The organism is Nocardia grenadensis NBRC 108939, assembly GCF_001613445.1.
GTDB classification, from domain to species: Bacteria; Actinomycetota; Actinomycetes; order Mycobacteriales; family Mycobacteriaceae; genus Nocardia; species Nocardia grenadensis.
Map to the genome: position 1 here is coordinate 1 of NZ_BDCJ01000029.1, position 57,396 is coordinate 57,396.

The following is a 57,396-nucleotide window of genomic DNA, read 5'->3' on the forward strand; positions in this document are numbered from 1 at the left end:
TTTTTGGCGGCGCCTTCGGCGCCGCGGGGTTGAGGCCCCCTTGGTCTCGCCGTTTCGGCCTCGAGACTCGCGCCTGCGGCGCATGCACTTCGAGGCCGAAACGGCGAGACGGAGCTCAACCCTTCGAGGTGTCTCGCACTACTCGACACATGCGGTTGCGTCGGCATTCGACGGCCTGGTCGGATGCCGACCCGACCGCCCGGGTGACGCTGGCGTCTGACCGCCTTCACGTAGAGAAGCACCCGCTCGGCGCCGAGTCTTACGAGGCCCTGAAAGGGGCGAGGCCCGTCCCGCCCCTTGGCCGAAAGCGCTCAATGGTCGCCCTCTATGGACGGCCCGCCGCGCATCGCATGCGGCGCAGCCGCGAGTCTCGAGACCTGAACGGTGGGACCGAAGGGCCTCGGCCCCGGGCGCCGAAGGCGCGCCGATAAACACAGCTCAGCGTCCGGCCAGCACGGCCTCCGCGTACCGCCCGATCGCCAACACCAGGTCGTCGGAGTGCCGGGGCCCCACGATCTGCAACCCCACCGGCAGGCCGTTACTCGTCCGCCCGGCCGGAATGCTGAGTGCGGGCTGCTGGGTCAGATTGAACGGATAGGTGTAGGGCGTCCAATCCGGCCAGTCCGACATATCGCTGCCGGGCGGTACATCGTGGCCCGCTTCGAACGCCGTGATCGGGACCGTCGGAGTGAGCAGGATGTCGTAGGCGGTGTGGAACGTCCCCATGGTGATCGCCACCTGGGCGGCGACCGCGCGGGCGTCGAGATAATCGGTCGCGGTGAGGGTTTCACCGTGTTCCCAGACCCGCCGCAGGCCGGGGTCGGCCTTCTCGCGCGCGCCCGCCGGGAAGTTCGCCAGCATGGCCGCGGCGCCCGCCGCCCACATCACATCGAAGGCCTCACGAGGATCGTTGAAGCCCGGGTCGGCAGCCGAGACGCGCAACCCGGCGGCCGCGAGCGCCTCCACGGCCCCGGACACGATCGCCTCGACCTCCGGATCGGGCCGCACATACCCCAGCGTCGGCGAATAGGCGGCGGTCACGCCGCGGACATCGCGCTGGATCTGCCCGCGGAAGGTGGTCAGCGTGGGTGCGAGCGCGGTGGGGTCGCGCGGGTCCGCGAGGGCGAGAATATCGAGCAGCAGTGCCGCGTCCTCGACCGTGCGCGTCAGCGGTCCGCCGTGGGCCAGCGGGCCGAACGGGCTGGCCGGGTACAGCGGGATGCGGCCGTGGGTGGGTTTGAATCCGACGATGCCGCAGAAGGCGGCCGGGATCCGCACGCTGCCGCCACCGTCGGTGCCGACCGAGACCGGGCCCATGCCGGCCGCGACCGCCGCGGCGCTGCCGCCGGAGGACCCTCCCGCAGTGCGGGTGGGGTCGACGGGGTTGCGGGTGACTCCGGTGAGCGGGCTGTCTGTCACGCCCTTCCAGGCGATCTCGGGGGTGGTCGTCTTACCGACGATCACCATGCCGTCCTCCCGCACCCGGGCGGCGACGGGACTGTCCACCGGCCACGGCCCCTCCGGGCCGATACTGAGGGAGCCGCGCCGGGTGGGCCAGCCCTCGGTGAGGAAGATGTCCTTGATCGAGATCGGTACCCCGTCGAGCAGGCCGCGGACGTGCCCGGACTGCCAGCGGGCCTCGGAATCCTTGGCCTGCACCAGCGCCCGGTCGGGGTCGACGAGGCAGTAGGCGTTGATATCGGTATCGCGGGCGGAGATAGCGGCCAGCACGGCCTCGGTCGCTTCGACCGGGGACAGGGTCCCGGCGGCATAGGCCGAGACCAGTTCCACCGCGGTCATCTCGACAGGGTCGGTCGGTCGCGGGGTCTCGGGTCGGCTCATCTGGGCCCTCCTTCAGCCGGGCACGTACCCGAGCGTTTTGTCGACGACATTGTCCAGCGGACGGCCGGCCGACCAGCGGTCGAAATTGGCGGCGAACGCGGAGACCATCTCGGCACGCCAGCCGATGAAATCACCGGAATTATGCGGCGTGATGCGCGCGGTGGGCAGGGTCCACAGTGGATGGCCGGACGGTAGCGGTTCCGGGTCCACCACGTCCAGTGCGGCGCCGGCTATTGCTCCCGACCGCAGGGCAGCGACGAGATCGTCGGTCACCACGAGTTCACCGCGGCCCACATTGACGAAGCGGGCGTGGGGTTTCATGGCACCGAACGCACGGGCGTCGAACATATGCCGGGTGCGGTCGGTGAGCGGGGCGATGGCGATCACGTAGTCGGCGCAGGGAAGTTCGGCGTACAGGTCGGTGCTCACGACACCGAAATCCGGGTCGTCGTGGCGGGCCCGGCGGCCCACGGCCCGCACCCGCATCCCCGCGGCACGCAGCAGTCCGGCGACAGCTCGGCCGATCGCCCCGGTGCCGACGACGAGCGCGGTGGCGCCCGCGATACGCTCGGATTCGCGGTGCCGCCAGACCTGTTGCTGTTGCAGCCGGTTGGAGCCGGTGAGGTCCTTGGCGAAATCGAGGATCTGCCCGAGGACGTATTCGGCGATGGCGGTGTCGAAAACGCCCCGGGTGTTGGTAACGACGACGTCGCTGTCGCACAGTTCGGGGAAGAGCACGGTATCGACACCGGTCGCGGCGATATGCACCCACTGCAGCCGGTCGGCCGCCGGCCAGGCGTCGGGTAGCGCACGCGTCTGGAAGTCGTAGACGAAGAGCACCCGCGCACCGGGCAGCGCGTCCGCCAATCCGGCAGAGTCGGTGTACCGCACCGTGGCCCGTGCACTCACCGGCGCCATCAGGGCCGGATCGGGCGGACGGCCACTGTGCACAACGGTGACAATCGGTCCCGATTCCATATTGACACGGTATGGTCACATCGTATGATTGTCAACAATCCGATCGTTCTCGGAGGTCTTCCCGGCTGAGTGCGAGAGGGGCCGCAGTGGAGTTCGATTTTCCCGATATGGAGGGCCCGGTCGCGCAGCGGGGCATCGGTGTGATCGCGCCGTTCGACCTGGCGCTCGAACGCGAACTCTGGCGCTGGGCACCGCTGGAGGTCAGCCTGCACCTGGCGCGGACACCGTACGAACCGGTACCGGTCTCACTGGCCATGGCCGAACTGGTTTCCGACGCGGTGCACCTTACCGCCGCAACACGTAATGTGCTGCACGTCGAACCCGAGGTCGTCGCCTATCTGTGCACCTCGGGTAGTTTCATCAAGGGCATCGACTACGAACGCTCGCTGCGCGACACCATCTGCCGCGCCGGGGCCGCGAACGCCGTCACCACCTCCGGCGCGCTGCTCGAGGCCATCCGCCATCTCGGTATCGGCCGGATATCGATCATGACCCCCTACGACGAACTGCTCACCGGCAAACTGCGCGATTTCCTCGACGAGGCCGGTTGCACGGTGGTCCGTTCCGAACATCTGGGCCTGGGCGGCGGTATCTGGAAGGTCAACTACCGCACCATCGCCGAACGGATCATCGGCGCCGACGACCCGCGGGCCGAGGCCATTTTCGTCAGCTGCACCAACCTGCCCACCTACGACATCATCGAACCGCTGGAAAAGGCCCTGGGCAAGCCGATTCTCACCGCCAACCAGCTCACCATGTGGGCCTGCCTCGGCCGGATGAAACTGCCCATGATGGGTCCCGGCCGCTGGCTGCTGGAGGTGTTCTGAGATATGCCGTCCCCCGAGACGACCCGATTCAGGAACGGAGAGCCCATGACGGCACCCACGATCGGTTTCATCTACCCCGACCACGCCGCCGAGGACGACTACCCGCGCGCGGAAACGCTGCTCGGAGTGCGCCTGCCGGTGGCCCATATCTACGGCACCGATCTGCACGCGATTCCCGAACTGCTGGATTTGGGCAGTCCGGACAAACTGCGGCACGGGGCGGAGCAGCTCGCCGCACAGCAACCCGACGCGGTCGTCTGGGCCTGCACCTCCGGCAGTTTCGTCTTCGGCCCGGGCGGGGCCCGCGAACAGGTCCGGGGCCTGGCGGACGCCGCGGGCGTCCCCGCCTCCAGCACCAGTTTCGCGTTCGTCTCGGCGGCCCGGGCGCTCGGTGTGCGCCGGGTGGCGGTGGCGGCGAGCTATCCCGACGAGGTCGCCCGGCTGTTCGCCGAGTTCCTGGCCGACGCCGGGATCACCGTCGTCGCGTTCCGGAGCGCGGGTATCGACACCGCGGCCGAGGTCGGCACCCTCACCACCGAGCAGGTACTCGAACTCGCCGTCGCAGGCGACCACCCCGACGCACAGGCGCTACTGATCCCCGATACCGCCATGCACACCCTCGAGGTACTGCCGCGGCTGGAAGAAGCGCTGGGCAAACCGGTGCTCACCGCGAACCAGGTCACCATCTGGGAGGGATTGCGGCTCGTCGACGCAAGCCCGATATCGTCCTCGTTGGGCGCATTGTTCGCGGAAGGGTCTGTTCATGGCGGTGATTGATTTCGAACCGGTGGATCAGCGGTCCACCGCCGAGGTGATCGCGGACAAACTGCGCGAGGCGATTGTGCGCGGCAGCCTGGAATCTGGCGCCCAGCTGGGCGAAGCCGATCTGGCCGCACAGTTCGGGGTCTCCCGGGGGCCGGTCCGGGAAGCCATGCAGCGCCTGGTGTCGGAGGGATTGCTGCACAGTATCCGCAATCGTGGCATCTTCGTCATCGAGCTGACCCTCGCCGATGTCGTCGATATCTACCGCGCGCGCACCGCCATCGAGGGCGGAGCGCTCACCCTGATCCTCGACGGCCGCCGAGAGATCGCCTACGAGGCACTGGCTCCCAGCGTGCAGGCCATGCTCGACCGGGCCGGGGCCGGGGACGCCGCGGGCGTCTCCGACGCGGACCGGCAGTTCCACGAGGCGCTGGTGGCGGCCGCCGGGAGCCCGCGGCTGGTGCGGGCGGCGCGCACGCTGCTGATCGAGACCCGGATGTGCCTGGGCGCCCTGCAGACCACCTACCCGGACCTGGGCGTCCAGGCCCAGGAGCATGTGACATTGCGCGAGGCGATCGGAGCCGCCGCGGCGCCCCGGGTACACCGGCTGCTGCGGGACCATATGGACGACGCGGTCCAGCGGTTACGCGGCCGGTACGCCGCCGAGCCGATCCCCGGCTGACTCCGAACGATCAGTCGATCAGGCCGCGCGGGCGTACCACCAGCACCGGCGAGGCACGATTGCCCTTCTCCTGGAGCAACGCGATCACCTTCTCGTCCGCGGTGCGGGCGGCGTAAACGCCCGCTGTTCCGTCCGGCTCCAGCCAGCGTCCGTCGCGCAGTTTCTCCGCCTCGGCGGCGTCGATCGTGCGCTGCGGGAAGCACAGGGCCACCGCGGCATCGATACTCAGACCGGGCGCCGGATCCGCGGCCAGTTCCTCCAGCGTACGCGCGTGCTCCAGGGTGAACGGGCCGACCCGGGTCCGCCGCAACGCGGTCAGATGGCCGCCCACCCCGAGCGCCGCACCCAGATCGCGGGCCAGCGCGCGCACATAGGTGCCCGACGAGCAATCGACCACCACATCCAGATCGACCAGGCCCTCGTCCGGAAGGTCGCGACGCGCCAGCACCTCGAAGCGGGAGACGGTGACCGGACGCGCCGCGAGTTTCACCTCTTCGCCGGCCCGGTGCCGGGCGTAGGCACGCTCCCCACCGACCTTGATCGCGCTCACGGTGGCGGGCACCTGCTGGATCTCACCGGTGAGTGTGGCCACCCCCCGCGCGATCCCGGCGTCGTCGATACCGTCGGCCGCCGTGGTGGTGAGCACCTCACCCTCCGCGTCGTCGGTGGTGGTGGAGCGGCCCAGGCGGATGGTCGCGGTGTAGCTCTTCGTGGTGAGGGTGAGCAGTCCCAGCAGTTTGGTGGCACGTTCCACCCCGAGCACCAGCACCCCGGTGGCCATGGGATCGAGCGTCCCCGCGTGCCCGACCTTCTTGGTGCGCAGCAGTTTCCGCGCTTTCGCCACGATATCGTGGCTGGTCGGCCCCTCCGGCTTGTCGACGATCAGCAGCCCGCCCAGCAGATCCGCCATCAGCCGTGCGCGATCGCGGTGACGATGAAACCGCCGGTGATCCGCCAACGCCCGTCGAACGAGGTCAACGGTAATCCGCCGTCATCGGTCTGCCCGGGCACCAGCAGCTGGGACCGGAAGGTCCCCGAACCGGTGCTCTCGGTGGCCTCGTCCACGGTGAAGGTGATGTGCGCGTCCTCGAAACCGAGCCAGCGGGTGGTGAGCGGGAACCACGCCTTGTAGGTGGCCTCTTTGGCGCAGAACAGCAGACGGTCGAGATACAGCGCGCAATCGCTGGTGCGCAGCCATTCCCGTTCGGCGGGCAGGCTCACCGAATCGAGCACTCCCTCGGGCAGGGCGTCGTGTGGTTCGGCGTCGATCCCGATCGACCGGTAGCGCATCCTGTGGGCCAGCGCCGCCCCGCGGAAACCGTCACAATGTGTGAGGCTGCCCACGATCCCACGCGGCCATACCGGTGCGCCCCGCTCCCCCTTGCCGATCGCGACCGCCGGTTCGCCGAGCTGCGCCAGGGCCTGACGGGCGCAGTGCCGCGCACCGATGAAGTCACGTCGCCGCTTGTCCACCGATTTCGCGATGAGGTGTTCCTCGGCGGGATGCGGTGTCAGGTCCTCCGGATAGTCGAACAACTCGGCGGAGGCGACATCGGCGGGCAGGATTGTCTCGATCATCGTCGCCGAGCCTACTGGGTGCGCGCTCGGGGACGCCGGGCACACCGCCCACCGCCCACCCAGGGCGCTACCGGGAACCGCGAGGTACGGCCGGCCACCTCAGTCGAACCCCCGCCGCCGTTGCGCCTGGGCCCGCATCTCCGCCGCGGCAGCCGCCATCTCGGGGGTCACCCGGAAATGACCGCCCCATTCGTTCAGGTCGCCGGGGGCGTACTTCGGATCGGGCAAGATCTGGCGCAGCAGATTGTCGGGCTTACCGCGTTTCTGCCATTCCCGCGGATAACCGAGCGACACCTCCTCGAACCGGACCCCGTCGTGGAAGGTGGTGCGCGGGATGTGCAGATGCCCGTAGACGGCGCAGAGCACGTTGTAGCGGATGTGCCAGTCGGCGGTCTGCTCGGTCCCGCACCACAGCGCGAACTCGGGGTACCAGAGCATATCCGTGGGCTCGCGCAGTAGCGGGAAATGGTTGATCAGGACCAGCGGGGTGTTCTCGGGCAGATTGTCGAGCTTGCGCCAGGTCGCGCGCAGCCGGGCCTCGCACCAGGCGTCGCGGGTGAGGTAGGGGTCCGGCGACAGCAGGAATTCATCGGTGGCCACGACATTGCGTTCTCGGGCGATGGCCAGCCCCTCGGCCTTGGTGCGGGCGCCGTCCGGCCGGAACGAGTAGTCGTAGAGCAGGAACAGCGGGGCGATGGTCACGGCGCCGCCATGGGCCTCGGCGCCCGCCCCGGTCCACACCGGGAAGGGGTCCTCGGGGGTGAGCACATCCAGATCCCGGCACATCGAGACCAGGTAGTCGTAGCGGGCCACCCCGTGCATCTGCACCGGATCCTTGGCGGTGGTCCACAGTTCGTGGTTGCCGGGCACCCAGATCACGGTGGCGAACCGCTCCCGCAGCAGCTTCAACGCCCAGCGGATATCGTCGCTGCGTTCGGCGACATCACCGGCGACGATCAGCCAGTCCTCCGGGGAATCGGGACGGATGTCCTCGACCACCGGCTTGTTGCCCTGGTGACCGACATGGATATCGCTCACCGCCATCAACTTGGGTATCACCACACCCACCTTCGCATATCGCATGCTTCACCCGGCACCTCTGTACCCGGCCACCCGCTCACGACGGGATTTCGGCACCGACCCGGATCCAACGCCCCGAGAGCGCCCGTGCGCTCACCGCCGCCAGCCGCAACAGCATGAACGCGATCAGGCCGCACCAGATTCCGCCGATCCCCCAATCGAAGGCCAGCGACAGCCAGATCGCCGGCAGAAAACCGATCAGGGCCGCCCCCAGTGTGGTAGTGCGCAGATAAGCGGCGTCCCCCGCGCCCAGCAGCACCCCGTCCAGTGCGAACACCACACCGGCCACCGGGATCATCGCCACGAAGTACCACCACACGACACCGGTCCGGTCCAGCACCGACGCGTCGGTGGTGAACAGCGGTGGGATCAGTGCCGCGCCCGCCGCGAAGGCCACGGCCAGGCCCAGCGCGAACACCTCCGACCACCCGGTCACCCGGCGGGCCACCGCCCGCGCGCCCGCCGCGTTCCGGGCGCCCAGCGCCGACCCCACCAGCGTCTGCGCCGCGATGGCCAGGGAATCCAGGGTGAGGGCCAGGAAGTTCCACAGTTGCAATACCAGCTGATGCGCCGCCACCGACGCCGCCCCGAACCGGGACGCGACGGCGGCGGCCGAGACGAAACACGCCTGGAAGGCGAGACTGCGCACGATCAGGTCACGGCCCAGCACCAGCTGGGCCCGCATCACCGGCAGCCGCGGGCCGAGCGGCACCCGGGCCCGGGCCAGCGCACCCTGGAACAGCCCGGCCGTCACCGCCTGACCCACCACATTCGCCACCGCGGAACCGGGCAGGCCCAGCCGCGGCAACCCGGCGAGGCCGTGCACGAGCAGCGGGCACAGCACCCCCGACAAGCCCAGCCCGACCACCACGTAGGTGAGTGGGCGCCGGGTCTGCTGCACCCCCCGCATCCACCCGTTCCCGGCCATGGAAAGCAGGATCAACGGCACCCCGAACAGGGCGATCCGCAACCAGGCCAGTGCCTCGGCCGCGATCTCCGCGTCCCCCGCGACGGCCCCGGCGATCGGCACCCCGGCCACCTGCACCACCAGGACTATCACCAGTCCGATACCGACGGCCAGCCAGCTCGCCTGCACCCCCTCCTCAACCGCTCCCGGCTCGTCCCCCGCCCCATGCCGCCGCGCCGAGCGGGCGGTCGTCCCGTAGGCGAGGAAGGTCAGCTGCGAACTGACCTGGGCGAGGAGCAGGCCACCGACGGCCAGTCCGGCGAGCGCCAGTGCCCCCAGCCGGCCCACCACCGCGAGGTCGAACAGCAGGTAGATCGGTTCGGCCACCAGCACACCCAGGGTCGGCAGCGCCAGGCCCAGGATCCGCCGGGGGCCGGCCTCCACCGCCGGGGCCGGTGGCCCGGTCGGCTCCGTGTACATCGTCGGCTTCCTGTCCGTACTCGCCCGGTGGCTCCGGGTCGCGCCGCGGGGCGCCTCCTCAACTGTCTCGAGCGGCTCGCCGCTAGCCCAGCGCGGTACGCAACTGCGCCAGGATGTCCGCGGGCTCACCGTAGGTCGTGTACCCGGCCGCGTAGCGATGGCCGCCGCCGCCCAGACCCGCGGCCACGGCCGCGACATCGGCGCCGTCGCCGGCCCCGGGACCGCTGTCCTTGGACCGCAGCGATACCGTCCAGCGACGTCGTTCATCGGTCGGCCGGGCCTCCTTGAACACTGCCGCGATCCCGGCCTCCGCGGTCGCACGCACGATATCGACCACGCTCTCGGCCTCTTCCTGGCGCACCTCCGCGAGATCGGTGGCCAGTACGAAGGCCGCGACCAGCCCGGTTCCGCCGTGCGCCGCGCGATCGAGCCGCGCCGAGCCGAGCACCGTCGACAACATCCGCAACCAGGCGAAGGGGTGGGTGTCCATCAGGGTGCGGGTGATGGCGGCGCCGTCGATACCGGTGGCCAGCAACCGTTCGGCCAGCGCGTGGGTTCCGGGGGTCACCCAGCGGAAGGACCCGCTGTCGGTGGCCAGTCCGGCGAACAGGCAGTGCGCGATGCCGGCGTCGATCCGCTCCCCCCACGCGTCCAACAGTGCTGTGATGACACTGGCGGTGGACACGGCGTCCGGATCGATCAGGTTGATCTCCCCGAACCGGGTATTGGACCGGTGATGGTCGATCACCAGCGTGCGCGACGCCCCGGACAGCCGGTCGGCGAGGGTGCCGAGCCGGCCCGCGCTGCCGCAGTCCACCGTGACCAGCAGATCCACCTCGGCCGGCACCTCGGCGGGCGGCACCAGGAACCGCATCCCCGGCAGGGTACGCAGTCCGGCCGCCGGTTCGGACGGTTCGGCGAACGACACCCGTACCGGCACACCGCGCCGGTCCAGTACCGCGGCCAGCGCCAAACCGCTGCCGAGGGTGTCGGCATCGGGCTGGATATGGCACAGAACGGTCACCGAACGTGCGCTGTCCAGTGCCCCGACGGCCGCGGTGAAATCGACAGCGGCACCGGTTGTGGTCATAGCGGCCGCGACTCAGTCGTCTTCGCGGGGCGTTTTGTACGGGTCCGCGTCGCCTGCCGGGGTGGCCTCGGCGGCCACCCGCGCGACCTCGTCGTCGGCGGCTCGCGCCCGCGCCAGCAGATTCTCCATCTGGCGCGCCGCGTCCGGCACGGTATCGAGCACGAAGCTGAGCGTGGGAGTGAACTTCACCCCGGTGCCCGCGCCCACCTTCGACCGCAGCACCCCCTTGGCCTTCTCCAGGCCGGCGGCCGCGGCGTCGTAGTCGGGCTCGGCGTCGACGGTTTCACCCATCACCGTGTAGAAGATCGTCGCATCGTGCAGATCGCCGGTCACCCGCGCATCGGTGACGGTGACGAAACGCAGCCGCGGATCCTTGATTTCGTATTCGATTGCCGTGGCCACGATCGCGGAGATCCGCTTGGCGAGCCGGCGTGCCCTGGCTTGATCCACCATGGCCGCTCCTTTCCCTGTTCAGCGACGGTGGGACGGTCCGCGCGAGAACTCGCCGCACGGACCGCGGCCACCGCTGATTTCACTCGCGGCCGGTCAGTCCTCGGGTCCGAAGACACGCCGGCGTACTGCCAGCAACTGTAACTCCGGACGTGCCGCGACATGCCGTTCGCACCGATCCAGCACGGCCGTCAGATGGTCCATTCCGGCCGACACCATCGCCACCCCGAGCAGGGTGCGGCGGTATCGGTCGTGTTCCCCCGCTTCGGCGGTGCTCACCCCGAAGCGCTGGAGTTCGGCCAATATCGGCCGGACCACCGAACGCTTCTCCTTCAACGAGTGCACATCACCCAGCAGGATGTCGAATTCGAGTGCACCGAGGTACACGCAACCTCCCGGTTATGGCGACTTCCCGGCCCGGCGGTACCGCACCGGGCCGGTGCACCGCTGTGCCGAAATCGATGACCGGACCGGGCGGTGGAATTCCGCCCGGTCCGTATCAACTCAGTCGCGCGGCTTCTCGCGCAACTCGTAGGCCTCGATGATGTCGCCTTCCTTGATATCGGAGTAGGTCAGCGTCATACCGCATTCGAAGCCCTCGCGGACCTCGGTGGCATCGTCCTTCTCCCGGCGCAACGAGTTGATCGTCGTGGATTCGGCGACCACCACGTTGTCGCGCAGCAGCCGGGCCTTGGCATTGCGCTTGACGCTGCCCGAGGTGACCATGCAACCGGCGATGAGACCGATCTTGGACGACCGGAAGATCGCCCGGATCTCGGCGCGGCCCAGTTCCACCTCTTCGTAGATCGGCTTGAGCATGCCCTTGAGCGCGCTCTCGATCTCGTCGATGGCCTGGTAGATCACCGAGTAGTACCGGATGTCCACGCCTTCGCGGTTGGCCAGCTCGGTGGCCTTGCCTTCGGCCCGGACATTGAACCCGATGATGATCGCGTTCGATGCCGAGGCCAGGTTGACGTTGGTCTCGGTGACACCACCGACACCACGGTCGATAACCCGCAGACGCACCTCGTCGTCGACCTGGATCCCGAGCAGGGCCTCTTCCAGCGCCTCGACGGTACCGGAGTTGTCGCCCTTGAGGATGAGGTTGAGCTCGCTGGTCTCCTTCAGCGCGGCATCCAGATCTTCCAGGCTGATGCGCTTGCGGCTGCGCGCGGCCAGCGCGTTGCGCTTACGCGCGTTGCGCCGGTCGGCGATCTGGCGGGCGATCCGGTCCTCATCCACCACCAGCAGGTTGTCACCGGCGCCGGGCACCGAGGTGAAGCCGACCACCTGCACCGGCCGCGACGGCAGGGCCGCCTCGACATCGGCGCCGTGTTCGTCGACCATCCGGCGAACGCGGCCGTAGGCGTCGCCGGCGACGATGGAATCGCCGACCCGCAGCGTGCCGCGCTGGATGAGCACCGTGGCCACCGGGCCGCGACCGCGGTCCAGGTGCGCTTCGATGGCCACACCCTGGGCGTCCTGTTCCGGGTTCGCCCGCAGGTCGAGCGCGGCGTCCGCGGTGAGCAGCACGGCCTCCAGCAGGGCGTCGATATTGGTGCCCTGTTTGGCGGAGATATCGACGAACATGGTCTCGCCGCCGTACTCCTCGGCCACCAGGCCGTATTCGGTCAGCTGCTGCCGGATCTTCTCCGGGTTCGCGCCTTCCTTGTCGATCTTGTTGACCGCCACCACGATCGGCACGTCGGCCGCCTGCGCGTGGTTGATCGCCTCCACCGTCTGCGGCATGACACCGTCGTCGGCGGCGACCACCAGGATCGCGATATCGGTGGCCTTCGCACCGCGGGCACGCATGGCGGTGAACGCCTCGTGACCCGGGGTGTCGATGAAGGTGATGAGCCGGTCGTCGTCGCCCAGATGGGTGAGCACCTGGTAGGCGCCGATGTGCTGGGTGATACCGCCGGCCTCGCCCTCGCGGACGTTGGCCTTACGGATGGTGTCCAGCAGTCGGGTCTTACCGTGATCAACGTGGCCCATGACGGTGACCACGGGCGGACGCTGCTCGAGGTCCTCTTCGCCGCCCTCGTCCTCACCGTAGGTCAGGTCGAACGATTCCAGCAGTTCGCGGTCCTCGTCCTCGGGGCTGACCACGTGCACGACGTAGTTCATCTCGCCGCCGAGCAGCTCGAGGGTCTCGTCGTTGACCGACTGCGTCGCGGTGACCATTTCGCCCAGGTTGAACAGGGCCTGGACCAAGGCGGCCGGGTTCGCGTCGATCTTCTCCGCGAAATCGGACAGTGACGCGCCACGAGCGAGGCGGATCACCTCACCGTTGCCACGGGGCAACCGCACGCCGCCGACCGACGGGGCCTGCATCGAATCATATTCCTGGCGCTTCTGCCGCTTCGACTTGCGACCACGCCGGGGCGCACCGCCGGGACGGCCGAACGCACCGGCCGCACCACCGCGGCCACCGGGGCCGCCCGGACGGCCACCGCCGCCACCGGGACGACCGCGGAAACCGCCACCACCGGCGGGAGCACCGGTACCGGCGGGGGCGCCGCCGCCACCACGGTAGCCACCACCACCGCCACCGGGACGGCCGCCGCCACCGGGGCCGCCACCGGGACGACCCGGGCGACCACCCGCGGCCGGACCCGGACGGGCCGAACGCTGGGGCATCGCACCGGGAGTCGGGCGCGGGGGCATGGAGTTGGGGCTCGGACGCGGCCCACCGGGACGGGGACCGCCCTGAGCGGCCGCGGGACGGGCACCACCGGGGCCGGGACGCGGGGCGTTCTGGCCGGGACGGGGACCGCCCTGCTGCGGGCGCGGACCGCCCTGCGCCGGACCGGGACGCGGGCCGCCCTGGCCCGGGGTCGGGCGGGGGCCCGGCTGCGGACGTGGGGTCGGACGCTCACGCTCGGGAGCCGACGAGAACGGGTTGTTGCCGACACGCGGGGTCTTGGGGCCGGGTTTCGGGCCCGGACGCGCCGGGCTCTGACCGGGGGCGGCGGGACGCGGCTGACCGGGACGCGGGGCGTTGCCCGCCGCCGGGCGGGCGCCGGAGGTGGCCGGTCCGGCCGCGGGAGCCTGGGCCTGCGGGCGCTCGGGCTCCCGGGGCGGCGGCCCCGGTTTCACCGCGGGGCCGGGACGCGGGCCCGCGGGTTTCGGGGCGCTACCGGCGGCCGGAGCCACGGAGGACTCGGCGGTCGGCGCGGTGTCGGCCGGGCTCGGAGCCGCGGGGGTCCGCGGTCCGGGACGGGGGCCGGGCGCCGCGGGTTTCGCCGCACCCGAGGGGCCGGGGCGCGCTGTGGTCTTGGATCCGTTGGATCCGGATTTCGCCGGGGCGGTTTTCGCCGCGAACGATTCGCGCAATCGGCGCGCGACGGGTGCCTCCACCGTCGACGACGCAGACTTCACGAACTCGCCCTGCTCCTTGAGCTTCGCGAGTAGTTCTTTACTCGTGACACCGAGTTCTTTTGCCAACTCGTGCACGCGGGCCTTGCCTGCCACTGCTCTCCTCACTGAGAGGTCGAGCAGTGCCGCCCGCCTGCTGGCGGGGACCCGCACGACCTCGGGTTAACTCCGATGGACGTTCATCGTTGGTACTTCACGGTGTGCTCATGAGTGCTCGTGCCTGTTCTCGAGGTGTTGCTCAACGGCTGAGATATCCAGATGTCCGGACACTCGTAGTGCTCTGCCGATCGCTCGGCGCCGAACCGCAGTGCTCAGACAAGCCGAAAAGGGGTGCAGCCACGCACCCCGCCCGGAAAGTCTGCGCTGTGGATCGGGAACGATCGTCACAGTGTCCGTACCGTCGCCGGTCGAACATCCGCACACCACGATCCTCAGCAGTTCGGGGGCCGGTTCGCGTTTCCGGCAACCGACACACGTTCGCACCGGAGCCACCGGGCGCCGGAGCGCCGCCGACTCGTCGCCGCGTTCGCAGTCGGTAACCGAAGACTCGGACCGAACCTCGTACCACTCTACCGCCGACCGCTGCGTGCCCTCCAACCCCGCCCCCGATGACGTCGCGCGGACCGAGTCGGTCCGGCGTGTTCGCTGGTCGCGGGGGGTCGGCCGCGCGGACGCCGATTCGGGGTGGGCCGTCACCGGCGATGCGCCTCCGTTCGCACCGCGCCGCCGGCGTCCGGGGCCGCGTCGCTGCGGATATCGATCCGCCAGCCGGTGAGCCGGGCCGCGAGACGGGCGTTCTGCCCCTCCTTGCCGATGGCCAGCGAGAGCTGGAAATCCGGGACGATCACCCGGGCGGCTCGCGCATCCGGATCCACAACTGTGACGGAAACCACCTTCGACGGCGACAGCGCATTGCCGACGAAGGTCGCCGGATCGTCGGCGTAATCGATGATGTCGATCTTCTCGCCGGCCAGTTCGCTCATCACATTGCGCACCCGCTGCCCCATCGGACCGATACAGGCGCCCTTGGCGTTCACTCCGGAGACCGTGGAGCGCACCGCGATCTTGGACCGGTGCCCCGCTTCCCGGGCCACCGCCACGATCTCCACCGACCCGTCCGCGATCTCGGGCACCTCCAGCGCGAACAGCCGCCGGACCAGATTGGGATGGGTCCGCGACAGCGTGATCTGCGGACCACGCGGGCCCCGCGACACCCCCACCACATAGCACTTGATCCGGTCACCGTGCTCGTAGTTCTCCCCGGGCACCTGCTCGGCGGACGGGATCAGCCCCTCGGCCCCGTGCAACTCGCTGCCGATCCGCACCACCACCGTGCCGCGGGCATTGGCGCGCGCGTCGCGCTGCACCACGCCGCCGACGATATCGCCCTCGTGGGTCGAGAACTCGCCGAAGGATTTCTCGTTCTCGGCGTCCCGCAACCGCTGCAGCACGACCTGGCGCGCGGTGGTGGCGGCGATCCGGCCGAAACCCTCCGGGGTGTCGTCCCATTCGGAGATCACATTGCCGTCGGCGTCGAGTTCGGTGGCGAGCACTCGCACGACCCCGGTGCGCTGATTGATCTCTACCCGGGCGTCGGGTTGATGGCCCTCGGTGTGCTTGTAGGCGGTGAGCAGCGCGGATTCGATCGCGGAGATCACGGTTTCGATCGATATCCCCTTATCCGCCACGATGGCGCGCAGGGCTTCGATTTCGATGTTCATTCCATGGTCCCTTCGGTCGAATCGGACGCGGCGACAGCAGTTCCGGTGAGTTCCGCGGCGTCCACTCCCGCGGGTGGGCGGCCGGCGGCGACGCCCCCGGCGAGTTCGAGTTCGCGCGCGTTCGGTGGGGAGAATTCCACTTCCACCACGGCGCGTGCGATATCGGCCAGACCGACGCTCACCAGGCGTGGTCCGGGTCTACCACTCAGTACCAGCGCGATCCGGTCATCCTCGAGGACACCGATCCGGGCGGTGAAGCGCGTCGGCAGGCCGGGCTCCGGCGGTGCGACGCCCGGCTTCAAGGTGATCTCGGCCTTCCGGCCGCGAGCCCGGCGCCAGTGCCGGGGGGCGGTGAGCGGGCGTTCGATCCCCGGGGTCGTCACCTCGAGCAGGTACCGGGCGGCCTCGAATTCGTCGTCCGCGTCGTCCAGGCAAGCCGACACCTGCGCGCTGAGTTCGGCGATACTATCCAGGTCGGCGCTGCGGTCACTGTCCACGATAACCCGTACCCGGGTCTGTCCCGCCGCGGTCGAAACCTCGACACCCTCGAGATCGAATCCTCGACCGGCGACGAGTCCGGCGACGAGCCGGCTCACCCTCTCCTCGGTCGGCATGGGCATATGGGCAGCTCCTGGTTCAGTTGTCACGCGGACGGAAATGTTCTGTGCCGGTGATCCAGCGTAACGCGCCCAGGGAAGGGAAAGGACCAGCGGTCTGCGGTAAGTCCACCCGGTGGTGCCCACAGTCGGGTGACTCCTCCGGTCTGGCACGATGGTCCGGTGACCGAGCGCGTTACCGACCGGCCCGCGGCCGGGCCTCCCCGCGGCCCCTTCCCCGACCGGCCGGGCCGCGCCCGCCGGATGAATCGCCGTACCGCGCTACGGGTCGCGGGCGGCGGCACGGTCGGGCTGTTCGCCACCGGCGCCCTGGTCGCCTGCGCGGAGGATCCGATCACCGAGCCGGATGTCCTGGTCGCTCAGGAATTCTCGGCCCGCAGCGATGCCGCGGCGGCCACCGCCGCCATCGCAATCGAACCGCAACGCACGGACGCGCTCACCGTTATCGCCACGGAACGCACCGCGCACGCCACGGCGCTGCGCACCGAGATCGATCGGGCGATCGGTATCTACGGCGACGGCACGACCCCCGCCGTGCGCACGCCGGCGCCCACCACCACCCCGGCCCCGGAGACGCCGCCGAGTATCGCCGCGCTGCGCGATCGGCTGACGTCCTCGCAGCGGGCCGCGGCCGATCTCGCCGTCACCCAGTCCGGCTACCGGGCGGGCCTGCTCGCCTCGATCAGCGCCGCCTGCGCGGTTCAGGTGGGGGTGCTGCTGGTATGAGCGGTACCCAACAGCAGGCGTTGCGGGATGCCCTCGACGCCGAATACGCGGCCGTCTACGCCTACGGCGTGATCGCCGCCCATACGAGCCCGGAGTTGCGGCGCACGGTCAACGAGCACACCGCCGCGCATCGCGCCCGCCGCGACGGCACGGTCGATCTCCTCATCGCTGACGGGGCCGCCGCGCCGCCTCCCGAGCCCGCTTACACCGTGCCCGTCGAGGTCACCGACCCGGCGTCGGCCGCCCGGCTGGCCGTCGTGGTGGAAACCGATACCGCTGTGGCCTGGCGCGCGGTGATCGAGCACGCCGGTACCGAGCTCATCCGGCGCACCGGTCTGGACGCGCTCACCGAATCGGCCGGGCGGCGTGCCACCTGGCAGGCGGCGGCCGGTATCACGCCGGCGACCACCGCGTTCCCCGGGCAGCGCTGATCCGGTACCGGATCAGGGCGGTGCCCATTCCGTGCGGTTGGTCGAGTGCGGCCGATCGGGCCGGGGCCGGGGGAAGACCGTGCCTTCCTGGCTACCCCGGCCACGCGACCAGGGCGCACCGCCCCGCGGTGGGCGTTCCTGCGGGGTGAGCGAGCCCAGCCCGCCCGGCATGCCGGGGAGGTAGGGCATCGACGAGCCCGTCCCCGAGTTCCACGGCGTGGATCCGGGCGGATGACCGGATGCCTGTTCCGCTCCCGTGGGCGTCCACGGCGTGTGCCCGGCCGCCGCGGCGATCGGGTCGCCCGGCGGCACCGCGGCGTCGGTCCGGGGCGGGTTGTCAGCGGTGGGGACCGGTACCGCCGATTGCTGTCCCGCGGCCGGGGGTGGGCCCGCGACCTGCGGGCCGGGGGTGGGCTCGGGTGGCTCCGGGGTCGCGGGGGTGCCCGGGGCCGGGTGCGCCTCGGCCGGCGCATGCGGTGCCGGATCCGGCGGCGGCCGGTCGCCGCCCACCCCTCCACCGATCGCCGCGGGTGCCGTGGAGTCCGGGGATACACCGGCCGCGAGCCGGTCGGCGGATCCCGGGTAGTGATCGGCCGTACGGGTCTCGGTGGGCTCCGCGGCCGGGAGGGGGCGCTCCGCGGAGGGCGTGAGTTCCGTGGAGCCCGGCGCGGCCGCGGCGGCGATATCGGCCGGCCCCACGTGCTGCACGGCCGCCGCGTCGGCCTCCATCAGCAGGGCGATGGTCTGCGCACCCCCGGCCGCGTCCCGCACGCCGCGGCGCATCACCTCGCCGGCGGACCCCCCGACCGCCCCGAGCCTGGTGGTCAGTTCGCCGGTGACGGAGTCCACGGATGCACCGTCCTCGATCATCGCCACCGCCTCGTTTCACCCTCGGGCCCGGTCGTCACGACCGCGGCCGCTCTACTGTGTACGAAACCGCGGTCGCCGACGCCCGATCGACTCGGCCGCTCGACCGTGGCCCGGACGCCACGCGACATCCGACACGTAACCACCGTCACTCACGGCCACTACCACCGGGGGTGGGAAGACATGCTCGGCAAGCGGATTCGGCCACCGGAAGAACCGGCCCCCGGACCGCCGGCGCGGCGGCACCTCGCTACGAATACGACGCGACCCCGACCGGGCCGGTGCCCAGGCACACCACCGATCCGGGGGTCCCGTTCCGGATGATCAGTGCCGAACCACTGCCGACGATCCGCACGTAGACGGTATTCAGACCCGCCCGTACCGGCGCCTGCACCCGGTCGCCACGTTCGAGACCTACGGTGAGAGTCGCGTCGCGGTCGGCGAAATAGTTGAGTTGGGCGGTCCACTCGTGCGCGATCATGGGGCCGTCGAGCGGGACCCGGACCGAGAGATCCCCGCCGATCCGGTAACCACAGCCCGGTTCCGGGCCGGGCGGGATCCCGCGGTTCCACCAGACCCGGGCGTCGGCGAAGGCGCCGGAGTCGGTGATCATTCGCAGGCGGTCGGTGGCCGCGGCGAAAGCGCCGGGCGGGGCGATCGACGAGAGCACTCGGCCCGCCTCGTTCTCGGGATAGGCCGTCGGATTGAGCACGGTCCAGGGCACCTCCTGGGCGAGCAGCGGCGCTCCGTCCCATCGGGCGAACTCAGACTTCACCGTGGTCACATAGGCTTTCGTCGGCCCCTCGGACCAGCTGCGGGTGAAAGTGTAGGTGGACCAGAGACTGCTCAGCGCGAAGACGGTCACCACGACGGCCGCCGGGACGCATCCGCGCCACCGACTGCCGCGCCTGTCGCCTGCCGGGCCTTCCCGCGCGGCACCGCCCCTCGCACGGCCATGAGCGAAAGCCCGCAGGATCAGCGCGCCCGCGGCGGTGAGAACCACCGCGGCATCGGCCAGATAGCGCAGCGACATCATGAGTTCGTCGACGGTGTTGGGTCCCGCCCGCATCAGGACCACCGGTATCTGCACCGCAGGTACATAGAACGCCGCCGCCACCCATACCGGCCAGACCACGCGCCGCGCCCGGACCGTCAGCAGTATTCCGGCGGCCAACAGCGCCCACGCCGTCCAGACCGCCCAGCCGGGAGCGACCGCCCACGGCGCCGACGGCACCCACCGTTCCCAGCCCCACGGCCCGCCCAGCAGCGCGGTCACCACCGCGGCCCAGGTCGCGCGGGGCAGCATATGAGCCAGGTCGGCGGAGCCGCCCTCGCCGCCCGAGACCCCGGCCGCCGCCAGATAGACCACCGCCCACAGCGCGAGCACTGCCGCGGCCCCGCCCCACAGCCCCGCACCGCGTCGCAGCACCTCCGGCACGGCCGGGCCGCGCCCGTCGACGTAGCGCCGCAGCAGGACCACGGCGAACGCCACGAACGGCACCACGACCGCTTTCTCGAAGAACAGCAACCCCACCGTCGTGACCAGGACTCCGGAGATCGCGTACCGGCGGCGGCCGGTACGGTCCAGCAGCACCGCGTCGCCCACCACCCAGGCGAGCGCGAATTGCAGGGGTAGCGCGTTCAGCGCCGCCGACCACCAGGCGAACGCGGGAAGGGTCAGCGGGGAGAACAGATAGAACGCCAGGGGGATCAGCAGTGCCCGGCGCCGCCCGAGTAAGACCAGCAGCATGCGCAGCACCGCGAGCGAGGCCGCCAGCTGGCCGGCCAGCAACATGACCGCGGTCGCCCCCCAGTTCAGCGGCGCGACGGCGGTGACCAGCCAGGACACCGCGAAGGCCAGCGGCATGAAATGACCGTCGTGGTCGTGCAGCAGCAACTCACCGGACAGCAGCGGCAGCGTCCCGGCCCGGCCGGCCAGGATCAGATCGTCCCAGTAGAAATAGCCGTGCGCGGTCACCCACGCCCGGACCGCGAGTTGTGCGGCGATGAGCCCGGCCGCCACCCACAGCACGGTGACGCCGGGGGCACGCAACCGGTTTCCGAGCGCGGCCCGCGCGTGCGCCGGGAATATCGCCGGGCTCCGGATAGACGTGCGCTCCGGGGTGAGTGCCGGAGCGGTTCCCATGTCGACCCACCCTACAAGCGACCCGGCCGGAGCACCGTGTGATCGGTGCTCCGGCCGGATCGGCGTCGGCTTTCCCCGGGTTGGACCTACTCGTCGGCCTCGCCGTCCGGCTCGGCGTCCAGGCCGAGGTCGTACTCGCTCAGATCCACGGCATCTGTGCGCTCGTCCCCGATATCCAGCAGTTGCGCGACGGCGTCGGAATCACCGTGCGCGGCCCGTTCGCGCAATTCGGTCAGGTTCGGCTCGCGATGGCCGGACCGTTCGGGCTCATACATACAGCGCACCTTCCCTGGAGGTTCGGCGCCGAGCCAGCAGCTCGTACGCTCCGGCATCCGAGCTTAGGTGGGTTGCCGGATCGTCGCCGAATCCGCAGGAAGATCCTTGCGGTCAGCCGTGGTCCGCGAGGCCCGGGCCGGTGTACAACGGCAGGCCACCAGTGGTTCGGGTACCCGGTTCGGCGGCCACCACGTCGAGTATGGCGTTGACCACCCGGCCCACTCCGGCCAGGATCGCCGCGTAATTGTGATCACCGTGCCGGCTGGACGGACAGATGTCCACCGCGTAGGAGGGTTCGCCGGTGATCTCCACCCGGCAGGAGCCGCCGGGCTGCGCGGGTCGCGCCAGTCCGGTCACATACCATCGCGCAGCCGGGTGATGTGCTCGACCACGATGGCGAGGCGGCCGGCCACACGGCCGGTGATCTCGAACCGCAGCGCGGCCCGCGTACCCGCGGGCACCTCACCCACCGGCCGCACCCATGGATCACACTCCGTACGCGGCCAGGAACGTGCGCACCGCGGCGTCGACCGCTCGGTCCAGCTCGCGCTCGGACGGCGACTCGTCGCCGAACCGGTGGCGCGACCGAAGCGAGGCAGTGAGCAACGCGGCCCAATGCGCCGCCGCGATGTCGGGTTCGCCGATCCGCAGCACGCCCGCGACGGCGAACCGAGCGAGCCGGTCGGCCAATGCCCGGCCGACGCGATCGCTCACGCCGTCGGCGATATCGAGCAGGTCGGGGAACTGCCCGGCTTCGGCACACAGGAGACGGCGTAGCGCCCGGGATTCCGCAGAGCAGTAGCACCGGAGAAGTGCGCCGCCAATGTCACGCAGCGTTGCCGCGAGATCCGGCCCCGGTTCCGTCAGCCGGTCGAGCACGGCCAGGTTCGCGGCCAGCGCGGCCTCCGACAGCGATCGCACCGCCGCGCGGAAGACCTGCTCCTTATCGCCGAAATGGCTGTACACCGTCGCTTTGGCGACTCCCGCTTCCGCGGCGATCCGGTCCATCCGAGTCTGCGCGTAGCCGGTCCGGCCGAACACCACGAAGGCGGCGTCGAGTATCGCCTGCTGTTTGTCGATACGACCGCGGGCGGGAACGGTAACCGAGTCCATGCTTTTCACCCTAGACCCGCGAGACCAGTTTTCCAGACCGGGAATACTTCCCGGAGCTTCACTCTTTAGACCCAAGAGTCCAGAAAATAAGACTCGTCAGTCCAGTGGGACGTAAAGGGACGGAGAGGACCATGAAAACCGCGGTGATCACCGGCGGCACGGACGGTATCGGGCGGAAACTGGCGCAGACCCTGCTCGAACGGGGCGATCACGTGGTCGTCATCGGCAGGAGTCCGGCGAAAGCCGAAGCCGTTCTCGCGGCGGCGGCCCGGCTCGGCGCTACGGACCGCTTGGAAGTTCTGCCCGCCGACCTGAGCCTGGTGAGCGAGAACTACCGTGTCATCGACCATGTGCGCAGTGCTTATCCGGCGATCGATATCCTCACCCTGGGGGCACGGTATTACCGATCATCGCGTGCGCTGACCGCCGACGGCTTCGAGGCGTCGTTCGCCCTGTTCTACCTCAGCCGCTACCTTCTCACCCACGGCCTGGCCGAGACACTCGGCCGGTCCACCGCGCCGATCGTGCTGGACCTTTCCGGCCCGGGTGGCGATCTCGCCCGGATCAACTGGGACGACCTCCAGTTCGCCCGCGGCTACGACCCGGACGCGGTCATGCACCAGTGCGGCAAACTCAGCGATCTGCTCGCGGTCACCTTCGTGCGCGAGCACGCGAACAGTGGCATCCGCTATCTACTCCTACACCCGGGGCTGACCGCGACCGGATTCACCGGGTCCTATTCCGCCAAGGATGCGGCGACAGTGGCCGATATGCGCCGACGTGGGCAACCCACCGGAGCCGCTGTCGCTCGCATCATGCACCACCTCGACCACCCGCCAGTGACGCCTCTGTCCGCCTTTATGCAGGACACCCCGGTCGACACGACGGGTACCGCATTCGATATCGCGGCGGCCGAGCGGCTTGCCACTCATACGAGAGAACTACTGACCGGTGCCGAGCCGGGCCCACAGGCCTGAACCTCCCGGCCCCCCGGTTCCGGACGGGAGGCCGGGGTCCACCCCACCACTGCGCGCCCTTCGGCAGTACGACCGCGACGGCGGACGCCACGCTCCGGCACACCGTGCCGGATGCCGTGGCCGGCATGTACCCCGACGGCGAAATCTCGGGCGAATCGCACCAACACCCGTATCGTGCGCGACATATCGACCTCCACTACACAGATCTGTAAAGTTCGGCGTCCTCTACGATAGGTACACTGACCTGTGAAGGCAAGGAGGTGGATATGACCGGCACTGCGGGCAGGGAGGAACTGACCCCGGGCGCCCGGCGCATTCTGGACACCGCCGGCGAGCTCTTCTACTCGCGCGGTATCCATGCCGTCGGTGTCGATACCATCGCCGCCGAATCCGGCGTCACCAAACGCACGCTGTACGACCGTTTCGGATCCAAGGACGGCCTGCTCGTCACCTACCTCGAAGATCGGGACCGGCGCTGGCGGGCTCGCATCGCTACCCACCTCGCGGCGGAGACCGATTCGATACGGCGACTACTGGCGCCCTTCGACGTCCTCCCGGAATGGCTGCCGACCAACAGCAGAGGGTGCGGGTTCATCAATGCTTTCGCCGAACTACCCGATCCCGATCACCCGGGGCGGCAGGTGATCGTCGAGGAGAAGACCTGGCTACGCGATCTCTTCCGGGAACTGGCCGCGGCGGCCGGGGCCGCAGATCCGGATCTGCTCGCCGTACAGCTGCTCAGCCTGCACGAGGGCGCCATCATCAGCTTCTCCATCACCGGCGAGCAGACCGCCGCGACCGCGACGCGCGCCGCCGCGCTCCAGCTCGCCGAGCAGGCCACCCGTCGGCACCGCTGACGAGCCGCGCGGCGAGCGGAGCGACCGCTAGCCGCGAACCCGGGCGAGCACCGCCTCGACCGCGGATTCGGCGGGCACGTCCTGGGCCTCGCCGGTGAACCGGTCACGCAGCTCGACCTTGCCCTCGGCCCAGCCCCGGCCGATCACCAACACGTAGGGCATACCGAGCAGTTCGGCATCCTTGAACTTCACCCCGGGCGAGGCGGTGCGGTCGTCGAAGAGCACGTCGAGACCCTGCGCGTGCAGCGCCGCCACCACTTCTTCGGCACCGGCCCGGGCGGCCTCGTCCTTGTTGGCGATCACCACGTGCACGTCGTACGGCGCGACCTCCGACGGCCAGCGCAGTCCCTTGTCGTCGTGCTGCTGTTCGGCGATGACCGCGACCATGCGCGAGACACCGATCCCGTAGGACCCCATCACGAGCCGCACCGGTTTACCGTTCTCCCCCAGCACATCGACCTCGAAGGCGTCGGTGTACTTGTAGCCGAGCTGGAAGATGTGGCCGATCTCGATACCGCGCGCCGCGACCAGCGGGCCACGGCCGTCGGGCGATATATCCCCGTCGCGCACCTGCGCGGCCTCGATGGTGCCGTCCGGGGTGAAATCGCGGCCGGACACCAGGCCGACGATATGCTTGCCGGGCTCGTCGGCACCGGTGATCCAGGAGGTTCCGGTGACCACCCGCGGATCGACCAGGTAGCGGATACCGTTGGCCTGCAATCCCTTCGGGCCGATATAGCCCTTCACCAGGAAGGGGTTGGCGGCGAAATCGGCGTCGGTGAGCAGTTCGACCTCGGCCGGTTCGACCGAGGCGCCGAGACGTTTGTCGTCGACCTCGCGGTCGCCGGGTACGCCGATACCGACGATCTCGGTCTTCCCGTCGGGATGCCGCAGTTTCACCATGACGTTCTTCAGCGTGTCCGCGGCGGTCACCGGGCGGCCGAAGCGCTCAGCGATGCCCGCACCGTTCGCCCAGTCCACCAGGGTCGCGATGGTGGGGGTGTCGGGGGTGTCGTGGACCTGCGCCGCGGGCTGCCCTTCGAGGGGCAGCGGGTCGGGCGCCGGGGTGACCACGGCCTCCACATTCGCGGCGTACCCGGACTCCCGGCACACCACGTAGGTGTCCTCACCGACCGGGCTGTCGGCCAGGAACTCCTCGGAGGCACTGCCGCCCATGGCGCCGGAGGTCGCGGCGACGATCACGTACTGCACGCCGAGCCGGTCGAAGATGCGCTGGTAGGCCTCGCGGTGCGCGGTATAGCTGGCCTTCAGCCCGTCCTCGTCCAGGTCGAAGGAATAGGAGTCCTTCATGATGAACTCGCGGCCGCGCAGGATGCCGGCCCGGGGCCGTTCCTCGTCGCGGTACTTGGCCTGGATCTGGTACAGGGTGACCGGCAGGTCCTTGTAGGAGTTGTACTCGCCCTTGACGGTGAGAGTGAACAGCTCCTCGTGGGTGGGACCGAGCAGATAGTCGGCGCCCTTGCGGTCCTGGAGCCGGAACAGGGCGTCACCGTATTCGGTCCAGCGGTTGGTGGCCTCGTAGGGGTCGCGCGGCAGCAGCGCCGGTAGCGAGATCTCCTGCGCGCCGATGGCGTTCATCTCCTCGCGCACCACCTCCTCCACCTTGTGCAGCACCCGCAGGCCCAGCGGCAGCCACGAGTACACACCCGGCGCGATCCGGCGCACATAGCCGGCACGCACCAGCAGCTTGTGGCTGGGCACCTCGGCGTCGGCGGGGTCGTCGCGCAACGTACGGAGGAACAGTCGGGAGAGGCGGGTGATCACGGTTGCCCAGCGTAGCCCCTGTGCGTCCGCCGGCCACATTCGATTACCGGTGGTGGGCGCCGTGCGCTCGGGACGGCCGCCGGACCCCGGATCCGTCCCGCCGGGGCCGGCGGGCGGGCGCGGCGGCGACCGGTACCGTAACCGGTCGTGCTGGTGCTGCTCCCCCCTTCCGAAACCAAATCCGACGGCGGTTCCGGCGGCCCGCTGGAGCTGTCGGCGCTGGCCTTCGACTCGCTCACCGAGGTCCGGGCGCAGCTGATCGGCGACCTGGTCGCACTGGCCGGCGACCCGGATGCCGCCCGGGCCGCCCTGGGACTCGGTAAGAGCTCCGAGGCCGAGCTGGCCCGCAATGCCGCGGTGCGCACCTCCCCCACCCGGCCCGCGCTGGAACGCTATACCGGCGTTCTGTACGACGCGCTGGACGCGAGTTCCTTCACCCGCGCCCAGCGCGCGAAAGCACTCGCCCGGATCGCGGTCGGCTCGGCGCTTTTCGGCGCGGTCCGCGCCGGTGATCCCATCCCCGCGTACCGGCTGTCGGGCGGCTCGAAACTGCCGGGCCGGCCGACCCTGGCGGCGGTCTGGCGTGATCACCTGGGCCCGGCCCTGCGCGACGCGGCGGGCGACGAACTCGTGGTGGACCTGCGATCGGGCACCTACCAGCAGCTCGGCCGGGTACCGGGGGCGGTCACCGCGACGGTGCTCACCGAGCACGCGGACGGATCACGCACGGTGGTCAGCCACTTCAACAAGCACCACAAGGGACTGCTGGCCCGGGCCCTGGTACTCACCCGCGCCGAACTCGGGGATATCCGGGCGGTCGCCCGGGTCGCGAACAAGGCGGGACTGCGCACCGAGGTCGCCTCCGATACCGAGCTGGTCGTCCTCACCTGATCCGGGGCCTGGGCCCCCGGCGGGCGGCTGCGGACTGCGCCACCCCGGGCCGTAGGCTCGAGTCTTGTGCCGAACACGTCAGCCGATACCGACAACCTGTCCGCCGGGGACTCGAACTACCTGGTGGGACTCGATCTGAACGGACGCCGGGTCGTCGTCGTGGGTGGAGGCAGTGTGGCACAGCGCCGGTTGGGCCTGCTCATCGCCGCCGGCGCGGCCGTCGAGGTGATCACCCGGGCGGCCACCCCAGCGGTCGAGGCGATGGCCACCGCGGGTCAGATCACGCTCAGGCTGCGCGATTACGCCGACGGTGACCTCGACGGCGCCTGGTACGCCATCGCCTGCACCGACGGACCCGAGACCAATGCCGCCGTCGTCGCCGAGGCCACTCGGCGCCGGATCTTCTGCGTCCGCGCCGATCACGCGCAATCCGGCACGGCGGTCACCCCGGCGACCGCCCGTTACGACGGGATGACCCTGGGCGTACTGGCCGGCGGCCGGCATCGACGCTCGGCCGCGGTCCGCACGGCACTGCTGGAAGCGCTGCAATCGGGTGTGGTCACCGACGACGCGACCCCCATGACGCCCGGAGTCGCCCTGGTCGGTGGTGGGCCCGGCGACCCGGACCTGATCACCGTGCGCGGCCGCCGGCTCCTGGCCCGGGCCGATCTGGTGGTGGCCGACCGGCTGGCCCCGCCGGAGCTGCTGGCCGAGCTGGGGCCCGATGTCGAGGTGGTGGACGCGGCCAAGATCCCGTACGGACGCGCGATGGCGCAGGACGCGATCAATCAGGCGCTGGTGGACGGTGCCCGGGCGGGCAAGTTCGTGGTCCGGCTCAAGGGCGGTGATCCCTATGTGTTCGGCCGCGGTTACGAGGAACTCGAGGCCTGTGTCGACGCCGGGGTGCCGGTGACGGTGGTGCCGGGAGTCACCAGCCCGATCTCGGTTCCGGCGGCCGCCGGGATCCCGGTCACCCATCGCGGGGTGACCCATGAGTTCGTGGTGGTCAGTGGTCATATCCCGCCGGACCATCCGGATTCGCTGGTCGATTGGCCGGCGCTGGCCCAGCTGCGCGGCACCCTGGTCCTGATGATGGCGGTGGAGCGGATCGAACAGTTCGCGGCGGTCCTGCGCGCGGGTGGCCGCCCCGCCGAAACCCCGGCCACGGTGATCCAGGAGGGCACCCTGCGTGGTCAGCGGGTACTGCGGGCCACACTCGCCGATGTCGCCGAACGCGTCCGCGCCGAAGGGATCCGGCCGCCCGCGATCATTGTGATCGGGCCCACGGCCGGGTTCAGCGCCGTGCCGGTAGCGGCCGGCGACAGTCGGTTACAGTGACCCACTGTGCTCGATAACCCCCCAGCTATCAAATATCCGGTGACGAAACGAGCCTTCGGCCTCGCCATTCTCGTGCTCAGCGGGTTACAGCTGATGGTGGTGCTGGACGGCACCGTGGTGATCCTGGCCCTGCCGCGGTTGCAGGAGGAGATGGGGCTGTCCAGTTCGGGCAGCGCGTGGACCATCACCGCCTACGGGCTGCCGTTCGCCGGCCTGATGCTGCTCGGCGGCCGGATCGGCGACTCGTTCGGACGCCGGCGAATGTTCGTCCTCGGTGTCGGCCTGTTCACACTGGCCTCCATGCTGTGTGGGCTGGCGCAGGGCGAGCAGATGCTCGTCGCCGCGCGCGCCTTCCAGGGCACCGGTGCCGCGCTCGCCGCGCCCACCGCGTTCGCGCTGGTCGCCAGCACCTTCGCCCCGGGCAAGGTCCGCAACCAGGCCTTCGCCATCTTCGGCTCGATGGTGGCGCTGGGTTCGGTCGGTGGACTGGTGATCGGCGGGGCACTCACCGAGGCCAGCTGGCGATGGATCTTCCTGATCAATGTGCCGATCGGTGTGCTCATCGTGATCGGCGCGCTGGTCGCGCTCCGCGATACCCACCATCAGCGGCTCACGCTGGACGTGCGCGGTGCGTTCCTCGGCACCCTGGCGTGTGCCCTCATCGTCTGGGGCGCCACCGAGGGACCGGAACTCGGCTGGGGAGACCCGCTGGTCTACGGCACGCTGATCGCGGGCGCGGTACTGCTGCCGGTTTTCGTCTTCGCCGAACGTCACGTGGACAACCCGCTGCTGCCGTGGACCCTGTTCGACAGCCGCGACCGCGTCGCCACCTTCGTGGTGATCCTGCTCGCCAGCGGCGTGCTGGGCGCCACCACCTATTTCGCCGGTCTGTTCGTGCAGAACGTGGTGGGTTACAGCCCGCTGGTCGCCGGGATCTCGTTCATCCCGTTCACCGTCGGCGTCGGCCTCGGCAGCGCGGTGGCCACCCGGTTGGCGCTGCACGTCGCGCCCCGCTGGTTGCTGGTCGGCGCGGCGGTGGTGCTCATGGCCGGCCTCGGTTACGGCTCGACGCTGGACGCCGACGTCGGCTACTGGTCCACCCTGCTGCCGCTGTTCTCGGTGATCGGCTTCGGCATCGGTATCGCCATGGTGCTCATCCCGCTGTGTGTGCTGGTCGGGGTGCCGCCGGACGAGATCGGCCCGCTTTCGGCGATCGGCCAGATGTTCCTGAATCTGGGGACCCCCATCGCTATCGGCGTACTCACCCCGCTGGCCGCCTCCCGGACCCTGTCCGAGGGCGGGACCATCAAGAAACCGGCCGAGATGTCGGCCGCCGAGATCACCGCGCTCGGTGACGGTTACACCCTGGCCCTGTTGGTGGCCGCCATCGGCGGCCTGCTGGTGGGCCTGATCGCGCTGACCCTGCGCTACACCGCGGAAGAGGTCGCCCGGGCCCAGCACGCCCAGGACGAGGCCCAGTCGGCCTGAGCCCGGAGACCACCGGTCACCGCGTCACAACCGCCCGGTGATCTTGGTCGGGGTGATCCGCACCGCCACCCGCGGGCCGTCGTCCACCGAGGCCGGATTGAACTCGGCGTACGGCTTTCCGGTGTACTTGATCGACATCCGGTCACCGACCAGCATGTCGGGGTCCGGGGTGAGGGTGGCGGTACCGCGGATCTCCGCGTAGACGTACGGGTTGTCCGGCGGCGCGATCAGCACCGAGATACGCGGATCGCGGGCCAGGTTCTTGCCCTGGACGCGGTCGGTCGTCGTGGAGTAGAGCAACTCGTCCCCGTCCCGGTCGATCCAGGTGACGGTCAGATGCGGATGCCCGTCGCGGCCGACGGTGGCCACGGTGACGAACAGTTTGGCATCGTCGATGTACTTCTTGACGGTGTCGGGCAACGAGATAGCGCTCATGCACACGAGCAACCCGCTCCGGTGGATGTTCATTCCGGCCCACCCCGGCGGATCCGCTCCCAGCGCCGCCGACAGGCTGCCGAGTTCGGCCTGTGTGGCCAACTCCGGCAACGCGGCCGGGCCGTGGTCGGCGTGGCGGTCGTGGGTCCGCTCGGGCATCCGGCTCACGGCTCCGCGCCCACCTCGCGTGGTCACGCCGGCGCAGCGTCACCCTCATCGTGGTCCTCCCACCCGGCGGAGCGACTCACCCCGGACATCGAAGGAATTATGGTCGGCCGGCCGCGCCCGGGGAGCGATTCGCGACAGCCACCCGATGATCCGCCGAATCGACACCGCCCGAGACTGAAACACGTTACAGTCTCCCGCACGCGAGCGACCCGGTGCCGTATCGGACCGGGCAGTCGCCGCGTCGAGGCCGGATGGCGTCAGGAGGACGACGATGCCCGACGATGTGAACCCCACCGAACATATGCGGCTCACCACCAGCGAACGCGATCTGGACACGCTGGCGGGTCAACTCTCCGCGTGGTTACAGAACCGGGTCGGCGCCGACGAACCACCGGTCATCAGTGATCTGCAACGGCCGCTGTCCGGGGGCCTGTCCAGCGCCTCGGTACTGTTCGACGCGCACTGGAAGGCCGGCGGCCGCACCGAGGGGGGCGCCTTCGTCGCGCGGATGATCCCAGAGGAGGGCGCATTCCCGGTTTTCGAGAAATACGATCTGGAACTGCAGTACCGGGTCATCACCGAAATCGCCGCCGCCACCGAGGTCCCGGTACCGCGGTTGCGCTGGCTGGAAACCGGTAGCGCGGCCTGCGGTGCGCCGTTCTTCGTGATGGACCGGGTCCCGGGCCGTATCCCGGGCGACAATCCGCCCTACGTGTTCGCGGGCTGGCTCTACGACGCGACCACCGCCGAGCGGGCCGAACTCACCCGCAACACCCTCGACGTCCTGGCCCGGATCCACGCGTTGCCCGAACCGGCGCAACGGTTCCCCGAACTCGACGGGCCGGGTACGGCGCTACGCCGCCATATCGAAGCGGACCGGGCCTGGTACCACTGGGCGCTGGCCGGCGACGGCTACGAGATCCCGCTCATCGAGCGCGCTTTCGACTGGCTGGACCAGAACTTTCCCGACGATCCCGGGCCGGATGTGTTGAGCTGGGGTGATGCCCGGCCCGGCAATATCATCTACGAGGGATTCACCCCGGTCGCCGTATTGGACTGGGAGATGGCCACACTGGGTCCGCGCGAACTCGATCTGGCCTGGATGATCTTCCTGCACCGCTTCTTCCAGGACATCGCCACCGGATTCGGCTTCCCCGGCCTCCCCGATTTCCTGCGCCGCGACGAGGTCGTCGCGCACTACGAGAAGGTCAGCGGCCACACCGTTACGAATCTGGACTTCTACCTCACCTATGCCGCGCTGCGGCACGCGATCGTCATGGCCCGGATCAAACGCCGGATGATCCATATGGGCGAGGACACCTCCCCGGTGGAGCGCGACGACTACATCATGCACCGCGCCACCCTGGAAGCCCTGCTCGACGGCACCTACGGATGGGACTGAGATGAGCGAACCCACCGCCCACACCCCGGCCACCGCCCCGGGGCCCCTGGACGAGTACCCGATCCACCAGACACCGCTGCCCATCGCCCGGGCCGCGACCAGCGACCGGAACTTCTACGATCGCAGCTATTTCAACGCGCACAACCGCGACGGCGCGATCATGCTGGTGACCGGATTCGGGGTGTATCCGAACCTCGGTGTCGCCGACGCCTACGCCGCGGTACGCCGCGGCGACGAGATCACCTCCGTGCGGTTCTCCGACGCGCGCAGCGACCGGAGTCTGGATATGGCGGTCGGCGGTTACCGGATCGAAGTGGTCGAACCGCTGCGCCGCATCCGGGTGGTGTGCGAACACGAGGACCTGGGCCTCGACCTCACCTGGACCGGCGCCTTCCCCGCCGTGCAGGAGCAACCGCACATCATGCTTGCCGGTAACCGTCCGACCCTCGACGCCTCCCGCTTCGCCCAGGTCGGCTCGTGGGCGGGCACGCTGGCGATCGGCGGCGAGGACATCACCGTGGCCCCGGCGATCTGGACCGGTACCAGGGACCGCTCCTGGGGTATCCGGCCCGTCGGCGAGGCCGAACCGCCGGGCCGGGCTGCCACCGAGGGCACCGGCGGGTTCTGGTGGCTGTACGTGCCGCTGCGATTCGATGATTTCGCGGTGGTGGTGATCATCCAGGAGAATCCCGACGGCTACCGGACGCTCAACGACGCGGTCCGGGTGTTCCCGGACGGATCGGTGGAACAGCTGGGCTGGCCGCGGATCACCATCGACTACCGATCCGGGACCCGCCATCCCGAGAGCGCGAGCCTGGAACTGCGGACTCCCGACGGAAAACCGCTGACCATCGACATCCACACCGTCACCGGGATACCGCTGCACATCGGCTGCGGTTACGGCGGCGACCCGGACTGGCAGCACGGACAGTGGAAGGGCCGCGACTGGTCGTGGGCCAACAGCTACGACCTCACCGATCCGGCGATCGCCGGGCGGATCCCGTGGGGCGTCACCGATCACATCGCGCACGCCCGCTGCGGGGACGCCGAAGGCTGGGGACTGTTCGAACACGCCAGCGTCGGCCGGCACGACCCCACCGGTTTCGCGGATCTGCTGTCGGTGGCGCCTTGAAGAGTGTTGTCGCTGCCGCCGAAACGGTGGTGTGTCGGAATCGGAATGCTCGGCTGCTTCGACTGTTCGATGGAGTCCGGGCTGTCCGATCCCGACATCACGACTCGATCGGCCTCCTCGGTACCGCCCACACCCATGGACATCGTCAACGCGCCGGCAACAGTTATCGCCGCACCGCAGATCGCAACACATGCCGGCCACCCGATCCCGGCGACCGCCGCTGTTCCGAAGCCTGTCCCGAGACTGCCGCCGATGAAGTACACCAACATGTAGGCGCCGTTGAACTGCGCCGGCGCGGCCGGGTTTATCGCCAAGATCGTGGTTTGATTCGCCACTTGTGCGGCAAAGAGGCCGGCATCGAACAGCGCGAGAGCAACGAGTGTTACCGCGACGTCGGACAGTCCGTACGCGAGGATCACGCACGATCCGCCGGCTACGGCCAACCCGACCCGCCCACCGGGCCGCATGCCAGCGCCACGCCCATGGCGGCAACGGTTACCCCGAGCGATACCGACACCTCGGCGACGGCCGGCTGAAGCGGGTAGATCGTCGCTGTTCCCAGCGCCGCGGCGATGGACATGAAGGTCACCGTCGCGTTACCGATGGTGTCCTCGTGAGTGGAGGCGAATGTGGTCACGGTTCGACGGTAAGAACCCTCGCCCGGCGCGCGCTGGCAGAAATCGGCCTACCTCGTCGCCGGATGCGATCTTTCGGCCGCTGTCAACCGTGCGCGGCGGCCGCAGCGACCACCACGCCTCCGACCACCTGTCGCGGCACGAGCACAGGCCCGGTACCGGCCAGCAGCGCCGCGGCCTCGGCTACACCGGGAATTCCCAAGGCGGCGGCCACCCGCTCCGACGGGTTCGGCACCGGCACCCGCGCCAACCGTTCGACGGAGTAGCCGTACAGTGGCACGCCCAGCATGGCGGCGGCATCACGGGGGCCCGGCTCGCCGGCCCGGCGATCCAGGGTCGCCAGGCAGGCTATCCGCTGGCCGGGAAACACTTCCGCCAACACCGCGAGAATCCGCTCGGCCGACAGATCCGGGCGCAGGCCGAGGCCGACCGCGAGCTCTCCACGGTAGGGTTCGGCGCCGGCCGCGGACCGCCGGTCTCCGCCGGTCACCGTGCGCGCACGGCGGGGCGGGTGTGCTGATGGGCACGCGCGGCGGCGACGAACCGGCGCACCGCGCCCGGATTTCCGGCGGGGTGGGTGTGCAGGTAGGACGCGTGTACCCGGTCCACGAGCGCACCCTCACGGACCTGCTTCCCGGCGGTACGCCATCCCCAGGCGGGCGGGGCATCGCCGGATGCCACCAGCCGGGTCCGATGGAATTCGTGCCCGTGTACCCGCTCACCGGTCCGCCAGAGCACGGAGTCGGCCAGCGCCACCGCCTCTCGGTAGCCCAGGGTGAGGCGGGGCCCGAACTCGGCGACCGCGTCGATCAGGCCCGCCATCGAATGACCGTCCAAGGATCGGGTGAGGTACAGCAGTCCGGCGCATTCGGCGTGGATGGGCAGCCCCGCCCGGGCCCGCTCCGCCACCGCGGCGCGCAGTCCGGTATTGGCCGCCAACGTCCCCGCGTGCTCTTCCGGGAATCCGCCCGGCAGCACCAGCCCCGCGGCCTCGGCCGGCAGGGTGTCGTGCAGCGGATCGATGACGACGACCCGGGCGCCCGCGGCGGTGAGCAGTTCCCGGTGTTCGGCGTAGCCGAAGGTGAAAGCGGGTCCCCCGGCTACCGCGATCACCGGATCCGGCCCGGCCGGTACCACTACGCCGTCCGCGACCTCCCGGACCGCGTCCCAGCTCGGCCCGGACTCCGGCGCGACGGCCAGCGCCGCGACCGCGGCGAGATCGATATGGCGGGCGGCCAGGTCGGTCATCGCGTCCACCGCGCGCATCGCCGCGAGACCGTGTTCCACCGCCGGGATCAGGCCCAGATGCCGGGACGGGACCTCGAGTTCGGCCAGCCGGGGCAGCGCGCCGAGGACCGGCAGGCCCACCCGGTCGCAGGCCGAGCGCAACACCTGTTCGTGCCGCGCGCTACCGACCCGGTTGAGCACCACTCCGCCCAGCCGTACACCCGAGTCGAAGGTGGCGAACCCGTGCAACAGCGCGGCCAGGCTCTGGCTGTGACCGCGCGCGTCCACGACCAGGACCACCGGTAGACCGAGCAGGCTCGCCACCTGGGCGGTGGAGCCTTCCGCGACGGGATCGGCGGCCTGTTCGTCGATCCGTCCGTCGAACAGGCCCATCACCCCCTCCACCACCGCGATATCGCAGTCGCGGGCACCGTGGCGGTAGAGCGGGGCGATCCGGTCGGACCCCACCAGCACCGGGTCGAGATTGCGACCGGGGCGGCCGGCGGCGAGGCCGTGATAACCGGGGTCGATGTAGTCGGGCCCCACCTTGAAGGGGGCCACCCGGCGGCCCACGCGGCGCAGCGCGCCGATGAGCCCGGTCGCGACAGTGGTCTTCCCGCTGCCGGAAGCCGGGGCGGCGAGCACGATCCCCGGGGCGGCACTCATCACGCGACGGTCCCGGTCGAGCGGCAGGCGACGCGCCGAACCCCGATACCCCGGGGCCGGCTCACCATTCGATACCCCGTTGCCCCTTGCGGCCCGCGTCCATAGGGTGGCGCACCTTGGTCATCTCGGTCACCAGGTCCGCCGCCTCCACCAGTTCCGGCGGCGCGTCCCGGCCGGTGATGACGACATGCTGGTTACCCGGACGCTCGCGCAGGGTCTCCACGACCTCGGCCACATCCACCCACCCCCATTTCAACGGGTAGGTGAATTCGTCGAGCACATAGAACCGGTGCTCTTCGGTACGCAGCCGTCGTGCGATCTCCTGCCAGCCGGCCAGCGCCGCGGCCGCGTGATCGGTTTCGGTGCCCTGTTTACGAGTCCACGACCAGCCCTCGCCCATCTTGTGCCATTGCACCGGCCCGCCCACCCCGGTCTCGTCGTGCAGCCGGCCGAGTTCGCGGAACGCCGCTTCCTCGCCGACCTTCCACTTGGCGCTCTTGACGAACTGGAACACGGCCACATCGAAACCCTGGTTCCACGCGCGCAACGCCATCCCGAAGGCCGCGGTGGACTTCCCCTTGCCCGGACCGGTGTGCACGGCGAGCACCGGCTGATTGCGACGCTGCCGGGTGGTCAGTCCGTCTTCGGGTACGTGCTCGGGCACCCCTTTGGGCATGGGAACTCCTGATCTGATTCGGGTTTCGTGCTCGTCCGGTGCGACCCGGTCCTACGCGGCGCGCGCGCCGCCCCAGGCGCCCGCGCGGACCACCTCGGCCACCGAGGCGCCGGTCAGTTCGGTGAGCCGGACGGCCGTACCGCCCAGCGCGGACGCCAGTTCGGCGGCCAGACCCAGCCGGACCATGCCGCGTTCGCAGTCGACAACAACGGAGGTGACATTGTCGCGAGCGAGCTGTGCGGCCGCCGCGCGGGCCCGCGGCACCGGATCGGTGCCGCCGGTGGCACGGCCGTCCGTGAGCAGCACCAGCATGGGCCGGCGCTGCGGGTCGCGGACGCGTTCCCGGTAGACCACCTCACGCGCGGTGCGCAACCCCGCGGCGAGCGGAGTCTTCCCGCCGGTTCGCAACCCGGCCAGGCGGCGGACGGCGATATCGATCGAGGAGGTGGGCGGCAGCACCAGTTCTGCCTCGCTGCCGCGCACCGAGATCACCGCGACCTTGTCGCGCCGCTGATAGGCGTCGCGCAACAGGGTCACCACTGCGCCGGTCACCGCCGACAGCCGGTCGCGGGCGGCCATGGAACCGGAGGTGTCGACCACGAAGAGCACCAGATTGCCCTCACGCCCTTCGCGGTATGCCCCGCGCAGATCACCGGGCGCGAGCACCAGGGGCCCGGCGCGCCGGCCGCGCGCCCGCTGATGCGGTGCCGCGGCCCGCAGCGTGCCGAGCAGATGTAGGCCGCCGGTGGGCTCGGGTGTGGTGTTCACCACCCGGCCCTGCCGGGTCTGCGCCCGGGACCGCCGGCCCGGCGCGCCCTCGCCCACACCCGGCACCTCCCACCGCGGCGGCCGGGCCGGCGCCGCGACCGGCGCCCCCACCTGTCCGGTCCCGCCGGCGCCACCAGGGTCGCCGGAGTTCTCGCCCGGCTCGGTGTCCGCGCCGGGTGCCTCGGCGCCGCCACCGGGACCGTCCGGGTCGTCGTCGGGATCGACGGGGCCCGGCGACCCCGGCGCCTCGTCGTCGGCCGGTGCGGGCAGCTGGTCACCGGCCTGTTCGGCCGCATCGCGCATGGCGTCGTCGAGCTGTTCGGGGGTGATCCCGGGTTCGTCGAACGGGTCGCGCCGCCGCCGGTGCGGCAACGCGAGTTCGGCGGCGACGCGGACATCGTCGGCGGTGACACTGTCGCGCCCGCACCAGGCGGCATGGGCGGCGGCGGTGCGGGCCACCACCAGATCCGCCCGCATACCGTCGACGTCGAAGGAGGCGCAGACCGCGGCGATACGCCGCAGTTCCACATCGTCGAGCGCGACCTCGGCCAGCCGGTCGCGGGCGATGAGGACGCGGTCGGCGATCACGCCGTCCGCGGCGGCGTAGGCGGCCGCGAAGCCGTTCGGATCGGCCTCGTAATCGAGACGGCGCCGGACCACGGCCATCCGGACGTCCACGTCCCGGGAGGCGGTCACATCCACGGTCAGGCCGAATCGGTCGAGCAGCTGCGGGCGCAGCTCACCCTCCTCCGGGTTCATGGTGCCGACCAGGACGAACCGGGCCGGATGGGAATGCGAGACGCCGTCGCGTTCGATGTGTACCCGGCCCATGGCCGCCGCGTCCAGCAGCACATCCACCAGGTGGTCGTGCAGCAGGTTGACCTCGTCCACGTACAGCACACCGTGATGGGCGGCGGCGAGTAGTCCGGGCCGGAACGCCTGTTCGCCGTCACGCAGGACCCGCTCCAGATCGAGCGAGCCGACGACCCTGTCCTCGGTGGCGCCGACCGGCAGTTCCACCAGCCGCGCCGGGCGGGCGCCCGATTCGTCGACCACCGGCGGCAGCAGCCGTGCCAGTGCCCGCACCACCGTGGACTTCGCGGTCCCCTTCTCGCCGCGCACGAGTACGCCGCCGATACCGGGATGCACGGCGCACAGGATCAGCGCCAGCTGCAATTGCTCCTGTCCGACCACCGCGGAGAACGGGAACCCGGCCTCACCGCCGTCCGCGGCGGAGACAATCGGTCGGGATGCGGGCCGGGCGGTTTCGGTGGAGGACACGGCCCCACTCTAAAACGTGCCCTCACCCGGCCCGGCCCTCCCCTGCCCGAGACGGGTGACGGCGCCCGGCGGCTAACCCTTGCGCATCGGTACGTGCGCGACGCCGTCCTCGATGAACTCCGCGCCGTCCACCTCGAAACCGTGTTTGGTGTAGAGATCGATCAGGTAGGTCTGGGCGTTGAGCCGGACGGTATGCGATCCGGTCTCGGCGAGGGCGGCCTGTAGCAGGCGGGTGGTGTATCCGTGCCCGCGGGCCTCGACCGCGGTACACAACCGCCCGATCCGGAAGGATTTGACGCCGTCCTCATGCTCTTCGAGCAGGCGCAGGGTGGCGATGACCTCGCCCTCGTCGTCGAGCCACAGATGCCGGGTCTCCGGCAGCAGGTCCAGTCCGTCCAGCTCGGGGTACGCGCACTTCTGCTCGACCACGAATACTTCGACGCGCAGCTTCAACAACTCGTACAGGGTGGGGGTATCGAGATCCTGCGCCCATGACCGGCGGAGTGCAACCGTTGACATCATCGCGCCTTGCTATCACACCTCGGCGCCGGATGCACGCGAATGCCCCGGGCACACCACCGCGGCGGCCGCGGCGCAGCGCGGCCCGCGGGGTGCCACCCCGCGGGCCGTCGAGCGCGAATTCTCCCGGATCAGACCCCGGCGGCGACCCCCGCGCGCGTATCGGACCGGTTGAGCTGCAACGCCTTACTCGTCCAATCCCATACCTCGCCGAACAGGCGCTGGTTCTCCGACAGCTTCACCCCGAGCGAAGGGATCATTTCCTTCAGCTTGGGCGTCCACTGCGCGTACTCGGCCGGGAAGCAGCGTTCCAGGACGTCCAGCATGGCGGTGACACAGGTGGAGGCGCCGGGCGAGGCGCCCAGCAGACCGGCGATGGAACCGTCCTGCGCCGCGATGACGGCGGTACCCAGTTCGAGGACACCACCGGCGCCCTTACGGCGGATCACCTGCACCCGCTGTCCGGCGGTGATGAGTTCCCAGTCCCGGCCCTCGGCGCGCGGAATGAACTCCTCCATGGTGTACACCCGGCCGGACTGCGATTTCATCAGCTCGGTGATCAGGTATTTGACCAGGCTCAGCTCGGTGACGCCGACCCCGAGCATCGGGACCAGGTTGCCGGGTTTGATCGATTTGAACAGGTCGGCATTGCTGCCGTCCTTGAGGAACTTGGGGGTCCAACCGGCGTAGGGCCCGAACAGCAGGCCGGGCCTGCCCTTGATGACCCGGGTGTCCAGATGCGGTACCGACATGGGCGGCGCGCCGACCGCCGCCTTGCCGTACACCTTGGCGGCGTGCTTCTCGATCAGCTCGGGGTTGGTGCACCGCAGGAACTGACCCGAGACCGGGAATCCCGCGAAACCGCGGATCTCCTTGATTCCCGCCTTCTGCAGCAGCGGCAGTGCCCCGCCACCGGCCCCGACGAAGACGAATTTGCTGATCAGCGTGCGAGTGCGGCCGGTGCGGGTGTTGCGCACCGTGACCTTCCAGCTGCCGTCCTTCTGCTTGGACAGGTTACGCACCTCGTTACCGAAGCCGATCTCCCCGCCACTGGCACCGATATGGGCGAGCAGTTCCTTGGTGAGCGAACCGAAATCGATATCCGTACCGCCGTCGGACCAGTTGAGGGCGATGGGGTCGGCGAAATCGCGGCCGCGCGCCATCAGCGGCAGCCGACGGGCGAACTCGTCGGGGCTGTCGATGTACTCCATCCCGGCGAACAACGGATGCCGGGACAGCGCCTCGTACCGCTTGCGCAGGTACTCCACATCGGCGGCGCCGTGCACGAAGCTCACGTGCGGGATGGGGTTGATGAAGCGGGAGGGATCGCCCAGGATCCCGTTCTCCACCGCGTAGGCCCAGAACTGGCGGGAGACCTGGAACCGCTCGTTGATATCGACGGCCTTGCCGATATCGACCGAACCGTCCGGCTTCTGCGGACTGTAATTGAGTTCACACAGGGCCGAATGCCCGGTACCGGCGTTGTTCCACGGATCACTGCTCTCGGCCGCGGCGGCGTCGAGCCGTTCGAACACCGAGATCGACCAGTCCGGCTGCAGCTGACGCAGCAGCGCGCCGAGCGTGGCGCTCATGATGCCGGCACCGATGAGGACTACATCGGTCTTTTCAGTCTGGGCAGCGTTCGGCACGGGTGTTCGACTTCCTTGTCCTGATGCGCGGGGCGCACATCCGTGGATGCGGCCCGCTGGGGCACGGGCACTTGTGCAGTTGTGTACGGGTCGCGATGGCGAGCCCTCCGGGCTCGGCCGAATGTAGGTTACCCGTCGTTCACTATTGCCAATTGTGCACCTCGACACGCGCGGAATCCGCAGCCAGGGCGGCGATTGTGACGTAGATTCCTCCTCCCCGTCACCTTCTGGCCTGCCTTTGCTACCGATCGGTCGCCTAGATTGGAGGCCGTGACGAACGATTCCGCGGCCGGTATCGGTGCTCTCGGCCGAACCGCCGACTGGCAGCCGGATGTCCTCGGTGACGGGTACGAATATCGCACCCTGGAACTCGGGCCCGACCCCGACGGCGAGGGCGATATCGTCGCCACCCTGGTCCGGCATCTGGCCGCGGTCGACGCGGTGGCCACCGCCGACGCGGTGCTGTACGTGCACGGCTTCACCGACTACTTCTTCCAGCGGCACGTCGCCGAGCACTTCACCGCCCGCGGACACCGGTTCTATGCGCTGGACCTGCGCAAATGCGGCCGATCGTTACAGCCGGGGCAGACCCCCCACTTCATCAGCGATCTCGCCCTCTACGACCGGGAACTCGACGCCTCGCTCCGGCTGATCACCGCCGAGACCGAGGCGAAGGTGCTGGTGGTGGCGCATTCGACCGGTGGTCTGGTGACCTCGCTGTGGCTGGACCGGCTGCAGCAAGCCGGAGGCACGGCGGCCGCCGGTATCAGCGGGCTGGTGCTGAACAGCCCGTGGTTCGACCTGCAAGGCCCGGCCTATGTGCGCACTGTGGGTACGCAACTCATCAACACGGTGGGCCGTTTCCGGGCGAAGTCGGCGCTGCCGCTGGGCAAATCCAGCGCCTACGGCGACAGCCTGCACCACAGCGTGGCCGGGGAATGGGACTACGACCTGGACTGGAAGCCGCGGCACGGTTTCCCGGTGCGGGCCGGTTGGTTGCGCGCGATTCGGCTGGGTCAGGCACGGCTGCACCGCGGCCTGGATATCGGCGTGCCCGCGCTGCTGCTGCGCTCCAAGCTCACCAGGTTCGCCCGTGAGTACGGGCCCGCGGTGGATGTCGCGGACGCGGTCCTCGATGTCGCGCAGATCCAGCGCTGGGCAGGCTGTCTGGGCGACCGCACCAATATCGTCCCGATCGACGGCGCCCGTCACGACGTGTTCCTGTCCGCCGAGGGCCCGCGGAGCGAGGCCTTCCGGGAACTCGACAACTGGCTCGACTGGCTGGCCGCCCGGCCGGCCTGAATCACCACATGCTGGTGCGCAGCACGATCTCGGTCGCGAACTCCTGATCGGCTTCGGTGGCGACATTGTCGACGTCGACACCCACCACCCGGAACTCGCCGTACACGTGGCGGCCGGAACTGTCGGCCACCGGCCGCGGCAGCCGTTTGGTCACCAGCACGGTGGTGGGCAGTTCGACCGCCGGACATCCGGCGTCGAGCACAGCCCCGTCGCCGTCGGGTACGGCCGGATGCCCGCGATCGGCGACCACCAGGCTCACGAAGCGACCGAAACCCTTCGCGCAGACCTCCCATGCCACGCTCGCGCCGGCACCCCGGCCCGCCACATTGACCCAGGGCACGCCGATCTCATCGAGGGCCGCGTACACCCCGCCGGTGTCGAGTCCCTCGGCCGTTTCGAACACGATGGTCCGCAGATCGGAACTGTGCAGACGTGCGCACACCCGGTCGTAGACGTCCGGGGGATCACCGGAATCGGGGAGCAGCAGCACGCTGTGCTGGGTCACCGGCCCGTCCACCCGCACCGTCCAGTCCCGGTCACCGACCGCGATGCGCCGAGATTCCATGCCGGTTGACGCTACACCGCTCGCCCCCGCCGTGGGGTCGCCCGGGTCGACCGCGCCGAGATCGTGACGCCGGCCCCGCGGCGGCGCTCAACCCGCTCCCGACAGCGCGTCCAGCGTGGCACCGATACTCGGCAGCCCGGCGGGGACACCCTCGGCGAGGAGCCGGTCCAGCCCGGCGACATCCAGATGCCCGGACACCAGATCGGCCAGCAGGTCCAGTTGCGCGGCCCGCACCGCCGCCACCCGGGTTCCGGGGGCCACCGTGAACCCGGCGCGCCCGGCGCACCGGGCGACCTCGGTGAGCCAGCCCCGCCGGAATTCGTCGGATTCCAGGAGCCCGTGCAGATGGGTGCCCCAGACCGCGCCGCGCACCCCACCCTCCGGGACGCGCTCTCCGGTCACCGGGCCGGCGCCGCCCGCCGCCTCCGCCCAGCCGGTGAGGTACAGCCACGGCCGTTCTGCGGTACGCCGGACCAGACCGTGATGGATCTCGTATCCGGCCGCGGTCGTATCCCCCGCGTCGGCCGCGGCCGTCCGGCGCAGCACCTTCTGCCGGCCGAACTCGATATCCATATCGAGCAGTCCCAGACCGGCGACCTCCCCCACACCCGATTCCACGGTGTCCACGATCCGGCGGCCCAGCATCTGATACCCCCCGCAGATGCCGAGGATCGGTCCGCCCGCCGCGGCCCGGCGGATCAGCGCCTCGGCGATACCGGTGCGCCGCAACCAGGCCAGATCGTCCAGGGTCGCCTTGCTCCCGGGCAGGACGACCAGATCGGCGTCCACCAGCGCGGACGGGTCGCTCACCCAGCGCACCGAGACGCCGGGCTCGCAGGCCAGCGCCTCCACATCGGTCGAATTCGATATCCGCGGCAAGCGCACGGCGGCGACGGTGAGCCATTCGCTACCGATCGGGGCGGCGGGGCGGCCCACCGCGGCGCCGGCCACGGTGCCCAGCGAATCCTCGGCATCGATCCACAGCTCGTCGCAGTACGGCAGCACCCCGAGTGTCGGCCGTCCGGTGCGCGCGGTCAGTTCGTCCAGGCCCGGCCGTAGCAGCTCCACATCGCCGCGGAACTTGTTGATCACGAATCCGGCGATCAGCCGTTGATCCTCGGGTTCGAGTACCGCGAGCGTGCCGAAGAGATGCGCCAGCACCCCGCCCCGATCGATATCGCCGACCACGAGCACCGGTAACTCCGCGGCGCGGGCCAGACCCATATTCGCCAGATCTGTGGCGCGCAGGTTGATCTCGGCCGGCGAGCCCGCCCCCTCACAGATCACCACATCGAACTCCGCGCGCAGCGCGGCGAGTTCGGCGGCCACCACCTCGCGCAACCGGGTGCGATGGGTGAAATAGTCCGCGGCGCCCACCGTGTCCACCACCCGGCCGCGCACCACCAGTTGGGACCGCCGGTCGCTGCCCGGTTTCAGCAGGATCGGGTTGAACCGCACGCTCGGTTCCAGCCCACACGCCCTGGCCTGCAGTGCCTGGGCCCGACCGATCTCCCCGCCGTCCAGGGTGACCACGGAGTTGTTCGACATGTTCTGCGCCTTGAACGGCGCCACCCGCACCCCACGCCGCCGCAGCATCCGGCAGATACCGGCGACCACCACGCTCTTGCCCGCGTCGGAGGTCGTTCCGGCGATCAACAGCGCCCCGCCGGGCCGGCTCACGGCAGCGTGAGGATTTCGGCGCCGGTCTCGGTGACCACCAGGGTGTGCTCGAACTGGGCCGTCCACTTGCGGTCCTTGGTGACCACGGTCCAGCCGTCGTCCCAGATCTCGTAGTCGATACCGCCCAGGTTGATCATGGGTTCGATGGTGAACGTCATTCCCGGTTCGATCACCGATTCGACCGCGGGCTGATCGTAGTGCAGGATCACCAGGCCACTGTGGAAAGTCGGCCCGACCCCGTGGCCGGTGAAATCCCGGACGACGCCGTAACCGAAACGGTTCGCGTAGGACTCGATCACCCGGCCGATCACATTCAGCGCCCGCCCGGGACGGACCGCCCTGATGGCCCGCGCGGTCGCCTCTTCGGTGCGTTCCACCAGCAGTTTCACCTCTTCGTCGACCTCACCGGCGAGGAAGGTGGCATTGGTGTCGCCGTGCACACCGTGGATGTAGGCGGTGACATCGATATTGACGATGTCACCGTCCTGGACCACGGTACTGTCGGGGATACCGTGGCAGATCACCTCGTTGAGCGAGGTGCAGCACGATTTGGGGAAACCCTTGTATCCGAGCGTCGAGGGGTAGGCCCCGTGGTCGCACATGTATTCGTGCGCGATCCGGTCGAGTTCGTCGGTGGTGACGCCGGGGGCGACCGCCTTACCCGCCTCGGCCAGCGCCCGGGCGGCGATCCGCCCGGCGATCCGCATCTTCTCTATGGTCTCCGCGGTCTGTACCCAGGGTTCGGAACCCTCCTTGGCCGTTTTCTTCCAGACGTACTCCGGCCGTTCGATCCCACGGGGGACCTCGCGGATCGGAGTGGGGGTTCCGGGAAGCAGCGGCTGGCGGGTACGCACGGACATGCGCTCCAGAGTAGTCGGCGCAGGCCGGGCGGTCGCCGGGAACGGTCCCACCGGTGCCGCACGCCCCGCGCCGGCTCCGCCTCAGCGGACGCGGCCGCCCGTACGGACCTCGAACGCGACCCGATCGCCCCGGTAGAGCGCGGCAACCCGTTCGATCGGACGACCCTGGGTGTCCATTCCGCGGCGCACCACCCGGATCAGCGGGACCGCGGGCCGACAGCCGAGCAGACCGGCTTCCCGGGGCGCGGCGAGCACCGTCTCGATACGTTCGGTGGCGCCGCCGTATTCGACACCGGATCTGCCGATCGTCGCCGACAGCGAACCGAGCGGATCGAAACCCGCGCGCAGCCAGCCGAAACGGTCCAGCGAGAGATCGATACGTTCCAGCGCGATCGGTTCGCCGTCGGCGTGCAGCAGACGTTCCAGCGTCATGATCGGGGTGGCGAGCGGAAGTTCCAGGTCGCGGGCGATTTCGGTATCGGCCTCGGTGTCCTCCCACGAGAGCAGACTGCGCACGACCCCGGATCCGTCCTCGACGGTGGGTTCGGGCGCCAGCGGTCTTACCACCTTCGGGCGGGCCAGCACGGTCCCGCGGCCCTGTCGGCGAATACGGCCCTCCACCGCGAGATCCCGCAGGGCGTGCCGGACGGTTTCCCGGGCGACTCCGAAACGCCCGGCCAGTTCCCGTTCCGCGGGTACCCGGTCGCCGGGGCGTAGCTCACCGAGCATCGTGTCCAGTTCGGCCCGGACCCGGTAAACCTTCGACAGGGCGGCGATTCCCGGCACCGCGGCTGCCTCTGTGTCGAGCTCTTCGCGCGCCGTCACGGCGCTTACGACCCCTTCGGTCTGCCTCATGGCAGAAACTACCTCCAATTGGCCTGTACCGATACAGGTAACCGAACGTTCGCCGTCTGGTCACCTCAGGTCTAGGCCATTCGACAATCTACGGTCTTTCGCGTGCCCAACTCAGAGGTTCGACGACGTTCAGCGGACTGAACGTGGCGGTGATCCGCCGAACCTCTACTGCACCGGCAGCCGCCGGCGCCCGCCCGCCACCTCGGCGATCAAATCGGTGTAACCGTCGACGAGTTCGGCGAGGTGGTACCAGTGCCGGTGCGTGCTGTCGCTGCGCACCCCGTCGGCCTCGATCGCTTGATTCGCGGCCACCCAGCTGAGCGCCATCCGGTCGATCACCGCACCCAGACTTTCGGTGTGCAGGGAGGCGCCGTTGCGGTGCTGCGGCATCCTGCGGGTGATCCAGTCGTTGATGTCGTCCACGAGTTCTGTTCTACGACAATCGATTTCCGCTATCTGCGCCATATCTCGAACTTGCGCGCGGCGCTTGTGCAGTTCGACCAGCGCGTGCGCGAAGCGCAACAGCACACGCTCCTGGACCCGCCTGCCTTGGAAGGCGCACAGCAGCTGTGGCGCAGTCGGCAGGGTCCCCAGAGTGGGTGCGCTCATCCGCACCCCTCGAACTCACCCGGCACCATCACACTCTGTACCAACATGATCGGCTCTCGATTCGGTAATCCCGGACATCGGATCGTTGTTCACAACAAGGCTAGCTGGATCATGCTCTTACATATGCAAGAACACAAGACTTCGGTATGCAATGTTGCGAACAGCGTCGTGCGCGAGCCTAGCGATCCCTTCCACGGAACCTGAAAGCGGTCCCGCCGAAAACGCGTACCCGCCAAGATCCTTCCCGTCGGCGGTCCGAATCCCCGCCGCCGCGAACCATACCCGGCCCGAACCCCGGACCAGGCGCGACGGCGCGTTATGCGACCACATCGCAACCGTGCCGAGATCTGGGCGCGGCTCACACCAGGAACCATACCGACCCCTATGGTGCTGCGACACAACGCCCCCCGGACGTATCGCCCGCCGTTACGGGCCTTCCGCGGGGCGCCGGCACACGGCCGGACCGGAACCCGCGGTGGTCATCCGGTCTTACACCGGGGATGCACGCGCGACCACGCAGCATCGATTGCCAATCGTTTGCCGATTCGTCCGGATGCGCTGGATCATGGCTCATTCGCCGAGACGAGGCGAGCTCCCCGTGCGCCCGTCCATGACGGCCGGTCACCACTGCGCCCGCGCTGTGCGGTATGGATTCTGGGGACAGTCGCCGACAAGGATGTGGACATGAACAGCGACCCCGACCCACGAGCCGCGCAGGCGGCCGCCGAGCTCACCGGCCCCGGTGGACCGTTCGAGCTGTCCACCGAGACGGTGCTCGGCGCACCACTCGCCGTCCGGCGACACCGCCACCGCTCGCTGCGCGAACTGCTCGACCACTCGGAAGCCTGGGGCGGACGCGACTATCTGGTCACCGCCGACCGGCGGATCTCGTTCGCCGAGCATGCCGCCGACGCACAGGCACTGGCCCGCGCGCTGGCCGACCGGTACGGGGTCGGCCGCGGCGACCGGATCGGCATCCTGGCCGCCAACGGCCCCGACTGGGTGATCGCCTTCTGGGCGGCGCAGTGCCTGGGCGCGGTCGCGGTCGCGTACAACGCGTGGTGGGCGGCGCCGGAGGTCGAATTCGGTATCCGGCACACGGAACCGGCGGTCGTCGTCGCCGACGACCCAAGTGCCGCCCTCGCCGCGGGCCACGGCGTGCCCGTGCTCGGCACTACCGCGGACCTACCCCGGCTGATCGCCGAATTCCGGGGCCGGGCCCCGGTGATACCGGTCGACGAGGACGATCCGGCCGTCATCCTCTACACCAGCGGAACCACCGGCCGCCCCAAAGGGGTGGTACACACCCACCGCAACCTCATCGCGATCGCCGACTACCACCGCTACACCGACGCGCTCGGCGCGGCACTGGCCGGCCGCGCCCACCACGAGCCGAGCGATAAGCGCTTCCTGCTCACCTCCCCTCTGTTCCATATCGCCAGCCTGCACAATCTGATAGTCCCCCGGCTCGCCACCGGCGCGGCGGTGATCGTGCACACCGGGGCCTTCGCGGCCGAACGGGTGCTGTCGCTGATGGCGCGGGAGCGCGTGACCAACTGGGGCGCCGTACCGACTCTGGCCGCCCGGCTGCTGGAACACGATCCGGCCGGTTACGACCTGTCGGCGCTCACCGCGCTGTCCCTCAATGCCGCCCCCTCCTCACCGGCCTTCCAGCAGCGCCTGCGCGCCCGGCTGCCCGGCACCGGAATCGCACTCACCACCAGTTACGGCCTCACCGAGGGCGGTACCGCCGCCACCGTGGCCACACCCGCCGAACTCGCCGCCGACCCGGAGACCGTCGGGCGGCCGATTCTCGGTGTCTCCGTGGAGATCCGCGATCCCACGGGAGTCCCCGTGACCGAGGGCAGCGAAGGCGAGATCTGGGTGCGCAGCCCATACGTCATGCTCGGCTACTGGCGGGACGAGGTCGCCACCGCCGCGGCGATCGACGGTGAACGCTGGTTGCGGACCGGTGATTTCGGCACCCTGGCCGACGGCCGGCTCCGAATGTCGGGGCGCCGTATGGATCTCATTCTGCGCGGCGGAGAGAACGTGTATCCCACCGAGATCGAGAACGCCCTCGACGAACATCCCGCGGTCCGGGAATCGGCGGTCCTCGGTGTGCCCGACGACGATCTGGGACAGCGGGTCGCGGCGGTGGTGGTGACCGACGATCCGGACACCCTGGACGCCGGCGAACTGCGCGCGTTCGTCGCCGAGCGGCTGGCGTACTTCAAGGTCCCCGAGCGCTGGACCATCACCGCGACACCACTCCCGCGCAACGCGACCGGCAAGGTGCTGCGCCGGGAGATCACGCCATGAGCACCGGTTCGTGACCACTGCTCACCCCACTACCGGTCTTTCCTCGTTATTGTTGCTCGACAGGAGGCGCGGCGGGCGAGGATCGTGGTAGGCGGACCGCGCCGGGCGCGAGGGAAAGGGATGACATGGCAGGCAAACGCACCGTCCTCACGGCGGGTCTGCGCCGGCTCTCGGTGCTGCTGCTGGAAATGCGCGACGACGCGAAGCTGAGCAAGGAGGACGTCAGCGCGCGAACCGGCATCAATGTGACCACGCTCTACCGCATCGAGACCGCCCAGGCCCGGCCCCAGCGCCGCACCCTCATGACCATGCTCGACCTCTACGACGTCGACGAGGCGCGGCGCCAGGAGGCGCTGGAATTACTGTCGGACGCACAGAAACCCGGGATGTCGCGGCCCTACGAGGCCAGTCTGTCGGAGGTGTACGCCGCGTACATCAATTTCGAATCGGTGGCGTTGTCGGCCCGGCATTATCAGACCTCCTTCATCCCCGGACTGTTGCAGACCGAGCAGTACGCCACGGCCGTGATCGATACGTGCATGCCGAAATTGGAGGCGTCGGATCTGGAGCGGCGCGCCCGGGCACGGATGGACCGGGCAGCGGTACTGGCCAAGGACGAGCCGCTGGAACTGTGGGTGGTACTCGACGAGGCCGCCATCCGCCGGATAGTGGGGGGCCCGGCGGTCATGAGCGGCCAGCTGCGCCGGCTGGCCGAGGCGACCAAACGCAAGAACGTGATCCTGCAGATCCTGCCCTTCGACGCGGGCGCGCACCCGGGTATGGCCGGGTCTTTCACGATTCTCGACTTCCCCGACCCGACCGACCCCGAACTGGTCTATGTGGAGGGCATCTCCGGAGACGCTCTCATCGAAGGCCACACCGAGATCCGGCGATTCGGTGTCATGTTCGACCAATTGCGAGCGATGGCCCTGAGTCCCCGGGATTCCGCCGTACTGATCGCCGAAGCGGCCGCGGCGGCCGAAGCGCTGGCCTGACCCGTGCACGGCCCGTGAACGAGGAGTTCGGACCATACCGAGTGGGTATCCACCTCTGAACCGTCCGATTCAGGGCTCGCACGGCCACTGCGGAGATGAGGGGTTCTCTTGGCAGACGTCACCGACCGGACCGATCCGGCGCAGCAACCCGAACTGAAACGGGTCATGGGCCCGTGGCTGCTGTTGCTGTTCATCGTCGGCGATATTCTCGGTACCGGTATCTACGCACTCACCGGCCGGGTGGCCGCGGAGGTTGGCGGCGCGGTGTGGATTCCGTTCCTGGTCGCCTTCGCGGTCGCGCTGGTCACCGGGCTCAGCTATCTGGAGCTGGTCACCAAGTACCCCCAGGCCGCCGGCGCCGCGCTCTACACCCACAAGGCGTTCGGGATCCATTTCGTCACCTTCATGGTGACGTTCGCGGTGATGAGTTCCGGTATCACCTCCGCCGCGACCGCGGCCAAGGCCTTCGGGGCGAATTTCGCCGAAGCCTTCGAATTCGACGGCAAGGGCCCCTTGCTCACCGTGATCGCGCTGGCCTTCATGGCGGCGGTCGCTGCGATCAATCTGCGCGGCGTCGGGGAGAGTGTCAAGGCCAATGTCCTGCTCACCTGTGTGGAACTGTCCGGTCTGCTGATCGTGGTGTGTATCGGGCTGTGGGCCCTGGGATTCGGTAACGGCGACTTCGGCCGGATCATCGAATTCGACACCGGTGACCGCACCGCGTTCGGCGGCGTCATCGCGGCGACCACATTGGCCTTCTACGCCATGGTCGGCTTCGAGGATTCGGTGAACATGGCCGAGGAGACCAAGGAGCCCAACAGGATCTTTTCCAAGATCCTGCTCACCGGGTTGCTGATCACCGGAGCGATCTATGTGGTGGTCTCCATCACGGCGGTGGCGCTGGTCCCGCCGGACCAGCTCGCCGAGGGCGACACCCCGCTGCTGCAGGTGGTGGAGATCGGGGCACCCGGATTCCCCACCCAGCTCTTCGCCTTCATCACAATGTTCGCGGTGGCCAATTCGGCCCTTATCAATATGCTGATGGCCAGCCGGCTGCTCTACGGTATGGCCAAGCACAAGGTGATCCCCCGGGTGCTGGGCCGGGTCAACCGGAGTCGGCGTACCCCGCATATCGCGATCCTGTTCACCACCCTGCTGGCGTTCGGCCTGCTCGCCTTCGTCGACCAGGTGCCCGAACTCGGTGGCACCACCGCGCTGCTGCTGCTCGCGGTGTTCACCATCGTCAACATCGCGGTCCTCGTCCTCCGGCGCGACCGGGTGGCCCACGAGCATTTCCGCACCCCGACAGCGCTACCGGTGCTCGGCGCGGCGTGCTGTGCGTATCTGGCCACCCCCTTCACCGACCGCAACCCTCAGCAGTACGCCATCGCGGGGGTGCTGCTGCTCATCGGCGTCGTACTCTGGGCGTTCACCACGTTGTGGAACAAACAGCACAATGTCCGGGCCCTGGGCCCGGGAGTCGATATCTAGCCACCTGTCCCATCTTCCGCCCAGGTCGCCGGTTTCCCACCGGTGCTCAGGAATTCGCGGAAGTGACGAGTCGACGCGCGATCGGTAACGTATTCGCCGATGACAAGCATGGACGCCAGGTTCGGCGATGCGGCTGGGTCGGTGCCCCTGCCCAGCCCGTGGGACCTCAATGCCTACCTCGCCGAGGTGGCCGCGCACCGGAAGCGGCCGATCTCGTTGCAGCCGGCCCACCGGTCGGCGCTGGCCGATCTGGGATGCAACGGCAACGGCCTCTGGATAGCCCGTAAGAACGACGACATCATCGTCTACGACGCGTCCGCCTCCGGCCGCAATGCCGACCACATCGTGTTGCACGCGATCGGCCATATGCTGCTGGGGCACGGCGGCCCGGGTGCCGAGGACCCCGACACCACCCGCATCTCGCTGGGTGCGCTCAACGCCTCACTGCTCGACGCTCTGGCCACGATCGCCCCCGGATCGATCACGCAGATCCTGGGCCGCGACGATTTCGGCCCCGACCGGGAACGCGAGGCCGGTGTCTTCGCCGAGATGACCATGGTCTACGCGGCGCTGCCCCGGCGGCGCACCCGCTCCTTCTGGCCCTTCGGCCGCCGCCGCAACAAGTAGCGGCAGATCCGGCGCGCCCACCCGGCACGGGTACTGGAAAGACCGGTCGAGGGTCTACGCTTGTGGGCCGTGGCCGAACCGCAGACACCCGCCCCGCATCCCGATGTCGCCCCGCTGGCCGGATTGCTCGGTACCTGGCGCGGTCGCGGCCAGGGCGACTACCCGACGATCGAACCCTTCGGCTATCTGGAGGAGATCACCTTCGGGCATCTGGGCCGGCCGTTCCTGACCTACCGCCAACGCACCCGGCACGCCGACGACAACCGGCCCCTCCATGTGGAGACCGGATATCTGCGCTGCGCCGGCCCCGACCGGGTGGAGCTCATCCTCGCCCATCCCACCGGGATCACCGAGATCTGCGAGGGGAAACTCACCCTCGGCGACGACGAGCTACGCCTGGAACTGGAGTCGACCGCGATCGGTCTGAGCAGCACGGCCAAATCGGTGACCGCCCTCAGCCGGACCGTGCACATGCACGGCGGCGTCATCGACTACACCCTGCAGATGGGTGCCGTCGGCCTGCCGTTACAGGATCATCTGGCGGCGAGTCTGCACAAAATCTGAATGGAACGTAACGAGTGGATCACAGATAACGTGGCCGGGGTCACGATTTGCTCGTCATCGATTTAATCCACCTTTCCTTCTTGTCTCGGTGGGTACTCCCCGCTTAGGTTGGCCTGAGCAGCAAATCAGCAGATAACTCTTCCGCAGAGCCCGGTCGCCAGCAGCAATCCGAGCTCGCTGTCTGTCGAACCTCTGAATCGGAGGGAGCCGGAAATGAAGCGTTTCACCGTTGCGTTCATCACTGCCGGATTGATCCTGGGCGGCGCCGGGGTCGTCGAGATCCTGGGGACCGATACCGCTTCGTCGGCACCGGTCGACGATCGGACCGTATCGGTCGTCGCGCCCGCCCGGGTCAGCGATTCGGTGACAACCGATACCCGCATCACCGATATCGGTCACCGTTATGCGACCGCGTCGGAAACCGGGTCCTTCGGACAGTGACCGGGCCCGCGTAGCGAGCGGTATCAGTATCCCGGGGGCAGCGCCGCCAGCATATCCCGCGTCACCGCTACCGCGTTATCCGAACTTCCACCTCTGACCAGCAGCGTCGCGAAAGCGATATCGCCTCGGTACCCGACGAACCAGGAATGCGAACCTCCTTCCACTTCCGCTTCGCCGGTCTTACCGAAGACCTCCCCCTGATCGGCGATGCGGTCCGCGGTGCCCGCGACGACCACCTGTCGCATCATTGCCCGCAGCCCGCGCACCACATCCGGTGCGAGGGCGGGTCGTGGACCGTCGACCACCGTCTCCCGGCCCGCGATCAAGTAGGGGGTCGGTGCCGATCCCGAGGCGACGGCCGCGGCCAGGAGCGCCATACCGAACGGGCTCACCACCACCCGCCCCTGACCGATCCCGTCCTCGGTGCGCTGGGTGCGGTCGTCGGTCGCGGGCACCGATCCGGAGAAGGTCGGCAATCCCACCACCGCATAATCCGGTCCGATACCGAAAGCCGCCGCACTGTCGGTGAGCGCGGATTCCGGCAATTCACTGGCCAATCGGGCGAACGAGGTATTGCATGAGCGCGCGTACGCGGTGGTCATCGGTACATCGCCGACGGAGAAGCCGTTGTAATTCGGAATCATCCGCTCGCCGATCGTGACCGCGCTGGGGCAGGAGACCACGGTGTCGGGCGTCGCGATACCCTCGTTCATCGCGGCCGCTGCGGTCACCGTCTTGAACACCGACCCGGGCGGGTACTGGCCGATGGTTGCCACCGGCCCGTCCCGGTCGGCGGACGCGTTCTGTGCCACCGCGAGAATGCCGCCGGTCGAAGGCTCGATCACCACCATCATGGTCTGTTCCCGGCGCCCGTCGACCGCGCGCTGCGCCGCGTTCTGGATGCGGCGGTCCACACTCAGCGCGAAGGACGGCGCCGGCTGCGCCGCCACTTCGTACAGCACTCCGGTCTCGGCACCGCCGGCATTGCGGGCCACCACCCGCCAACCCGACCGGCCGTCGACCTCGTCGATCACCGCCTGCCGGACCTGGGTCATCAGATCGGGGGCGAATTTCCGGTCGGTGGCCGCCATATCCCACTCCTGGGTCACCCGCACGCCCGGCAGCCCGATGAGCCGGGGACCGGCCCGGCCGAACTCGACCTCGTTCAGCACGATCACCGTGTACACGCCGTCGGCGGCGCGCGCGGAATCCAGGATGCGATCCGGGGTGAGCCGCTCGTCGATATCGGCCAGGACCTCGGATAGAGCCGTCGCCACCCGATGCGGGTCGGCACTGTCGGCGGCATCGAAGGTCACCCGCGAGACGGTGCCCGGAACCAGGACATCGCTACCGGACTGTTCGTTGACCCGGGCCCGCGGCGCGGGCTGTATCGACAGCGCCATGGTCTGGGTATCGCCGAGTCGCGGATGCACGGCCACGCCGCTCCAGCGCACCGTCCAGGCACCCCCGGTGCGCACCATCGGTAACTGCCCCGCATAAGTCCACGTGCGGCTGCCCGGCAGCCGCCATTCGTAGGTGTAGTCGACGGTGGCGGTGTCACCGGCGATGCGGGCGGCGCCGGTATCGGCGTGCAACTCTTCGGCGCCCAGTTCTTCCCACGCCGAAGACAGTGCGGCGAAAGCCTTTTCGGGCCGGGTGGTCCGATCGGCGGCCGCCTCGATATCGCGCGCGGCGAATGCCCCGAGAAAACCGTCCGCGGCGGTGATCGGCCCGGAGGAGCCCGCCGCACAACCGGTCACGGCGAGCGCGAGCGCCGCGACCGCGATCACGAGTACCGATCGGATCGTCATCGGAGCCGATGGTAGGCGACCGGAGCCGGTGATCACCTGCGGCACACCGGATCCGCCCGGGATCAGTCGAGCAGGACCGTGGCGAAGGTGGCGATCTGCCGGAACCCGACCGCCCGATAGGCCCGCCGGGCCACCTCGTTGTAGTCGTTGACGTACAGGCTGGCCGTACGCCCCGACGCGACGACCGCATTGGCCACCGCCGCCGTACCCGCCGTGCCCAGGCCCTGCCCCCGGTGTTCCGGATGCACCCAGACGCCCTGGATCTGCCCGGTGCGCCGGGACTGCGCGCCCACCTCCGCCTTGAATACGACCTCGCCGTCGGCGAACCGTGCCCAGGCCCGGCCGGCCTCGATCAGTCCGGCCACCCGGCGCCGATAGCCGCGCCCCCCGTCGCCGGCCCGGGGATCGATCCCGACCTCCTCTATGAACATCGCGATCGCGGCCGCGAGATACCGGTCGAGTTCTTCGGGACGGACCTGGCGTACCTGTGGGTCGGCGGCCGATACGGCGGTATCGGTCAGGGCCAGCAGCGGCTGTGCGCCCCGAACCTCCCGTTCCGGACCCCAGTGGTCGGCGAGCATCTCCCACAGCGGCAGCGCGAGTTCCTGCCGGCCGACCACCGATGAGCACATCCGGGGCCACCGGATGGCCCGGTCGGCGAAGGCGCGCAGCGCCTCACGGCCGCCGCGCAGCGGGATGAGATTCACCCCGGAGAAGCACAATGATTCCGACGGACCGCCATGACTCCACAGCTCACCCTGACCGCACCGGTTGTCCAGACCGTATTCCTGTAACCGGGCGGCGACCATGCAGGTGGCCACCGGATCATCATCGAGGACCCGGAGTACCTGGGCAAGGTCCCGCTTGGCGAGCTGACGCGCGGGAACGAATTTCGCGCGCCGGGTCGGCTCCAGCAGACTCCGCACCTACAACAGCCTGCCATGAACCGCACCGCGACGGTACGAATATCCGGAAAGCGTCAGCGCGCCGTGCACGGAGCGGGTAGCCCCGACCGGCTCGCCGGCGCGGCGAGCCGGGGGCGCGGGGAACTCAGCCCACGCTGATGACCGGCTGACCGGTCTCGGCGTCCTCACCCATCTCCTCGGCGATCCGCATGGCCTCTTCGATGAGGGTCTCCACGATCTGCGCCTCGGGCACCGTTTTCACGACTTCGCCCTTGACGAAGATCTGTCCCTTGCCGTTCCCGGAGGCGACCCCGAGATCGGCCTCCCGGGCCTCGCCCGGTCCGTTCACCACACAGCCCATGACCGCGACTCGCAGCGGCACTTCCAGGCCGTCCAGACCCGCGGTGACCTCGTCGGCCAGGGTGTACACGTCCACCTGCGCGCGACCGCAGGAGGGGCAGGACACAATCTCGAGTTTGCGGGGCCGCAGATTCAGCGACTGCAGGATCTGCCCGCCGACCTTCACTTCCTCGGCCGGCGGCGCGGACAGCGAGACCCGGATGGTGTCGCCGATACCCTCACTCAGCAGCGCGCCGAACGCGACCGCGGATTTCACGGTCCCCTGGAAGGCCGGACCCGCCTCGGTGACCCCGAGGTGCAGCGGATAGTCGCACTGCGCGGCCAGCTGCCGGTACGCCTCGACCATCACCACCGGGTCGTTGTGCTTGACCGAGATCTTGATATCGCCGAAGCCGTGCTCCTCGAACAGACTCGCCTCCCACAACGCCGACTCCACCAGCGCTTCCGGGGTGGCCTTGCCGTACTTGGCCATCATCCGCTTGTCGAGGGAACCGGCGTTCACCCCGATCCGGATCGGGATACCGGCGGCACCGGCCGCCTTGGCGACCTCCGCGACCCGACCGTCGAACTCTTTGATGTTGCCGGGGTTGACCCGCACCGCCGCACAGCCCGCGTCGATAGCGGCGAAGATGTAGCGCGGCTGGAAATGGATATCGGCGATCACCGGGATCTGCGATTTCTTCGCGATCACGGGTAGCGCGTCGGCATCCTCCTGCCGCGGGCACGCCACCCGCACGATATCGCAGCCCGACGCGGTGAGCTCCGCGATCTGCTGCAATGTCGCGTTCACATCGTGCGTTTTGGTCGTCGTCATCGACTGCACCGAGATCGGGTGGTCGCTGCCCACACCGACACCGCCCACCATCAACTGGCGGGTTTTGCGCCGCGGTGCGAGCACCGCGGCCGGTGCGGTCGGCATCCCCAATCCGATTGTGCTGGTCACTTTCGGCTGCCTACTTTCGTACTGGTCCGGCCGGTCGGTGCCGAGTGTAGTCCCGCCCCCGACCGGGGGCCGCCGAGACATGGACAACAGTCGCGACCGGCACCAGCACGTCACCGGCACGTCACCTCGCCGTAGCCGGCCGTACCTCGCGCCGCAGGGCGGCCTGCGGCGCAGACGCCGATTACCGGGGCTTGCGGCGCAGCACGATATCGCGGACCACGAGCACCGCCAGGGCGGCGGCGAATCCGACGAGGTAGAGATCCTCGACCTTGCCGTGGTGATTGCCCTTCAGCATGCCCAGCAGGATGATGATCACCACGACCGCGGCCACCTGGAACGTCCGGCGGGATTCCCCGCTCCAGCCCCAGGCCGCCGACGGAACCTCTGCGGGGTCCACCTTGGTGACGGCGACAGCCTTGTCGCTGGTGGGTTCGACTTCCGTGGCGGCCACGATCGCTCCTCCTCGAGAGAACGGATACTGCCCGATATCGTGGCATACGACCGCCCGTCGTAGCCAGCAGGGGCATGGTCGGTGACAATGAACAGGTGTCAGATCTCCGCAGAGTCCTCCTGCTCGGCAGCACCGGTTCCATCGGCACCCAGGCGCTCGAGGTGATCGCCGCGAATCCGGACAGATTCGAAGTCGTCGGCCTGGCCGCGGGTGGCGGGAACACCGAATTGCTCGCCGCGCAGATGGCCGCGACCGGCACGACCGCCGTGGCCGTGGCCGACCCGGCCGCGGGGGCCGAACTGGGAGTCGCCTTGACCGGGGCGGGCGCGGTGACCGAACTGGTCCGCCGTACCGAGGCCGATGTCGTGCTCAACGCGCTGGTCGGATCACTGGGCCTGGAGCCGACGCTGGCCGCGCTGGAAAGCGGCGCGACACTGGCGCTGGCGAACAAGGAGTCGCTGGTGGCCGGCGGCTCGCTGGTCACCCGGGCGGCGCGACCGGGCCAGCTGGTGCCGGTCGATTCGGAACATTCGGCGCTGGCCCAGTGCCTGCGCGGCGGGCGGGCCGAAGAGGTCGCCACACTGGTTCTCACTGCCTCCGGTGGGCCGTTCCGCGGCTGGACCACCGAGATGCTGGACGGGGTGAACCCCGCCGAGGCGAAAACCCATCCGACCTGGTCCATGGGTCCGATGAACACCCTGAACTCGGCCTCGCTGGTCAACAAGGGCCTGGAGCTGATCGAAACGCATCTGCTGTTCGGTGTCCCC

At 69.5% G+C, this 57,396-nt stretch carries 55 protein-coding genes and 1 pseudogene (1 of these 56 only partly in view); 20 read left to right on the forward strand and 36 right to left on the reverse strand.

The features are described from left to right. Positions 1-438: 438 nt before the first annotated feature. Positions 439-1,842: an amidase gene (locus NGR01S_RS26670; RefSeq protein ID WP_084481745.1), complete on the reverse strand. Its 1,404-nt coding sequence runs from the start codon at positions 1,840-1,842 to the stop codon at positions 439-441. Between the two features lie 12 nt (positions 1,843-1,854). Beyond that, a complete protein-coding gene (locus tag NGR01S_RS26675; RefSeq protein WP_063041576.1) occupies positions 1,855-2,820 on the reverse strand; it encodes a D-2-hydroxyacid dehydrogenase in 966 nt (321 codons plus the stop codon). A gap of 107 nt (positions 2,821-2,927) precedes the next feature. On the opposite strand from NGR01S_RS26675, the gene NGR01S_RS26680 reads away from it, so the two are divergent. From NGR01S_RS26680 to NGR01S_RS26690, 3 genes are read left to right on the forward strand one after another with little or no spacing between them, the layout of a single operon-like run. Then, a complete protein-coding gene (locus NGR01S_RS26680) occupies positions 2,928-3,647 on the forward strand; it encodes a maleate cis-trans isomerase family protein (protein WP_218020837.1) in 720 nt (239 codons plus the stop codon). 45 nt (positions 3,648-3,692) lie between these two features. Further along, entirely contained in the window at positions 3,693-4,424 is a 732-nt protein-coding gene (locus NGR01S_RS26685) for a maleate cis-trans isomerase family protein (protein WP_063041581.1), read from the forward strand. Then, positions 4,411-5,091 carry a GntR family transcriptional regulator gene (locus NGR01S_RS26690; RefSeq protein WP_063041751.1) on the forward strand — a complete coding sequence of 227 codons (681 nt, stop codon included), beginning with the start codon at positions 4,411-4,413 and terminating at the stop codon, positions 5,089-5,091. The genes NGR01S_RS26685 and NGR01S_RS26690 overlap by 14 nt, the downstream gene beginning before the upstream one ends. 10 nt (positions 5,092-5,101) lie before the next feature. On the opposite strand, the gene truB is transcribed toward NGR01S_RS26690, so the two are convergent. The 11 genes from truB to rimP all read right to left on the reverse strand — a co-directional run bounded on the left by truB (position 5,102) and on the right by rimP (position 16,398). Next, positions 5,102-6,001 (reverse strand): tRNA pseudouridine(55) synthase TruB, encoded by a 900-nt coding sequence (gene truB, locus NGR01S_RS26695; RefSeq protein WP_063041583.1) that lies wholly within the window; start codon positions 5,999-6,001, stop codon positions 5,102-5,104. Next, complete coding sequence (npt, locus tag NGR01S_RS26700) at positions 6,001-6,669, reverse strand: 4'-phosphopantetheinyl transferase Npt (RefSeq protein WP_063041585.1); 669 nt, start codon at positions 6,667-6,669, stop codon at positions 6,001-6,003. The genes truB and npt overlap by 1 nt, the downstream gene beginning before the upstream one ends. 99 nt (positions 6,670-6,768) lie before the next feature. Continuing rightward, positions 6,769-7,728 carry a metallophosphoesterase family protein gene (locus tag NGR01S_RS26705; protein WP_157107453.1) on the reverse strand — a complete coding sequence of 320 codons (960 nt, stop codon included), beginning with the start codon at positions 7,726-7,728 and terminating at the stop codon, positions 6,769-6,771. Between the two features lie 58 nt (positions 7,729-7,786). After that, complete coding sequence (locus tag NGR01S_RS26710; RefSeq protein ID WP_063041589.1) at positions 7,787-9,136, reverse strand: MATE family efflux transporter; 1,350 nt, start codon at positions 9,134-9,136, stop codon at positions 7,787-7,789. Between the two features lie 82 nt (positions 9,137-9,218). Next, entirely contained in the window at positions 9,219-10,226 is a 1,008-nt protein-coding gene (locus tag NGR01S_RS26715; protein WP_063041591.1) for a DHH family phosphoesterase, read from the reverse strand. 12 nt (positions 10,227-10,238) lie between these two features. After that, positions 10,239-10,679, reverse strand: a complete 441-nt coding sequence (gene rbfA / locus NGR01S_RS26720; RefSeq protein ID WP_063041593.1) for a 30S ribosome-binding factor RbfA — start codon at positions 10,677-10,679, stop codon at positions 10,239-10,241. A gap of 93 nt (positions 10,680-10,772) precedes the next feature. Continuing rightward, positions 10,773-11,063, reverse strand: coding sequence for a DUF503 domain-containing protein (locus tag NGR01S_RS26725; RefSeq protein WP_063041595.1), 291 nt, complete (start codon positions 11,061-11,063; stop codon positions 10,773-10,775). Positions 11,064-11,180: 117 nt separating this feature from the next. Further along, entirely contained in the window at positions 11,181-14,153 is a 2,973-nt protein-coding gene (infB, locus tag NGR01S_RS30575) for a translation initiation factor IF-2 (RefSeq protein WP_084481746.1), read from the reverse strand. A gap of 108 nt (positions 14,154-14,261) precedes the next feature. Then, positions 14,262-14,753, reverse strand: coding sequence for a YlxR family protein (locus NGR01S_RS33035; RefSeq protein ID WP_307718781.1), 492 nt, complete (start codon positions 14,751-14,753; stop codon positions 14,262-14,264). Further along, on the reverse strand, positions 14,750-15,778 hold the full coding sequence (gene nusA / locus NGR01S_RS26745) for a transcription termination factor NusA (protein WP_063041602.1): 1,029 nt from the start codon (positions 15,776-15,778) through the stop codon (positions 14,750-14,752). The genes NGR01S_RS33035 and nusA overlap by 4 nt, the downstream gene beginning before the upstream one ends. Further along, entirely contained in the window at positions 15,775-16,398 is a 624-nt protein-coding gene (rimP, locus tag NGR01S_RS26750) for a ribosome maturation factor RimP (protein ID WP_063041604.1), read from the reverse strand. Before rimP ends, nusA begins: the two co-directional genes overlap by 4 nt. A gap of 159 nt (positions 16,399-16,557) precedes the next feature. Between rimP and NGR01S_RS26755 the strand changes: the two genes are divergently transcribed. Both NGR01S_RS26755 and NGR01S_RS26760 read left to right on the forward strand, forming a co-directional pair. Further along, positions 16,558-17,121 carry a hypothetical protein gene (locus NGR01S_RS26755; RefSeq protein WP_307718782.1) on the forward strand — a complete coding sequence of 188 codons (564 nt, stop codon included), beginning with the start codon at positions 16,558-16,560 and terminating at the stop codon, positions 17,119-17,121. Continuing rightward, complete coding sequence (locus tag NGR01S_RS26760; RefSeq protein ID WP_063041609.1) at positions 17,118-17,552, forward strand: ferritin-like domain-containing protein; 435 nt, start codon at positions 17,118-17,120, stop codon at positions 17,550-17,552. The genes NGR01S_RS26755 and NGR01S_RS26760 overlap by 4 nt, the downstream gene beginning before the upstream one ends. Positions 17,553-17,564: 12 nt before the next feature. Here the strand turns inward: NGR01S_RS26760 and NGR01S_RS26765 are convergent, their stop codons facing one another. From NGR01S_RS26765 to NGR01S_RS26785, 5 genes and pseudogenes are all read right to left on the reverse strand, one after another. Beyond that, positions 17,565-18,422, reverse strand: coding sequence for a hypothetical protein (locus NGR01S_RS26765; RefSeq protein WP_063041611.1), 858 nt, complete (start codon positions 18,420-18,422; stop codon positions 17,565-17,567). 247 nt (positions 18,423-18,669) lie between these two features. After that, positions 18,670-20,565, reverse strand: a complete 1,896-nt coding sequence (locus NGR01S_RS26770) for a hypothetical protein (RefSeq protein ID WP_245664799.1) — start codon at positions 20,563-20,565, stop codon at positions 18,670-18,672. A gap of 86 nt (positions 20,566-20,651) precedes the next feature. Further along, positions 20,652-20,840: a hypothetical protein gene (locus NGR01S_RS26775; protein ID WP_063041613.1), complete on the reverse strand. Its 189-nt coding sequence runs from the start codon at positions 20,838-20,840 to the stop codon at positions 20,652-20,654. Positions 20,841-20,952: 112 nt separating this feature from the next. Then, positions 20,953-21,308 (reverse strand): annotated as a pseudogene (locus NGR01S_RS26780) (diacylglycerol kinase); the annotation flags it as partial. A 19-nt stretch (positions 21,309-21,327) separates the two neighbouring features. Next, positions 21,328-21,954 (reverse strand): TetR/AcrR family transcriptional regulator, encoded by a 627-nt coding sequence (locus tag NGR01S_RS26785; protein WP_063041617.1) that lies wholly within the window; start codon positions 21,952-21,954, stop codon positions 21,328-21,330. 131 nt (positions 21,955-22,085) lie between these two features. On the opposite strand from NGR01S_RS26785, the gene NGR01S_RS26790 reads away from it, so the two are divergent. Together NGR01S_RS26790 and NGR01S_RS26795 are read left to right on the forward strand one after the other, a co-directional pair. Continuing rightward, complete coding sequence (locus NGR01S_RS26790; protein ID WP_063041619.1) at positions 22,086-22,931, forward strand: SDR family NAD(P)-dependent oxidoreductase; 846 nt, start codon at positions 22,086-22,088, stop codon at positions 22,929-22,931. A gap of 266 nt (positions 22,932-23,197) precedes the next feature. Next, positions 23,198-23,788 carry a TetR/AcrR family transcriptional regulator gene (locus NGR01S_RS26795; protein ID WP_063041755.1) on the forward strand — a complete coding sequence of 197 codons (591 nt, stop codon included), beginning with the start codon at positions 23,198-23,200 and terminating at the stop codon, positions 23,786-23,788. A 27-nt stretch (positions 23,789-23,815) separates the two neighbouring features. On the opposite strand, the gene NGR01S_RS26800 is transcribed toward NGR01S_RS26795, so the two are convergent. Then, positions 23,816-25,573: a proline--tRNA ligase gene (locus NGR01S_RS26800; protein WP_063041757.1), complete on the reverse strand. Its 1,758-nt coding sequence runs from the start codon at positions 25,571-25,573 to the stop codon at positions 23,816-23,818. A gap of 147 nt (positions 25,574-25,720) precedes the next feature. Between NGR01S_RS26800 and yaaA the strand changes: the two genes are divergently transcribed. The 3 genes from yaaA (at position 25,721) to NGR01S_RS26815 (ending at position 29,290) form a co-directional block, all read left to right on the forward strand. After that, positions 25,721-26,464, forward strand: coding sequence for a peroxide stress protein YaaA (gene yaaA / locus NGR01S_RS26805; protein ID WP_063041628.1), 744 nt, complete (start codon positions 25,721-25,723; stop codon positions 26,462-26,464). 66 nt (positions 26,465-26,530) lie between these two features. Next, a complete protein-coding gene (gene cobA, locus NGR01S_RS26810; protein ID WP_063041630.1) occupies positions 26,531-27,802 on the forward strand; it encodes a uroporphyrinogen-III C-methyltransferase in 1,272 nt (423 codons plus the stop codon). Positions 27,803-27,808: 6 nt separating this feature from the next. Further along, positions 27,809-29,290 (forward strand): MFS transporter, encoded by a 1,482-nt coding sequence (locus NGR01S_RS26815; RefSeq protein ID WP_063041632.1) that lies wholly within the window; start codon positions 27,809-27,811, stop codon positions 29,288-29,290. Between the two features lie 24 nt (positions 29,291-29,314). On the opposite strand, the gene NGR01S_RS26820 is transcribed toward NGR01S_RS26815, so the two are convergent. Next, positions 29,315-29,884: a PPOX class F420-dependent oxidoreductase gene (locus tag NGR01S_RS26820; protein WP_245664804.1), complete on the reverse strand. Its 570-nt coding sequence runs from the start codon at positions 29,882-29,884 to the stop codon at positions 29,315-29,317. Between the two features lie 280 nt (positions 29,885-30,164). Here NGR01S_RS26820 and NGR01S_RS26825 point away from each other — a divergent pair, with 280 nt between their 5' ends. Next, the gene (locus NGR01S_RS26825; RefSeq protein ID WP_063041634.1) at positions 30,165-31,295 is read left to right on the forward strand and encodes a phosphotransferase family protein; all 1,131 of its coding nucleotides are present in this window, start codon (positions 30,165-30,167) and stop codon (positions 31,293-31,295) included. 1 nt (position 31,296) lies between these two features. Continuing rightward, on the forward strand, positions 31,297-32,427 hold the full coding sequence (locus NGR01S_RS26830) for an Rv3169 family protein (protein WP_063041636.1): 1,131 nt from the start codon (positions 31,297-31,299) through the stop codon (positions 32,425-32,427). 433 nt (positions 32,428-32,860) lie between these two features. On the opposite strand, the gene NGR01S_RS26840 is transcribed toward NGR01S_RS26830, so the two are convergent. The 7 genes from NGR01S_RS26840 to mqo all read right to left on the reverse strand — a co-directional run bounded on the left by NGR01S_RS26840 (position 32,861) and on the right by mqo (position 39,791). Next, the gene (locus NGR01S_RS26840) at positions 32,861-33,064 is read right to left on the reverse strand and encodes a hypothetical protein (RefSeq protein WP_063041640.1); all 204 of its coding nucleotides are present in this window, start codon (positions 33,062-33,064) and stop codon (positions 32,861-32,863) included. 83 nt (positions 33,065-33,147) lie between these two features. After that, positions 33,148-33,552 (reverse strand): cobalamin biosynthesis protein, encoded by a 405-nt coding sequence (locus tag NGR01S_RS26845; protein WP_063041642.1) that lies wholly within the window; start codon positions 33,550-33,552, stop codon positions 33,148-33,150. Then, the gene (locus NGR01S_RS26850) at positions 33,549-34,955 is read right to left on the reverse strand and encodes a cobyrinic acid a,c-diamide synthase CobB (protein ID WP_063041644.1); all 1,407 of its coding nucleotides are present in this window, start codon (positions 34,953-34,955) and stop codon (positions 33,549-33,551) included. The genes NGR01S_RS26845 and NGR01S_RS26850 overlap by 4 nt, the downstream gene beginning before the upstream one ends. Positions 34,956-35,016: 61 nt before the next feature. Continuing rightward, positions 35,017-35,631, reverse strand: a complete 615-nt coding sequence (cobO, locus tag NGR01S_RS26855) for a cob(I)yrinic acid a,c-diamide adenosyltransferase (protein ID WP_063041646.1) — start codon at positions 35,629-35,631, stop codon at positions 35,017-35,019. A 51-nt stretch (positions 35,632-35,682) separates the two neighbouring features. Beyond that, on the reverse strand, positions 35,683-37,641 hold the full coding sequence (locus NGR01S_RS26860; RefSeq protein ID WP_063041761.1) for a VWA domain-containing protein: 1,959 nt from the start codon (positions 37,639-37,641) through the stop codon (positions 35,683-35,685). Between the two features lie 111 nt (positions 37,642-37,752). After that, entirely contained in the window at positions 37,753-38,202 is a 450-nt protein-coding gene (locus tag NGR01S_RS26865) for a GNAT family N-acetyltransferase (RefSeq protein ID WP_063041647.1), read from the reverse strand. A gap of 128 nt (positions 38,203-38,330) precedes the next feature. Next, positions 38,331-39,791 carry a malate dehydrogenase (quinone) gene (gene mqo, locus NGR01S_RS26870; RefSeq protein ID WP_063041763.1) on the reverse strand — a complete coding sequence of 487 codons (1,461 nt, stop codon included), beginning with the start codon at positions 39,789-39,791 and terminating at the stop codon, positions 38,331-38,333. Between the two features lie 327 nt (positions 39,792-40,118). On the opposite strand from mqo, the gene NGR01S_RS26875 reads away from it, so the two are divergent. Then, entirely contained in the window at positions 40,119-41,150 is a 1,032-nt protein-coding gene (locus tag NGR01S_RS26875) for an alpha/beta hydrolase (RefSeq protein WP_084481749.1), read from the forward strand. Position 41,151: 1 nt separating this feature from the next. Here NGR01S_RS26875 and NGR01S_RS26880 read toward each other — a convergent pair whose 3' ends face one another. From NGR01S_RS26880 to NGR01S_RS26900, 5 genes are all read right to left on the reverse strand, one after another. Then, entirely contained in the window at positions 41,152-41,715 is a 564-nt protein-coding gene (locus tag NGR01S_RS26880) for a hypothetical protein (protein WP_063041649.1), read from the reverse strand. Positions 41,716-41,802: 87 nt separating this feature from the next. After that, positions 41,803-43,395 (reverse strand): cobyric acid synthase, encoded by a 1,593-nt coding sequence (locus NGR01S_RS26885; RefSeq protein ID WP_063041651.1) that lies wholly within the window; start codon positions 43,393-43,395, stop codon positions 41,803-41,805. Beyond that, a complete protein-coding gene (gene map, locus NGR01S_RS26890) occupies positions 43,392-44,255 on the reverse strand; it encodes a type I methionyl aminopeptidase (protein WP_063041654.1) in 864 nt (287 codons plus the stop codon). Before map ends, NGR01S_RS26885 begins: the two co-directional genes overlap by 4 nt. Positions 44,256-44,336: 81 nt before the next feature. Beyond that, entirely contained in the window at positions 44,337-45,110 is a 774-nt protein-coding gene (locus NGR01S_RS26895; protein ID WP_084481751.1) for a GntR family transcriptional regulator, read from the reverse strand. 165 nt (positions 45,111-45,275) lie between these two features. After that, positions 45,276-45,635, reverse strand: a complete 360-nt coding sequence (locus tag NGR01S_RS26900; RefSeq protein ID WP_063041769.1) for a DUF4254 domain-containing protein — start codon at positions 45,633-45,635, stop codon at positions 45,276-45,278. 768 nt (positions 45,636-46,403) lie between these two features. On the opposite strand from NGR01S_RS26900, the gene casG reads away from it, so the two are divergent. The 6 genes from casG (at position 46,404) to NGR01S_RS26930 (ending at position 52,159) form a co-directional block, all read left to right on the forward strand. Continuing rightward, the gene (gene casG / locus NGR01S_RS26905) at positions 46,404-48,041 is read left to right on the forward strand and encodes a steroid-24-oyl-CoA synthetase (protein WP_063041656.1); all 1,638 of its coding nucleotides are present in this window, start codon (positions 46,404-46,406) and stop codon (positions 48,039-48,041) included. Positions 48,042-48,166: 125 nt separating this feature from the next. Continuing rightward, complete coding sequence (locus NGR01S_RS26910) at positions 48,167-49,036, forward strand: helix-turn-helix domain-containing protein (protein WP_063041658.1); 870 nt, start codon at positions 48,167-48,169, stop codon at positions 49,034-49,036. Between the two features lie 165 nt (positions 49,037-49,201). Further along, on the forward strand, positions 49,202-50,527 hold the full coding sequence (locus NGR01S_RS26915) for an APC family permease (protein WP_084481758.1): 1,326 nt from the start codon (positions 49,202-49,204) through the stop codon (positions 50,525-50,527). Positions 50,528-50,626: 99 nt separating this feature from the next. Continuing rightward, complete coding sequence (locus NGR01S_RS26920) at positions 50,627-51,154, forward strand: hypothetical protein (protein ID WP_063126668.1); 528 nt, start codon at positions 50,627-50,629, stop codon at positions 51,152-51,154. A gap of 69 nt (positions 51,155-51,223) precedes the next feature. Further along, the gene (locus NGR01S_RS26925) at positions 51,224-51,718 is read left to right on the forward strand and encodes a peroxynitrite isomerase (protein WP_063041662.1); all 495 of its coding nucleotides are present in this window, start codon (positions 51,224-51,226) and stop codon (positions 51,716-51,718) included. A 213-nt stretch (positions 51,719-51,931) separates the two neighbouring features. After that, the gene (locus tag NGR01S_RS26930; protein ID WP_063041664.1) at positions 51,932-52,159 is read left to right on the forward strand and encodes a hypothetical protein; all 228 of its coding nucleotides are present in this window, start codon (positions 51,932-51,934) and stop codon (positions 52,157-52,159) included. A gap of 23 nt (positions 52,160-52,182) precedes the next feature. Here NGR01S_RS26930 and NGR01S_RS26935 read toward each other — a convergent pair whose 3' ends face one another. The 4 genes from NGR01S_RS26935 to NGR01S_RS26950 all read right to left on the reverse strand — a co-directional run bounded on the left by NGR01S_RS26935 (position 52,183) and on the right by NGR01S_RS26950 (position 56,629). Then, the gene (locus NGR01S_RS26935) at positions 52,183-53,970 is read right to left on the reverse strand and encodes a penicillin-binding transpeptidase domain-containing protein (RefSeq protein WP_063041771.1); all 1,788 of its coding nucleotides are present in this window, start codon (positions 53,968-53,970) and stop codon (positions 52,183-52,185) included. A 62-nt stretch (positions 53,971-54,032) separates the two neighbouring features. Beyond that, a complete protein-coding gene (locus NGR01S_RS26940; protein WP_084481752.1) occupies positions 54,033-54,896 on the reverse strand; it encodes a GNAT family N-acetyltransferase in 864 nt (287 codons plus the stop codon). Positions 54,897-55,020: 124 nt separating this feature from the next. Next, positions 55,021-56,178, reverse strand: a complete 1,158-nt coding sequence (ispG, locus tag NGR01S_RS26945; RefSeq protein ID WP_063041665.1) for a flavodoxin-dependent (E)-4-hydroxy-3-methylbut-2-enyl-diphosphate synthase — start codon at positions 56,176-56,178, stop codon at positions 55,021-55,023. Between the two features lie 181 nt (positions 56,179-56,359). Further along, positions 56,360-56,629, reverse strand: coding sequence for a DUF2631 domain-containing protein (locus NGR01S_RS26950; RefSeq protein ID WP_063041667.1), 270 nt, complete (start codon positions 56,627-56,629; stop codon positions 56,360-56,362). A gap of 74 nt (positions 56,630-56,703) precedes the next feature. On the opposite strand from NGR01S_RS26950, the gene dxr reads away from it, so the two are divergent. Further along, positions 56,704-57,396, forward strand: the 5' portion of a protein-coding gene (dxr, locus tag NGR01S_RS26955; protein ID WP_157107447.1) for a 1-deoxy-D-xylulose-5-phosphate reductoisomerase. Its footprint extends 468 nt past the window's final position; the window shows 693 of its 1,161 coding nt (coding positions 1-693); it begins with the start codon at positions 56,704-56,706; its stop codon lies beyond the right edge, outside the window.

Bases quoted from the DNA above. Each gene is read 5' to 3' on its own strand.
- NGR01S_RS26670 (WP_084481745.1), bottom strand. From the start codon at position 1,842: ATGAGCCGACCCGAGACCCCGCGACCGACCGACCCTGTCGAGATGACC.
- NGR01S_RS26675 (WP_063041576.1), bottom strand. From the start codon at position 2,820: ATGGAATCGGGACCGATTGTCACCGTTGTGCACAGTGGCCGTCCGCCC.
- NGR01S_RS26680 (WP_218020837.1), top strand. From the start codon at position 2,928: ATGGAGGGCCCGGTCGCGCAGCGGGGCATCGGTGTGATCGCGCCGTTC.
- NGR01S_RS26685 (WP_063041581.1), top strand. From the start codon at position 3,693: ATGACGGCACCCACGATCGGTTTCATCTACCCCGACCACGCCGCCGAG.
- NGR01S_RS26690 (WP_063041751.1), top strand. From the start codon at position 4,411: ATGGCGGTGATTGATTTCGAACCGGTGGATCAGCGGTCCACCGCCGAG.
- truB (WP_063041583.1), bottom strand. From the start codon at position 6,001: ATGGCGGATCTGCTGGGCGGGCTGCTGATCGTCGACAAGCCGGAGGGG.
- npt (WP_063041585.1), bottom strand. From the start codon at position 6,669: ATGATCGAGACAATCCTGCCCGCCGATGTCGCCTCCGCCGAGTTGTTC.
- NGR01S_RS26710 (WP_063041589.1), bottom strand. From the start codon at position 9,136: ATGTACACGGAGCCGACCGGGCCACCGGCCCCGGCGGTGGAGGCCGGC.
- NGR01S_RS26715 (WP_063041591.1), bottom strand. From the start codon at position 10,226: ATGACCACAACCGGTGCCGCTGTCGATTTCACCGCGGCCGTCGGGGCA.
- rbfA (WP_063041593.1), bottom strand. From the start codon at position 10,679: ATGGTGGATCAAGCCAGGGCACGCCGGCTCGCCAAGCGGATCTCCGCG.
- nusA (WP_063041602.1), bottom strand. From the start codon at position 15,778: ATGAACATCGAAATCGAAGCCCTGCGCGCCATCGTGGCGGATAAGGGG.
- rimP (WP_063041604.1), bottom strand. From the start codon at position 16,398: ATGCCCATGCCGACCGAGGAGAGGGTGAGCCGGCTCGTCGCCGGACTC.
- NGR01S_RS26760 (WP_063041609.1), top strand. From the start codon at position 17,118: ATGAGCGGTACCCAACAGCAGGCGTTGCGGGATGCCCTCGACGCCGAA.
- NGR01S_RS26765 (WP_063041611.1), bottom strand. From the start codon at position 18,422: ATGATCGAGGACGGTGCATCCGTGGACTCCGTCACCGGCGAACTGACC.
- NGR01S_RS26770 (WP_245664799.1), bottom strand. From the start codon at position 20,565: ATGGGAACCGCTCCGGCACTCACCCCGGAGCGCACGTCTATCCGGAGC.
- NGR01S_RS26775 (WP_063041613.1), bottom strand. From the start codon at position 20,840: ATGTATGAGCCCGAACGGTCCGGCCATCGCGAGCCGAACCTGACCGAA.
- NGR01S_RS26785 (WP_063041617.1), bottom strand. From the start codon at position 21,954: ATGGACTCGGTTACCGTTCCCGCCCGCGGTCGTATCGACAAACAGCAG.
- NGR01S_RS26790 (WP_063041619.1), top strand. From the start codon at position 22,086: ATGAAAACCGCGGTGATCACCGGCGGCACGGACGGTATCGGGCGGAAA.
- NGR01S_RS26795 (WP_063041755.1), top strand. From the start codon at position 23,198: ATGACCGGCACTGCGGGCAGGGAGGAACTGACCCCGGGCGCCCGGCGC.
- NGR01S_RS26820 (WP_245664804.1), bottom strand. From the start codon at position 29,884: ATGCCCGAGCGGACCCACGACCGCCACGCCGACCACGGCCCGGCCGCG.
- NGR01S_RS26825 (WP_063041634.1), top strand. From the start codon at position 30,165: ATGCCCGACGATGTGAACCCCACCGAACATATGCGGCTCACCACCAGC.
- NGR01S_RS26830 (WP_063041636.1), top strand. From the start codon at position 31,297: ATGAGCGAACCCACCGCCCACACCCCGGCCACCGCCCCGGGGCCCCTG.
- NGR01S_RS26850 (WP_063041644.1), bottom strand. From the start codon at position 34,955: ATGAGTGCCGCCCCGGGGATCGTGCTCGCCGCCCCGGCTTCCGGCAGC.
- cobO (WP_063041646.1), bottom strand. From the start codon at position 35,631: ATGCCCAAAGGGGTGCCCGAGCACGTACCCGAAGACGGACTGACCACC.
- NGR01S_RS26865 (WP_063041647.1), bottom strand. From the start codon at position 38,202: ATGATGTCAACGGTTGCACTCCGCCGGTCATGGGCGCAGGATCTCGAT.
- mqo (WP_063041763.1), bottom strand. From the start codon at position 39,791: ATGAGCGCCACGCTCGGCGCGCTGCTGCGTCAGCTGCAGCCGGACTGG.
- NGR01S_RS26880 (WP_063041649.1), bottom strand. From the start codon at position 41,715: ATGGAATCTCGGCGCATCGCGGTCGGTGACCGGGACTGGACGGTGCGG.
- map (WP_063041654.1), bottom strand. From the start codon at position 44,255: ATGTCCGTGCGTACCCGCCAGCCGCTGCTTCCCGGAACCCCCACTCCG.
- NGR01S_RS26895 (WP_084481751.1), bottom strand. From the start codon at position 45,110: ATGAGGCAGACCGAAGGGGTCGTAAGCGCCGTGACGGCGCGCGAAGAG.
- casG (WP_063041656.1), top strand. From the start codon at position 46,404: ATGAACAGCGACCCCGACCCACGAGCCGCGCAGGCGGCCGCCGAGCTC.
- NGR01S_RS26910 (WP_063041658.1), top strand. From the start codon at position 48,167: ATGGCAGGCAAACGCACCGTCCTCACGGCGGGTCTGCGCCGGCTCTCG.
- NGR01S_RS26915 (WP_084481758.1), top strand. From the start codon at position 49,202: ATGGGCCCGTGGCTGCTGTTGCTGTTCATCGTCGGCGATATTCTCGGT.
- NGR01S_RS26920 (WP_063126668.1), top strand. From the start codon at position 50,627: ATGACAAGCATGGACGCCAGGTTCGGCGATGCGGCTGGGTCGGTGCCC.
- NGR01S_RS26930 (WP_063041664.1), top strand. From the start codon at position 51,932: ATGAAGCGTTTCACCGTTGCGTTCATCACTGCCGGATTGATCCTGGGC.
- NGR01S_RS26935 (WP_063041771.1), bottom strand. From the start codon at position 53,970: ATGACGATCCGATCGGTACTCGTGATCGCGGTCGCGGCGCTCGCGCTC.